Annotated in this window: 62 protein-coding genes and 1 riboswitch (1 of these 63 only partly in view); of the genes, 31 read left to right on the forward strand and 31 right to left on the reverse strand. The window is 63.5% G+C overall.

Going from position 1 to position 55,602, the window contains the following annotated elements; translation table 11 throughout:
* Positions 1–540: 540 nt before the first annotated feature.
* Both JMN37_RS01835 and JMN37_RS01840 read right to left on the reverse strand, forming a co-directional pair.
* Positions 541–816 (reverse strand): hypothetical protein, encoded by a 276-nt coding sequence (locus tag JMN37_RS01835; protein WP_070362937.1) that lies wholly within the window; start codon positions 814–816, stop codon positions 541–543.
* Entirely contained in the window at positions 816–1,427 is a 612-nt protein-coding gene (locus JMN37_RS01840; RefSeq protein ID WP_176754820.1) for a sigma-70 family RNA polymerase sigma factor, read from the reverse strand. Before JMN37_RS01840 ends, JMN37_RS01835 begins: the two co-directional genes overlap by 1 nt.
* 45 nt (positions 1,428–1,472) lie before the next feature.
* On the opposite strand from JMN37_RS01840, the gene ybaK reads away from it, so the two are divergent.
* Positions 1,473–1,940 (forward strand): Cys-tRNA(Pro) deacylase, encoded by a 468-nt coding sequence (ybaK, locus tag JMN37_RS01845; RefSeq protein WP_070477729.1) that lies wholly within the window; start codon positions 1,473–1,475, stop codon positions 1,938–1,940.
* Here ybaK and JMN37_RS01850 read toward each other — a convergent pair.
* Entirely contained in the window at positions 1,937–2,584 is a 648-nt protein-coding gene (locus JMN37_RS01850) for an SOS response-associated peptidase (RefSeq protein WP_252930905.1), read from the reverse strand. The genes ybaK and JMN37_RS01850 overlap by 4 nt on opposite strands.
* A gap of 21 nt (positions 2,585–2,605) precedes the next feature.
* Between JMN37_RS01850 and aroA the strand changes: the two genes are divergently transcribed.
* Positions 2,606–3,874, forward strand: coding sequence for a 3-phosphoshikimate 1-carboxyvinyltransferase (aroA, locus tag JMN37_RS01855; protein ID WP_252930906.1), 1,269 nt, complete (start codon positions 2,606–2,608; stop codon positions 3,872–3,874).
* A 10-nt stretch (positions 3,875–3,884) separates the two neighbouring features.
* Complete coding sequence (rsgA, locus tag JMN37_RS01860; RefSeq protein ID WP_252930907.1) at positions 3,885–4,907, forward strand: ribosome small subunit-dependent GTPase A; 1,023 nt, start codon at positions 3,885–3,887, stop codon at positions 4,905–4,907.
* Here the strand turns inward: rsgA and JMN37_RS01865 are convergent.
* Entirely contained in the window at positions 4,881–5,375 is a 495-nt protein-coding gene (locus JMN37_RS01865) for a DUF6912 family protein (RefSeq protein ID WP_070477723.1), read from the reverse strand. The genes rsgA and JMN37_RS01865 overlap by 27 nt on opposite strands.
* Positions 5,375–5,788, reverse strand: a complete 414-nt coding sequence (locus JMN37_RS01870; RefSeq protein WP_070975921.1) for an HAD family hydrolase — start codon at positions 5,786–5,788, stop codon at positions 5,375–5,377. Before JMN37_RS01870 ends, JMN37_RS01865 begins: the two co-directional genes overlap by 1 nt.
* Positions 5,789–5,939: 151 nt before the next feature.
* On the opposite strand from JMN37_RS01870, the gene JMN37_RS01875 reads away from it, so the two are divergent.
* The gene (locus tag JMN37_RS01875) at positions 5,940–6,347 is read left to right on the forward strand and encodes a hypothetical protein (protein ID WP_071572687.1); all 408 of its coding nucleotides are present in this window, start codon (positions 5,940–5,942) and stop codon (positions 6,345–6,347) included.
* A gap of 34 nt (positions 6,348–6,381) precedes the next feature.
* On the opposite strand, the gene secA is transcribed toward JMN37_RS01875, so the two are convergent.
* The 8 genes from secA to JMN37_RS01915 form a co-directional block, all read right to left on the reverse strand.
* Positions 6,382–8,922 carry a preprotein translocase subunit SecA gene (gene secA / locus JMN37_RS01880; protein WP_071572688.1) on the reverse strand — a complete coding sequence of 847 codons (2,541 nt, stop codon included), beginning with the start codon at positions 8,920–8,922 and terminating at the stop codon, positions 6,382–6,384.
* Between the two features lie 211 nt (positions 8,923–9,133).
* Complete coding sequence (hpf, locus tag JMN37_RS01885; protein WP_070477719.1) at positions 9,134–9,826, reverse strand: ribosome hibernation-promoting factor, HPF/YfiA family; 693 nt, start codon at positions 9,824–9,826, stop codon at positions 9,134–9,136.
* A 129-nt stretch (positions 9,827–9,955) separates the two neighbouring features.
* Positions 9,956–10,600, reverse strand: a complete 645-nt coding sequence (locus JMN37_RS01890) for a ComF family protein (RefSeq protein ID WP_070477717.1) — start codon at positions 10,598–10,600, stop codon at positions 9,956–9,958.
* Between the two features lie 5 nt (positions 10,601–10,605).
* Positions 10,606–12,312: an MtrAB system accessory lipoprotein LpqB gene (gene lpqB / locus JMN37_RS01895; protein WP_252930910.1), complete on the reverse strand. Its 1,707-nt coding sequence runs from the start codon at positions 12,310–12,312 to the stop codon at positions 10,606–10,608.
* Entirely contained in the window at positions 12,302–13,936 is a 1,635-nt protein-coding gene (gene mtrB / locus JMN37_RS01900) for an MtrAB system histidine kinase MtrB (RefSeq protein WP_330166358.1), read from the reverse strand. The genes lpqB and mtrB overlap by 11 nt, the downstream gene beginning before the upstream one ends.
* 9 nt (positions 13,937–13,945) lie before the next feature.
* On the reverse strand, positions 13,946–14,617 hold the full coding sequence (gene mtrA / locus JMN37_RS01905; RefSeq protein ID WP_070477811.1) for an MtrAB system response regulator MtrA: 672 nt from the start codon (positions 14,615–14,617) through the stop codon (positions 13,946–13,948).
* Positions 14,618–14,635: 18 nt separating this feature from the next.
* A complete protein-coding gene (locus tag JMN37_RS01910; protein WP_070362949.1) occupies positions 14,636–15,241 on the reverse strand; it encodes a dTMP kinase in 606 nt (201 codons plus the stop codon).
* A 24-nt stretch (positions 15,242–15,265) separates the two neighbouring features.
* Positions 15,266–15,625, reverse strand: coding sequence for a DUF4259 domain-containing protein (locus JMN37_RS01915; RefSeq protein ID WP_070362950.1), 360 nt, complete (start codon positions 15,623–15,625; stop codon positions 15,266–15,268).
* Between the two features lie 199 nt (positions 15,626–15,824).
* Here JMN37_RS01915 and JMN37_RS01920 point away from each other — a divergent pair, with 199 nt between their 5' ends.
* Positions 15,825–16,616 carry a hypothetical protein gene (locus JMN37_RS01920; protein ID WP_252930911.1) on the forward strand — a complete coding sequence of 264 codons (792 nt, stop codon included), beginning with the start codon at positions 15,825–15,827 and terminating at the stop codon, positions 16,614–16,616.
* Here JMN37_RS01920 and manA read toward each other — a convergent pair.
* The 3 genes from manA to JMN37_RS01935 form a co-directional block, all read right to left on the reverse strand.
* The gene (gene manA, locus JMN37_RS01925; RefSeq protein ID WP_252930912.1) at positions 16,613–17,797 is read right to left on the reverse strand and encodes a mannose-6-phosphate isomerase, class I; all 1,185 of its coding nucleotides are present in this window, start codon (positions 17,795–17,797) and stop codon (positions 16,613–16,615) included. The two genes, JMN37_RS01920 and manA, sit on opposite strands and share 4 nt — an antisense overlap.
* Positions 17,798–17,922: 125 nt before the next feature.
* A complete protein-coding gene (locus JMN37_RS01930) occupies positions 17,923–19,308 on the reverse strand; it encodes a phosphomannomutase/phosphoglucomutase (RefSeq protein WP_252930914.1) in 1,386 nt (461 codons plus the stop codon).
* 10 nt (positions 19,309–19,318) lie between these two features.
* Complete coding sequence (locus tag JMN37_RS01935; protein ID WP_252930916.1) at positions 19,319–19,825, reverse strand: DUF3499 domain-containing protein; 507 nt, start codon at positions 19,823–19,825, stop codon at positions 19,319–19,321.
* A 94-nt stretch (positions 19,826–19,919) separates the two neighbouring features.
* Between JMN37_RS01935 and JMN37_RS01940 the strand changes: the two genes are divergently transcribed.
* Entirely contained in the window at positions 19,920–20,390 is a 471-nt protein-coding gene (locus JMN37_RS01940) for a metallopeptidase family protein (RefSeq protein ID WP_070362954.1), read from the forward strand.
* A 9-nt stretch (positions 20,391–20,399) separates the two neighbouring features.
* Here JMN37_RS01940 and JMN37_RS01945 read toward each other — a convergent pair whose 3' ends face one another.
* The 3 genes from JMN37_RS01945 to JMN37_RS01955 all read right to left on the reverse strand — a co-directional run bounded on the left by JMN37_RS01945 (position 20,400) and on the right by JMN37_RS01955 (position 22,987).
* Positions 20,400–20,690 (reverse strand): WhiB family transcriptional regulator, encoded by a 291-nt coding sequence (locus JMN37_RS01945; protein ID WP_305083192.1) that lies wholly within the window; start codon positions 20,688–20,690, stop codon positions 20,400–20,402.
* Positions 20,691–20,994: 304 nt separating this feature from the next.
* The gene (gene manB, locus JMN37_RS01950; RefSeq protein ID WP_252930919.1) at positions 20,995–22,089 is read right to left on the reverse strand and encodes a mannose-1-phosphate guanylyltransferase; all 1,095 of its coding nucleotides are present in this window, start codon (positions 22,087–22,089) and stop codon (positions 20,995–20,997) included.
* A gap of 25 nt (positions 22,090–22,114) precedes the next feature.
* Complete coding sequence (locus tag JMN37_RS01955) at positions 22,115–22,987, reverse strand: glycosyltransferase family 2 protein (RefSeq protein WP_252930921.1); 873 nt, start codon at positions 22,985–22,987, stop codon at positions 22,115–22,117.
* Positions 22,988–23,134: 147 nt separating this feature from the next.
* On the opposite strand from JMN37_RS01955, the gene JMN37_RS01960 reads away from it, so the two are divergent.
* The 13 genes from JMN37_RS01960 to JMN37_RS02020 all read left to right on the forward strand — a co-directional run bounded on the left by JMN37_RS01960 (position 23,135) and on the right by JMN37_RS02020 (position 35,026).
* On the forward strand, positions 23,135–24,697 hold the full coding sequence (locus JMN37_RS01960; protein WP_252930922.1) for an LCP family protein: 1,563 nt from the start codon (positions 23,135–23,137) through the stop codon (positions 24,695–24,697).
* A 38-nt stretch (positions 24,698–24,735) separates the two neighbouring features.
* Positions 24,736–25,428 (forward strand): TIGR03089 family protein, encoded by a 693-nt coding sequence (locus JMN37_RS01965; protein WP_252930923.1) that lies wholly within the window; start codon positions 24,736–24,738, stop codon positions 25,426–25,428.
* Positions 25,429–25,551: 123 nt separating this feature from the next.
* Positions 25,552–26,808: an ABC transporter substrate-binding protein gene (locus JMN37_RS01970; RefSeq protein ID WP_070362958.1), complete on the forward strand. Its 1,257-nt coding sequence runs from the start codon at positions 25,552–25,554 to the stop codon at positions 26,806–26,808.
* A gap of 101 nt (positions 26,809–26,909) precedes the next feature.
* Positions 26,910–27,914, forward strand: coding sequence for a carbohydrate ABC transporter permease (locus JMN37_RS01975; RefSeq protein WP_070477703.1), 1,005 nt, complete (start codon positions 26,910–26,912; stop codon positions 27,912–27,914).
* The gene (locus JMN37_RS01980) at positions 27,911–28,732 is read left to right on the forward strand and encodes a carbohydrate ABC transporter permease (protein ID WP_070477701.1); all 822 of its coding nucleotides are present in this window, start codon (positions 27,911–27,913) and stop codon (positions 28,730–28,732) included. Before JMN37_RS01975 ends, JMN37_RS01980 begins: the two co-directional genes overlap by 4 nt.
* Before the next feature lie 70 nt (positions 28,733–28,802).
* Entirely contained in the window at positions 28,803–29,117 is a 315-nt protein-coding gene (locus tag JMN37_RS01985) for a hypothetical protein (protein WP_070362961.1), read from the forward strand.
* 3 nt (positions 29,118–29,120) lie between these two features.
* Complete coding sequence (locus JMN37_RS01990) at positions 29,121–29,330, forward strand: PEP-CTERM sorting domain-containing protein (RefSeq protein ID WP_070477699.1); 210 nt, start codon at positions 29,121–29,123, stop codon at positions 29,328–29,330.
* A 276-nt stretch (positions 29,331–29,606) separates the two neighbouring features.
* A riboswitch (TPP riboswitch) is annotated at positions 29,607–29,703 on the forward strand.
* A complete protein-coding gene (locus JMN37_RS01995; RefSeq protein ID WP_252930924.1) occupies positions 29,695–31,203 on the forward strand; it encodes a bifunctional hydroxymethylpyrimidine kinase/phosphomethylpyrimidine kinase in 1,509 nt (502 codons plus the stop codon). It overlaps the preceding riboswitch by 9 nt.
* On the forward strand, positions 31,196–31,846 hold the full coding sequence (locus JMN37_RS02000) for a thiamine phosphate synthase (protein ID WP_070975906.1): 651 nt from the start codon (positions 31,196–31,198) through the stop codon (positions 31,844–31,846). The genes JMN37_RS01995 and JMN37_RS02000 overlap by 8 nt, the downstream gene beginning before the upstream one ends.
* Entirely contained in the window at positions 31,843–32,940 is a 1,098-nt protein-coding gene (gene thiO, locus JMN37_RS02005; protein WP_252930926.1) for a glycine oxidase ThiO, read from the forward strand. The genes JMN37_RS02000 and thiO overlap by 4 nt, the downstream gene beginning before the upstream one ends.
* Positions 32,941–32,949: 9 nt before the next feature.
* Entirely contained in the window at positions 32,950–33,147 is a 198-nt protein-coding gene (gene thiS / locus JMN37_RS02010) for a sulfur carrier protein ThiS (RefSeq protein WP_070362966.1), read from the forward strand.
* Positions 33,148–33,149: 2 nt separating this feature from the next.
* Positions 33,150–33,941, forward strand: a complete 792-nt coding sequence (locus JMN37_RS02015; RefSeq protein ID WP_070362967.1) for a thiazole synthase — start codon at positions 33,150–33,152, stop codon at positions 33,939–33,941.
* Positions 33,938–35,026, forward strand: coding sequence for a ThiF family adenylyltransferase (locus JMN37_RS02020; protein WP_252930928.1), 1,089 nt, complete (start codon positions 33,938–33,940; stop codon positions 35,024–35,026). The genes JMN37_RS02015 and JMN37_RS02020 overlap by 4 nt, the downstream gene beginning before the upstream one ends.
* A 6-nt stretch (positions 35,027–35,032) precedes the next feature.
* Here the strand turns inward: JMN37_RS02020 and JMN37_RS02025 are convergent, their stop codons facing one another.
* The 6 genes from JMN37_RS02025 to JMN37_RS02050 all read right to left on the reverse strand — a co-directional run bounded on the left by JMN37_RS02025 (position 35,033) and on the right by JMN37_RS02050 (position 38,319).
* Positions 35,033–35,218, reverse strand: coding sequence for a DUF4282 domain-containing protein (locus tag JMN37_RS02025; protein WP_240492828.1), 186 nt, complete (start codon positions 35,216–35,218; stop codon positions 35,033–35,035).
* On the reverse strand, positions 35,199–35,384 hold the full coding sequence (locus tag JMN37_RS02030; RefSeq protein ID WP_070362969.1) for a DUF4282 domain-containing protein: 186 nt from the start codon (positions 35,382–35,384) through the stop codon (positions 35,199–35,201). Before JMN37_RS02030 ends, JMN37_RS02025 begins: the two co-directional genes overlap by 20 nt.
* Positions 35,385–35,468: 84 nt before the next feature.
* Positions 35,469–36,104 carry a DUF305 domain-containing protein gene (locus JMN37_RS02035; protein ID WP_070362970.1) on the reverse strand — a complete coding sequence of 212 codons (636 nt, stop codon included), beginning with the start codon at positions 36,102–36,104 and terminating at the stop codon, positions 35,469–35,471.
* A gap of 60 nt (positions 36,105–36,164) precedes the next feature.
* Positions 36,165–36,644 carry a YdcF family protein gene (locus JMN37_RS02040; protein ID WP_071572702.1) on the reverse strand — a complete coding sequence of 160 codons (480 nt, stop codon included), beginning with the start codon at positions 36,642–36,644 and terminating at the stop codon, positions 36,165–36,167.
* Complete coding sequence (gene purE / locus JMN37_RS02045) at positions 36,637–37,137, reverse strand: 5-(carboxyamino)imidazole ribonucleotide mutase (protein WP_070362972.1); 501 nt, start codon at positions 37,135–37,137, stop codon at positions 36,637–36,639. Before purE ends, JMN37_RS02040 begins: the two co-directional genes overlap by 8 nt.
* 18 nt (positions 37,138–37,155) lie before the next feature.
* Positions 37,156–38,319: a 5-(carboxyamino)imidazole ribonucleotide synthase gene (locus tag JMN37_RS02050; protein ID WP_252931021.1), complete on the reverse strand. Its 1,164-nt coding sequence runs from the start codon at positions 38,317–38,319 to the stop codon at positions 37,156–37,158.
* A 57-nt stretch (positions 38,320–38,376) separates the two neighbouring features.
* On the opposite strand from JMN37_RS02050, the gene budA reads away from it, so the two are divergent.
* The gene (gene budA / locus JMN37_RS02055; RefSeq protein ID WP_070362974.1) at positions 38,377–39,114 is read left to right on the forward strand and encodes an acetolactate decarboxylase; all 738 of its coding nucleotides are present in this window, start codon (positions 38,377–38,379) and stop codon (positions 39,112–39,114) included.
* Here the strand turns inward: budA and JMN37_RS02060 are convergent, their stop codons facing one another.
* Together JMN37_RS02060 and JMN37_RS02065 are read right to left on the reverse strand one after the other, a co-directional pair.
* Positions 39,115–39,576, reverse strand: coding sequence for a hypothetical protein (locus JMN37_RS02060; RefSeq protein WP_246814899.1), 462 nt, complete (start codon positions 39,574–39,576; stop codon positions 39,115–39,117).
* Between the two features lie 10 nt (positions 39,577–39,586).
* Positions 39,587–40,309, reverse strand: coding sequence for a biotin--[acetyl-CoA-carboxylase] ligase (locus JMN37_RS02065; RefSeq protein WP_252930929.1), 723 nt, complete (start codon positions 40,307–40,309; stop codon positions 39,587–39,589).
* 31 nt (positions 40,310–40,340) lie between these two features.
* Between JMN37_RS02065 and JMN37_RS02070 the strand changes: the two genes are divergently transcribed.
* The 5 genes from JMN37_RS02070 to JMN37_RS02090 all read left to right on the forward strand — a co-directional run bounded on the left by JMN37_RS02070 (position 40,341) and on the right by JMN37_RS02090 (position 43,612).
* Positions 40,341–40,763, forward strand: coding sequence for a DoxX family protein (locus tag JMN37_RS02070; protein WP_252930930.1), 423 nt, complete (start codon positions 40,341–40,343; stop codon positions 40,761–40,763).
* Between the two features lie 105 nt (positions 40,764–40,868).
* The gene (locus JMN37_RS02075) at positions 40,869–42,395 is read left to right on the forward strand and encodes an acyl-CoA carboxylase subunit beta (protein ID WP_252930934.1); all 1,527 of its coding nucleotides are present in this window, start codon (positions 40,869–40,871) and stop codon (positions 42,393–42,395) included.
* A 15-nt stretch (positions 42,396–42,410) separates the two neighbouring features.
* Complete coding sequence (locus JMN37_RS02080) at positions 42,411–42,614, forward strand: acyl-CoA carboxylase epsilon subunit (protein WP_252930935.1); 204 nt, start codon at positions 42,411–42,413, stop codon at positions 42,612–42,614.
* Positions 42,615–42,617: 3 nt separating this feature from the next.
* Complete coding sequence (locus JMN37_RS02085) at positions 42,618–43,211, forward strand: Maf family protein (protein ID WP_252930936.1); 594 nt, start codon at positions 42,618–42,620, stop codon at positions 43,209–43,211.
* Between the two features lie 5 nt (positions 43,212–43,216).
* A complete protein-coding gene (locus tag JMN37_RS02090; protein ID WP_252930938.1) occupies positions 43,217–43,612 on the forward strand; it encodes a DUF3151 domain-containing protein in 396 nt (131 codons plus the stop codon).
* A gap of 38 nt (positions 43,613–43,650) precedes the next feature.
* Here JMN37_RS02090 and JMN37_RS02095 read toward each other — a convergent pair whose 3' ends face one another.
* Positions 43,651–44,709, reverse strand: coding sequence for a Cj0069 family protein (locus JMN37_RS02095; protein WP_070975890.1), 1,059 nt, complete (start codon positions 44,707–44,709; stop codon positions 43,651–43,653).
* Positions 44,710–45,004: 295 nt separating this feature from the next.
* On the opposite strand from JMN37_RS02095, the gene JMN37_RS02100 reads away from it, so the two are divergent.
* The 5 genes from JMN37_RS02100 to JMN37_RS02120 all read left to right on the forward strand — a co-directional run bounded on the left by JMN37_RS02100 (position 45,005) and on the right by JMN37_RS02120 (position 50,015).
* Positions 45,005–45,871 carry a sulfurtransferase gene (locus JMN37_RS02100; protein WP_252930939.1) on the forward strand — a complete coding sequence of 289 codons (867 nt, stop codon included), beginning with the start codon at positions 45,005–45,007 and terminating at the stop codon, positions 45,869–45,871.
* Positions 45,872–46,217: 346 nt separating this feature from the next.
* A complete protein-coding gene (locus JMN37_RS02105; RefSeq protein WP_168156198.1) occupies positions 46,218–46,388 on the forward strand; it encodes a hypothetical protein in 171 nt (56 codons plus the stop codon).
* A 545-nt stretch (positions 46,389–46,933) separates the two neighbouring features.
* Positions 46,934–47,617, forward strand: a complete 684-nt coding sequence (locus JMN37_RS02110) for a hypothetical protein (RefSeq protein WP_252930941.1) — start codon at positions 46,934–46,936, stop codon at positions 47,615–47,617.
* A gap of 157 nt (positions 47,618–47,774) precedes the next feature.
* Positions 47,775–49,526, forward strand: coding sequence for an acetyl/propionyl/methylcrotonyl-CoA carboxylase subunit alpha (locus tag JMN37_RS02115; protein WP_370295863.1), 1,752 nt, complete (start codon positions 47,775–47,777; stop codon positions 49,524–49,526).
* Between the two features lie 3 nt (positions 49,527–49,529).
* On the forward strand, positions 49,530–50,015 hold the full coding sequence (locus JMN37_RS02120) for a GNAT family N-acetyltransferase (RefSeq protein ID WP_252930945.1): 486 nt from the start codon (positions 49,530–49,532) through the stop codon (positions 50,013–50,015).
* On the opposite strand, the gene JMN37_RS02125 is transcribed toward JMN37_RS02120, so the two are convergent.
* Positions 50,002–50,904, reverse strand: a complete 903-nt coding sequence (locus JMN37_RS02125) for a chymotrypsin family serine protease (RefSeq protein WP_252930946.1) — start codon at positions 50,902–50,904, stop codon at positions 50,002–50,004. The two genes, JMN37_RS02120 and JMN37_RS02125, sit on opposite strands and share 14 nt — an antisense overlap.
* Before the next feature lie 64 nt (positions 50,905–50,968).
* On the opposite strand from JMN37_RS02125, the gene JMN37_RS02130 reads away from it, so the two are divergent.
* Positions 50,969–51,466 (forward strand): GNAT family N-acetyltransferase, encoded by a 498-nt coding sequence (locus tag JMN37_RS02130; RefSeq protein ID WP_070362988.1) that lies wholly within the window; start codon positions 50,969–50,971, stop codon positions 51,464–51,466.
* Positions 51,467–51,483: 17 nt separating this feature from the next.
* Here the strand turns inward: JMN37_RS02130 and JMN37_RS02135 are convergent, their stop codons facing one another.
* On the reverse strand, positions 51,484–54,933 hold the full coding sequence (locus JMN37_RS02135) for a pyruvate carboxylase (RefSeq protein WP_246814898.1): 3,450 nt from the start codon (positions 54,931–54,933) through the stop codon (positions 51,484–51,486).
* Positions 54,934–55,127: 194 nt separating this feature from the next.
* Positions 55,128–55,602 carry the 3' end of a bifunctional 2-methylcitrate synthase/citrate synthase gene (locus JMN37_RS02140; protein WP_070362990.1) on the reverse strand. It continues 686 nt past the right edge of the window, so 475 of the gene's 1,161 nt are visible here — the last part of the coding sequence; the start codon falls outside the window, past its right edge — the gene reads right to left on this strand; it ends in the stop codon at positions 55,128–55,130.

Raw genomic sequence — 55,602 nt, forward strand, 5'->3', positions numbered from 1 at the left:
TTCTGACCCCAAGTTTATGCACCCGAACTATACATGGCTAATCAACCCAAAACACGACAACAAAACAGGCAAAAACACGCCCACAAAACCCGGATTGTTCAACACATCTAGCCCCACAACCTGCACACATAGCTTAAAAAACACTCAGAAACCATCGCAGCAAACCCAACATGTTCAACAAACCCACCGACACCTGTCGACGGGTGTTCAACAATCAACCCACCCGTATATTATGCGCTCTAGTGCAACAGTAGGTAAGAGAATACTAAGCAAATCGGGATTACCAGGCACGACATGTGTCATTCGACACGTGTCGCCGACACTATTAATGCACAATCTTTTTATACCAAAAACCTTTCATGGTCTGGTGTAGCCAAACTTAGGCCCTATGGATGCGTTAGGCAGACCTTTTCGTGATCGTTGAACAGTTGGTACCCCCGTGTTTTACCCCCGTTGGGTTGGGTCGAAAGTATGAAAGGCCCGAACCAGCATGATGCTTGTACTGGTTCGGGCCCGGCAAACAACGCCAACACACGGCATTTAACGCCGCTGAATACGGACCTCTGTGTAGGAAATTGAGGTGATAATCCGCTCCCTCAATACCCGTGGCGCGTGGGCCTGCCCGCAGCAGTCGCGCACAAGGCCACGGATTGCCTCCTCCGATTCAAGCTGGCGGAGGCAGTCAGGGCAGCTCGCCAATTCTTTTCGGATGGCGGCCACGCGCTCAGGTGGCGTGTCCGGCTGGAACAGCTCGCACAGCAGCTGGTGCATGCCGCGGCAGTCAGCTTCACTTGCGTGGTTATGTTCTGTTGCCATTACTTCTCCTCCACCTTCTGCTGCTTCAACTCCGCCATATCCGCATGGTCGAGCCCGATGCCCTGTTCATGTGCCACGTCTTTCAACATCTCGCGCAGTTGTTTTCTTCCACGGTGCAGTCGGCTCATGACGGTCCCCAGTGGAATGTCCATCACTTCGGCGATTTCCTTGTACGCCATGCCTTCGACGTCCGCGTAGTAGACCACCATGCGGTAGTCCTCATTCAGCGCGTTGAGCGCTTCGCTGATCCGCGAGTTCGGCATCGCCTTGAGCGCCTCAACCTCCGCTGATTCGAGGCCGGTCGAGTCGTGCGAGCTTGTGGTGTACAGCTGGTGGTCGGTCACGTCCTCGGCCGAGGTTTCCAGTGGTCGGCGCTTCTTCTTCCTGTAGGAGTTGATGTACGTGTTCGTCATGATTCGGTACATCCACGCCTTCAGGTTGGTGCCTGGTTTGAAGCTGTCGAATGCGTTGTACGCCTTTAAGAAGGTCTCTTGCACGAGGTCTTCGGCGTCTTGGGGGTTGCGGGTCATCCGCAGCGCGCCGCCGTAGAGCTGGTCTAGCAGTGGCATCGCTTCCTCAGTAAAGCGTGTTTTGAGGTCTGTTTCGGCCATAGGGGCCATTGTAGCCAGCCGGGCGCGCGACGTAGCATCGTCTGTATGCAACGAACTCGTGCTTTGAAAGTTGTGGCGAAGACTCCTCATAAGGTGTTGGAGTACGCCGCGAGCCAGGATAATTTCGGTGAGCATTCGGCCCATGAGCTGGGACTTGATCCTACGACGGTGCTCAAGACGCTGGTGGTGTCGAATGTGCAGGACCCGAAGAAGCTCGCTCTGTGCTGCGTGCCGGTCTCTGGGCACCTGAGTTTGAAGGCAGCAGCGAAGGCGCTGGGGTGGAAGAAGGCTGCGATGGCGGAGCTCGCACAGGCTGAGCACGCCACGGGCTATGTCGTGGGTGGCATCTCGCCGCTGGGCACGCTCAAGAGGCTCCCAGTGCTTCTCGACGCCACCATCGAATCCCTCGACGCCATCACCGTCTCCGCCGGTCAGCGGGGGCTATCCGTGCAACTGGCCCCGGGTGACCTGGCGAAGCTGACGTCTGGGAAGTTCGCGCCGATCGGCGCCTAGATCGGTTGGATGAGCTCGGGCGAATCGTTTCGGACGTTGCCCACCTCGCGCCCAACCGCATGCCATTGCAGCTGCGGTGCCACGCGCGAGGGAGAGATGAGCTCTTGGGCCTCTTCTGTTGTGCCTTGTGTCCACTGCTCGATTTCCTCAGGCAAGAGGAAGAGCGGGAGCCGGTGGTGTAGCCACGCGATGCGCTCGGCGGCGTCGGTGGTGACCATGGTCGTCGAAAGCCGGTTGGCGCCGGTGTCCCACAGTGCGGCGGCGGCGAGCATCCCGGACTCCGGGGTGACGTAGTAGGGCTGTTTTTCGTGCCATTCGTAGTAGCCGTCGAGAAGCATGATGCCGCGCTGCGAGCGCATTGCGCTACGGAACGACGGCTTTACCGCGACGGTCTCCCCGCGCGCGTTGAACAGTGGCGGGCCGGAGTCGTCGCGCTTCCAGCTCGGGAGAAGGCCCCAGCGCGCGGCTTGGACGAGCGCCTCGTGTTCGTGGAAGCGCACGATGGGTACTTGGTGCGTCGGCGCGACGTTGTAGCGGGCGGGTGGCGTGCCGTCGGGCGCTACAACTTCGCGCACGCCTGGGAGAGAGCCGACGAATCCGAGGAGTTGCTCGCCGGTGCTAAACAAAACGAAACGGCCACACATTCCTCCATTATGATGTACGACATGACTGACTTGTGGCCAGCCCCCTCCATTGCCGACCCCGTCCGCGCCACACTCGCGCTGCCGGGGTCGAAATCGATGACGAACCGCGCCTATGTTCTCGCGGCGCTGGCCTCTGGCCCGTCGACGCTGGTCGGGCCGCTGCGCTCCCGCGACACCGACCTCATGGAGGCAGCCCTGGCTGCCCTCGGCGTGCAGTTCACCCACGACGGCGACACCGTGCACGTCCAGCCAGCACCGCTGCGCGGCGGCAACATCGATTGCGGCCTGGCAGGCACCGTGATGCGCTTCGTGCCACCCGTGGCGGCGTTCGCGCACGGCACCACCCGCTTCGACGGCGACCCGCACGCTCGCACTCGGCCGATGGACACCATTTTGGATGCGCTGCGCCAGCTCGGCGCGGATATCGACGGCGAGCGCCTCCCCTTCACCGTCCACGGCACCGGCAGTGTCGCAGGCGGGGACGTCAGCATTGACGCCTCCGGGTCCTCCCAGTTCGTCTCCGGACTGCTGCTTGCCGCGGCGCGCTTCGAGCAAGGCGTCACCATCACCCACACGGGCGACTCGCTGCCATCCATGCCGCATATTGATATGACGGTGGCAATGCTGCGCGAAGCCGGCGTCGAGACGCAGTGCGAGGACGCGACCTGGCACGTCGCCCCGCAGGAGATCCGCGGGCGACGCTGGGAGATTGAGCCGGACCTGTCGAACGCGACGCCGTTTTTGGCCGCCGCTGCCATCACCGGCGGCGAGGTGCGCATCGAGCACTGGCCAACGCAGACGACGCAGGCTGGCGACGTAATCCGTGACATCCTGGCGCAAATGGGCTGCGAGGTCGAACTTTCCGGCAACTCACTGCGCGTGCAGGGCCCGACCCCGGGCGCCCTGCAAGGCATCAGCCTGGACATGGGAGACATCGGCGAGCTCACCCCGACCGTCGCGGCGCTGGCCACGCAGGCGGCGACCCCATCGGAGCTGACCGGCATCGCGCACCTGCGTGGGCATGAAACGGACCGGCTGGCGGCGCTCACCACCGAAATCAACAGGCTTGGCGGCGCTTGCGAAGAGCTTGACGACGGTCTCCGTATCCGCCCACAGCCCCTCCACGGTGGCACGTGGCACTCTTACGACGACCACCGCATGGCCACCGCCGGCGCCATCATCGGCCTGACCACCCCGGGTGTGCAGGTGGAAAACATCGCAACGACGGCAAAGACCCTGCCCGACTTCCCCGCGATGTGGCACACCGCACTCCAGCACGAAGAAGCATAGAAAGAACCCCATGGCACGCCGCAAGTTCAGCGATTACGACGAATCCGACGTCCGCGTCCGGCCCGGCCGCGGCTCGCGCCCCCGCACCAAGGACCGCCCCTCCTACGAGGACGCGCTCACCGGGATGGTGGTCACGAAGGATAGGGGGCGCTGGGGTGTCATGCTGGATAACGGCACGCTGGTTGCCTGCATGCGGGCACGCCATCTGAAGCGCACCAGCATCGAGGTCGGCGATCGAGTCAGCGTCGTGGGTGATACCAGCGGGCGCAAGGACACGCTCGCCCGCATCGTGCTGCGCGCCGACCGCACCTCGGTCCTGCGCCGCACCGCGGACGACACCGACCCCTTCGAGCGTGTCGTCGTCGCCAACGCGGAGCTATTGCTCATCGTGGTCGCCGCCGCCGACCCGCCGCCGCGCACCGGGCTTGTGGAGCGCGCGCTCATCGCCGCATTCGTCGGCGGGGTGCGCCCCATTGTCTGCATGACAAAGACGGACCTCGCGCGCCCCGACGAGTTCATTGCGGAAATCGAGGACCTCAACGTCGAAGTCCTCACCGTAGGTATCAACGATCCCCTCGACCAACTCACACAACGCCTCAACGACCACGTCTCGGCCTGCGTCGGCCACTCCGGCGTGGGCAAGTCGACGCTGGTCAACCGCCTCGTCCCGGACGCGCAACGCGAAACCGGCGACGTCTCCGGCGTGGGCAAGGGCCGCCACACCTCGACGCAGTCCGTGGCGCTCGAGCTTCCGGGCGGCGGCTGGATCATCGACACACCGGGCATCCGCTCGTTCGGCCTGGCGCACGTCTCCCCCGACCAAGTCATCGACGTCTTCCCCGAGCTCGCCGAGGCAGTCCAGGAATGCCCGCGCGGCTGCACGCACGCCGGCCCGCCCACGGACCCGGAGTGCGCCTGGGACGCCTTCGAGGGAGGGGCGCTGTCGCGCCGCGTCGCCGCCGTGCGACGCCTACTCAGCGCGCTGCGCTCCAACAACGAGTGGGATCTAAAGCAGCTCGACGAGGAACGGTAGCTCGCTGACATCGTAAAACGCCAGGTAATTGTCCTGCGCGTCCCCGACAGCCAGCTCCGCGTCCTCGTCCCCGAGGTCTGCGGCGTCGATGTGTTCGATGGCCTTCGCCGTCGCCGCTTCTGCCTCTGCCAGGTCGATATGGATCGCCGCAACGTCCTCCAACCCCACCGGCCCAGACACCCGCACGACGGAGTCCCCCATGTCGTCGGCCTCCTCGGCGTCCACGTCCGCGGAGATCACCACACGGCGGTGCGGGAACCGATCCTGGTCACCAATCGCCAGCAGACGGATGGAGGCCAGCGCGGCGTCGTCAAACGCTACTGCCTCAATCTCCTCCTCATCGCCGGAGGTGAAGAACTCGCGCAGCGCCGTCGTCGCGGCGAAGCCCCACCCGTTGCGCGGGTGCAGCACCTTGTCTGCGGCGAGTCCCTCCACCATGGAGAACGTCGCGGGGATGTAGACGCGCATTAAAACTCCCCCTCGATATTGAACAGCGTCTGGATCTCCACCGCGGTGCGGTCAAACGCCGTGTGCAAAATCGCGATCATGCCGCACTCGACGGCCGAGCGGACGTTCATGATGTCGTCATCGATCATGACGCAGTCATTGAGCGGAATATCCAGCGCATCCGCCGCGGCCTGGAATGCTGCCGGGGACGGCTTCTCCGCACCAATGTCGCCGGAGAGTACCACCGCGTCCACGACACCGCGGAACTCCCAGTCCCGCACCGCGTCCGCCATTTGGCCCTCGGATTCCTCGTTGGACAAAATGCCTACGGCCTTGTCTTTCTCCTTCACAGCCTCAATCAGCTGCTGCCAGCGGCGCTGGTCCTCCGGGTCCTGGTCCAACACACCTGCGTAGTCAATAATGAGTCCCTGCATTTGGACGCCTCAATTCCTGTACTTCGTTTTCGGTTCTTCTGCAGTGCACACCAAAGTGCGCAAATTCTCCTAGCGCCCTCACGGCGCGAACGTGCACAATACTACCTACCAGCACCCCGCACCGTGCACAACGATACGAAAGGACCCCGCCGTGACCTACTACCCCGCCCCTGGCCACCAGCACGTTCAACTGCTCGTTCCCTCCCCGAAGCGCTCCGGACGCGCAGCGGAAACGCGCCGCCGCCAAGCACGGTACTCACCCAGCGACCCTCGCCGCACCGGATCCAACGTCGCCCCGCTCGTGCGCACAGCGCTCGCAGCAAGCTTCGGAGCCACAAACCTCCGTGCACTGCGCGCCGACCGCTTTTCCACGGCCGCCCGCACCAACGTCCGCGCCTACCGTCGCTTCCAGCAACAACACGCGGGCCCGCCGCGCATCGTCACCTGCCACGCCCGCGACGGCGGCGAGTTCTTCGGCACCGTCGCTACAGGGCAAAAGCGCTTCGGGTTCGTGGCAAAAATGGACAACGGCCGACTGGTGTCCTTCAAGATTCTCTAAGGAACACCAACCGGCCGGAGCGCGCAGGACGAGGTTAGGCCTGCGCCGTCTCGTCTTCTGCCGACTCGAACTGCTTGCGCATCATGAAGAGCTGACGCACCGTCTCCTCCTGGATGGCCTCATTCATCGCGTTGAACATGTCGCCACCCTCCTTCTGGTACTCAACCAGCGGGTCGCGCTGCGCCATCGCACGCAGGCCGATGCCCTCCTTGAGGTAATCCATCTCGTAGAGGTGCTCACGCCACTTCGTATCGATGATCGGCAGGATCACCATACGCTCCACGTTGCGCATCTGCTCCTCGCCGCCGATCTCAGCAACGTTCGCCTCGAGCTGATCGTACTGCGCCTGGGCGTCGTCGATAAGCGCCTCGCGCAGCTGCTCAGCGGTGAGCTCGCCCGGCTTGCCGTACTCGTCGCCGTCGATAAGCTCCTGGGCCGTCTTCGACGGGCCGTACAGGGACTCGAGTGCGTGCCAGAGTTCCTGCAGGTCCCAGTCCTCGACGTAGCCCTCCATCGTCGCGCCATCCACGTACGCGCCGACAGTCGAGCTGATCATGCGGCGGACCTGATCCTTGATGTCCTTCGACGCCAAGATCTCCTGGCGCTCACCGTAGACCACCTTGCGCTGCTCGTTGAGCACCTCGTCGTACTTCAGGACGTTCTTACGCATCTCGAAGTTCTGGTTCTCAACCTGCGACTGCGCGCCCTTAATCGCATTCGACACCATCTTCGCCTCAATCGGAACATCGTCCGGAACGTTGAGGCGGTTCATCATGTTTTCCATCGACTGGCCAACGAAGCGAACCATGAGCTCGTCGCGCATCGACAGGTAGAAACGGGTCTCACCCGGGTCACCCTGACGGCCAGAACGGCCACGCAGCTGGTTATCAATGCGACGAGACTCGTGGCGCTCCGTACCGATCACGTACAGGCCACCGGCCTCACGCACTTCGTCGCCGAGCTGCTTCGAGCGCTCCTTCGCCTTCGGCAGCTGCTCGTTCCACGCCTCCTGGTAGCGCTCCTCATCCTCGAACGGGTCGAGGCCCTGCTCCTGCAGCTTCGCATCCAACAGAATTTCCGGGTTGCCACCCAGCACGATATCCGTACCGCGACCAGCCATGTTCGTAGAGACCGTCACCTTCGCCGGCAGACCAGCCTCCGCGATAATGCGGCCTTCTTCCTCGTGGTGCTTCGCGTTGAGCACATTGTGCTTAATGCCCTTGCGCGTCAGCAGCTGCGAGAGGTACTCCGAGCGCTCCACCGAGGTGGTACCGACCAGCACCGGCTGGCCCTTCTCGACGTGCTCCGCAATATCCTCCGCAACAGCGGCGAACTTCGCTTCCTGCGTCTTGTAGATCAGGTCGTCGCGGTCCACGCGCTGGTTCGGGCGGTTCGGTGGAATCTGTACAACGTCCATCTTGTAGATCTGGTGCAGCTCCGCCGCCTCAGTCTCAGCGGTACCGGTCATGCCAGCCAGCTTGTCGTAGAGACGGAAGTAGTTCTGCAGCGTCACCGTCGCCAGCGTCTGGTTCTCGTTCTTGATCTCGACGTTTTCCTTCGCCTCGATCGCCTGGTGCATACCCTCGTTGTAGCGACGGCCCGCCAGCACGCGACCCGTGAAGCTATCGACGATCATGACCTCACCCTGGCGGATGATGTAGTCCTTATCGCGCTCGAAGAGTTCCTTCGCCTTAATAGCGTTATTCAGGTAGCTCACCAGCTGCGAGTGCTCAGGCGCGTACAGGTTGTCAATGCCCAGCTGGTCCTCGACGAACTCCACGCCTTCCTCGGAGATACCAATGGTGCGCTTGCGGTGGTCCACTTCGTAGTGGATGCCCTCGCGCATACGCGGTGCGAGCTGCGCGAACACGGTGTAGAACTGGCTGGAGCCATCAACCGGGCCGGAAATAATCAGCGGGGTACGGGCTTCGTCGATAAGAATCGAGTCAACCTCGTCCACGATGGCGAAGTTGTGGCCGCGCTGCACCATGTCGTTGACCGAACGGGTCATGTTGTCACGCAGGTAGTCGAAGCCGAGTTCGTTGTTGGTGCCGTACGTAATCGCCGCGTCGTACGCCTTCTTGCGCTCCTGCGGGCGCATGTCGGACAGGATCACACCCACGTCGAGCCCCAGGAAGTGGTGGACACGACCCATCATCTCGGCGTCACGCTTTGCCAAGTAGTCGTTGACGGTAACAATGTGCACGCCCTTGCCGCTCAAACCATTGAGGTAGGCAGGCAGCACCGAGGTCAGGGTCTTACCTTCACCAGTTTTCATCTCGGCGACGGAACCGAAGTGGAGCGCGGCACCGCCCATGATCTGCACCTTGTAGTGCTTCTGCCCCAGCACGCGCCAGGATGCTTCGCGGGCTGTCGCGAACGCATCGAGCAAAATGTCGTCGAGCGAAGCGCCGTCGGCAATCTTTTGCTTAAACTCTTCCGTTTTGGCCTTCAACTCGTCATCTGTGAGTGCCGCGTACTCGTCATCGAGATCCATGACTTGATCAGCGATCTTCGAGAGGCGTTTTACCATACGCCCTTCACCCGCACGCAGCAGTTTCGACAGTCCAAACACGTTTCTAGAATCCTTCAAAAGTTAGAAAAACAAAGCGATCACGCCAGCTCTACGCGCTGCTTTTATGTACCAATCGGCCATTGTACGCACGCGTCAACGAAAACAGGCAATCACAACTGGTGGAATCAATAAGAAAAGAATGTGAAAACGCCGCCCGCCCGTACAAGCTTTTTGCTTACACAAGCAGGCGACGAATCATACAGTGACGACGCTACTTCTCGTCGTTTGCCTTGACCTCATCTTCTGGAGCCAGGGTGATCAGACCGTAGTCGTATGCGTGGCGGCGGTAGACCACTGCTGGACGCTTCGACTCTTCATCGATGAAGAGGTAGAAGTCGTGGCCAACCAGCTCCATCTCGGAGAGCGCCTCATCGACGCTGATCGGGGTATCCGGGTGCAGCTTGCGACGCACAACCTGGCCGAGCGGGGCATCCTCAAAGGTGCCAGCGTACGGGTCAGTGTCGTACTGGCCCTCCGCTTGCTTTGCGCGAGCATCCTCTGCCTCGTGCGCAAGCTCAGCTGCGATTTCGCCGGTGGACTTCGGTGCGCGGTGGCCGGAACGAGCAATCTCGCGGCGGACCTTCACCTTACGCAAGGAGCGCTCCAGCTTACCCAGCGCGGACTCAAGCGCTGCGTAGAAGCTGTCTTCCTTGGCTTCCGCACGTGCCAGGTGGCCCTTGCCGGTCGCAGTAATCTGCACGCGCTGTGCCTGTGCCTCACGACGAGGGTTCGGCTCGTGCTGCAGCTCAACATGGAAGAACGTCAACGTTGGATCAAGCTTCTCAATCTTGGCGAGCTTGGTGTTGACGCGCTCTTGGAAATGCTCTGGGACCTCGACGTTACGGCCAGTAATCGTAACCTGGGCTGCTGGTGCGAATCCGTCGGTGTGCTCTGCAGAAGTCATCTGCTTCCTCCCTAGCGTTGTTGGAACTGGGTCTATCACCACTATACAACTGGTAATAACCAATGGCTACGTATCTGTGTAAAACTCCCTGCCAGTTTGCTACCAGCGAACACCATGCGTGCTGCGCGGCTAGGCGGCGCACACGGCAACGCAGCTGACCACGTCAAACCCGTGCGCGAGCAGCACTTCTACGCTGGTCTGAAGCGTGGCGCCGGTGGTCACGACATCGTCGACAACAATGACGGGGCCAGCGCCGGTGCCCGTGTGCAGCGCCTCCCACCCGCGGCGCATCCGCACCGCGCCGGCCAAGTTGGACCGGCGGTGCGCCGCGTCCAACTCCGACTGGTCAGTCGTTGATTCCGCGAGCTCCAACACGTCCACCACCTTGCGCCCCGAACGCTTACAGATCACGCTCACCGGGTCCCCGCCGCGCTCCCTTGCCGAGGCCGCGCGCGTCGGCGCAGGGACCAGCAGCGCGTCCGGGTGAATCTCACCGCGAACCTCAAGAAAGGTCAGCGCCGCGTCCAGCACCGCCCCGACATGCTTGCGCACAGCCAAATTCCTGCGCTCCTTCATCGCGAGCACTACCCCACGGTGCGCGCCGCCGTACGGCCCGAGCGCGAACACCGGCACGTGCGGCAAGTGCTGCGGCGACACCCGGCGCGGCAGTGCCGACAGTTCAGTGCGGCAGGCTGGGCACAACACGGAGCCTGGGGTGCCGCACCCAGCGCAGTGGCGCGGTAGGAAGAGTTCACCAACCTCTGCGAGCGTCACGCCGCCTACCTCGCGATGATCGGCAGTGAGCGCACACCCTGCAGGCCAGGCACCTCGCGCCAGATCGGGGTGTCAGCACCACTGACGGGCATTTGCAAAATGGCGTTTGCGTCGGTCGCGTACAGCATGTTTGGCGACGCCGCCACGGCCACCACCGGCGCGGAGATGTTCCCGAGCGACAGCGCGGTGGTCGAGGATCCGTCCTGCTCCACACGCATCACGGGCGACGCCGGGTTCGAGGTGCCAACGATGAGCGAGCCGTCGGGATGCCAGTCCGCGGAGACCACGCTGCCACCGAGCTCGTAGCTGTACTCGAGAACGTTGACAATTGCGCCGGCGCCTGCGGCGCGCTGCTCGATGATGCCGGTGTACAGGCGGCCGTCAATCACCATGACGACGCGCGAGCCCGATCGGGAAAGACGCAGCACGGAAATGTTGCCGTCGACATCTTCGGGAAGATCAACGTGCACTTCCTCGGTGGTGACCTCCCCTGTCGCCGAGGATTGCGTGGAGCGCAGGATGTGCTTGCCGTCCGAAACGGTCCACACCGCCTTGCTGTTTGGCTCGAACGATGGGCGCGAGAAGGTCTCTGCCTTCACCACGTCCACGCTGCCGCCGGTGAGCTGCCCGAGGCGCAGCTCGGCGCCTTCGGGGCCGTCGCCGACGTTGAACACCGCGGCCCACTGCCCCTCACCGGAAATGTCGGCGGTGACCACGCTGTGCGTGTTGCCCAGCACGCCGGCAACGGGCTGCGGGCCGCCGCCAGTGATTTGGGAAACGTGGCCGTCGGCGAGCGAGTACAGGGTGCTCTCTCCGACTTGCTCGACGACGGGGCTGACGTCGATGAAGTCGTCGGTGGTCAGTTCGCGGGCGCCAGTGATGAGCGGCTCGCCGTCGGCGAGGAGCGAAAACGGGCCGGTCACGCCTGCGGAGGCGAGCGTCCACACCACCTGTGCGGCGAAGCGGCTGCGCGCGGCCTCGTCCATATTGCCGAGGCCCGCGAAGTGGTAGGCACCGCCCTCGAAACCGGTGTAGCGCACCGTCGACGGTATCGTCCCCATGATCGCGGGGCGCAAGCGGCTAGCCGGCCCTTCGAGCAGCAGCGAGATCAGCGTGCTGGGTAGGAAATCGCGCGGCGCGTAGACCCAGCGCCGGTCGGTGACCAGCTCCTTGCCGGTCGGATCAAAGAAGTACAGGTTGTAAGGCTGGTATTGGTTGCGCAGTTCGGTGCGCTCCATGACCACGCCGGGTGGCAACGAGGAAATGCGCCACTGGCCGTCGACCTGCTCGAGCTCCAGCGTGGCCTCGTAGGTGCCTCGCTCCGGGGTGAACACGCCACCACTGCCGAGCGCGCCGACCACGTTGCCATGCACCGCAAAACTGCGCTTGCTCCCCGAGCTGCCGGACACCGTATTCAACCCGATCCGGTCGACGATGAGCGTCTGCTCGTTGGCGCTCCACGTGGGCTTCGCGGCCTCAGTGAGGAAGGCGCGCGCCGCTTCGTAGTCGCCGGTTGGGATCGCGGAGGCCGCGTAGAAGTCACGCAGCAAAAGGTCCGGCTCGCGGTCCTTGATCGGGCCGATAATCTCCGACTCCGGCGCTTCCTCCTGGTAGGGCCGGAGCACATGCGGGTCAGTATTCGACGGCAGCGTCGCGCACCCGCCCAAGAGCAGCGTCGTGCTCATCGCTATAGCAAGGTACCTACGCTTCATGCACTTCATCTGGCTGCCTTTCCTCGTCCTGCGTTTCGACGTCCACTTCGACGCTGTCCGCGTCCGCCCCGGGTTCCAGCTCGAGGGGCAGAGGGGACGTCGAAAAGCCTGCCTCCGGATCCAGCGGCAGGACCAGACGGAACAGCGCACCGACGCCCTCTTCCCCGACGGCTTCCAGCGTGCCGTGATGCAGCTGCGCGTCCTCGCGGGCAATGGCCAGGCCAAGACCGGTGCCACCAGAGTGGCGCTTGCGGGACTTGTCGGCGCGCCAGAAACGGTTGAACACCAGTTCCTCCTGCCCAGGCTTGAGCCCGATGCCGTGGTCCCTGACCGTCACCGCGACGGCACTCTCGTTGGCGCGCAGTGTCACGGTAACCGGCCTGCCCTCCGAGTGGTCAATCGCGTTCGCAATGAGGTTACGCACGATGCGCTCGATCCGGCAGGACTCGCCCAGCATCATCACTGGTTCCTCCGGCATATCGAAGGAAACTTCCACGCCGAGCTCGTCCGCGAGGTGCTGCGTCTGCTGCCACGCCGACATGATCGGCGACTTCATATCCATCTGGGTGACGGACAAGTCGGCGACACCGGCGTCGTGGCGGGAAATCTCCAACAGGTCATTGAGCAGGGCCTCGAAGCGGTCCAGCTCGCGAGTCATCAGCTGGGAAGCGCGGCGGGTACCAGGCTCCAGGGAGTCCTCGTCGGCGGCGATCATATCCGCCGCCATCCGCACCGTGGTCAGCGGCGTACGCAGCTCGTGGGACACGTCGGACGTGAACTGACGCTGCAGGTCGCCGTAGCGCTCAAGGTGATCAATCTGCTGCGACAGCTTGTCCGCCATGTTGTTGAAGGACAGCGCCAGCACCGCCATCTCGTCCTCGCCGTCGACAGGCATGCGCTCACGCAAGTGGCCTTCAGCAAACCGGCGCGCAGTACGCGACGCCGAGCGCACCGGTGCAACAATCTGTTGCGACGCCAGCCACGCAATGCCCACCAGCAGGACGCTGACGATCACCGTGGCCGTCGCTAAGATGCCCCGCATCAGCGCAAGCGTCGAGGCCTCATTGTCCATGTTCATCACAAGGTAGAGCTGCAGGTGCGGCACATCCGAAGTCGTCGGGGTGCCAATAATCAGGGCATTGTACGACGAGTGGTCGCCGCGCTGCACCGAGGAAAACTGGTAGGCGATATTGCCCTCAGCGACGTATTCCTCCAGCTTGTCAGGGATCTGGTACGACTCCGGCGAGGACGTAACAACCCCGTTCGGGTTCTTTACCACCAGCACAGGCTCATACACAGCAGACGCCTCCGAGTTTTGCTGCGCACGCTGCGTCAGCCCGGCGCGCGCCGAATTCAAGCGGCTCTGCAGTGAGGTCGCGGACCCCGAGTTATTAATCTGCTCCTCGACGGTCACACGCGCACGGTCAATCTCCGCGCTCGCCGCCTCAATCTTGGATGCAGCGATACGCTGGCTCACTACCGACGCCAGTGCGAACCCGAGCACCATCATCACCACGGCGGAAACAATCAACACCGTGCCGACGAAGCGCACCTGCAGCGAAGTGCGCCACGCCTCTACGATCCGGTCCCTGCTACGTTTCAGTACGGCGAACAGGAGCGCCACCTCCCACTCTTACTTCACGGACTTGTAGCCCACACCACGCACGGTCTGGATGATCTCCGGGTGTTCCGGGTCGTGCTCAATCTTGGAGCGCAGGCGCTGCACATGCACGTTGACCAGGCGGGTATCGGAGTTGTTGCGGTAGCCCCACACCGATTCCAGTAGCTCGTCGCGGGAGTGCACCTGGTTCGGCTTCTTCGCCATCTCCAGCAGGAGGTCAAACTCAAGCGGGGTCAGCGCGATCTCTTCGCCGTTGCGGGTCACCATGTGCTGGGGGACGTCGATTACTAAATCAGCAATCTCGATGACGTCGCCTGGCTCCTCATCCGTCCTACGCAGCCGGGCCCGAATGCGGGCGACGAGCTCCTTCGGTTTGAAGGGCTTCGTGATGTAGTCGTCCGCGCCGGACTCGAGGCCGAGCACCACGTCGACGGTGTCCGTCTTCGCGGTGAGCATGACGATCGGTACGGAGGATTCGCGGCGAATCGCTTTGCAAATGTCGATACCGTTCATTCCCGGAAGCATAAGATCCAGCAGGATCAGGTCGGGCTCGTACTCATGGAAGGCCTGGACGGCTTCGGCGCCATCGGTGACGGGGCGGGAGTCAAAGCCTTCGGCCTCCAGCACGATGGTGAGCATCTCGTTGATAGCTGGGTCGTCGTCAACGACCAGGATTTTCGACATGGACATTGGCAGCTCCTCTTAACGCGCGTTTTGTATTGCTTGGATAATAGCCGTGGCATCCGACGTGGAAATCCACCGACTCGCCCAGTCAGTCTCCGCGAGGCGGTTGTACTGGGCAAACGTCGCGTCCTGCAGCCCGCCGTCGCGCTCGTAGTGGTCGCGGGTGCGCGTCGCGTCCTGAGCTTCTCTGCGCTGCGCGCGCTCCCGCGCAACGCTCGGGGAGGTAGCGACGAGCACCTGCAGGTCGGGCTTCGGCAGCCCAAGCTTTCCGAACTCGAGCTCAGCAACCCACTCCGCCGCGGCATCATCCCCGGTGCGCGCCGCCGTGTAGGCGGCGTTGGAGGCAACGTAGCGGTCAAGCAACAAGATCCGATCTTGTGTGTCCTGGTACTGCTCAAGCTGCGCCTTGGCACCAAAACGGTCGAGCGCGAACATCGTCGCCATCCCGTAAGCGGAATCCACCAGGTCACCCATCTTGCCGTACAAGGCGTCCTGCGCCAGCTGCGCGTGCAGCGAGTCCTCGTAGCGTGGGAAGGACAGCGTGTCCGCGCCGTATTCCTCCACAATGCGCTTCACGATGGTGTTCTTCCCCGCCCCATCAATGCCTTCGATGGCGATGATCATGCCACAGACCTCCCAACGGCCCTCTTACGCGAGCGCTTCCAAGAACTGTTCGACGTCCTCGTCCTCTTCATCGCCAACAGCCTCAAGGAGCTCGGCTGCGCTCTCGATGAGCTGCTCGTCGAGCTCACCGCTGTTGCCGCGGATGAAGGGGAAACGCTCCGCGATCTCACCGGCGGAAAACGGCGCGCCGGCCCAGATCGCGGTGATGGTCGCCGCAGCGAGCCCGTTGGTGCGTTCTTCATCTGAGGCGCTGTCCTGGTCAGCGGCCAGCAAGACGGCATCACGGACAGCTTCCAGAATGTCTTCTTCGTCCAAATCCGCGATCTCGTCGAGAAAATCAATGTTGTCGTCGTTGGAGAAAATCTTCTGGTCCCAGCTGCTCATCAGTGTTTCCTTTCAGGTGGGGGCTGTATATACCCTGCAATCTACACGGCACGGCACGCATTGCGAACTCCCCTGCTTCCCACCTGATAACCGCGTGGACACACTCTTTTCAATGTCCGACTTCCGTGCTATAAACATTTCAAGCAACGAAATTGTTATCGTTTTGTAATTCTGGAAATTCTGCGGCGAAGGGCAACGTATGAATCAGACGCAAAGGAGAGTCGCCACGTTCATGGCGCTCGGCATCTGCGTTGCCATCGCAGTGGGAGTCGTGGTCTGGAACGCGTCCTCGCCGGGGCGCTCGAACGCCACCACACAAGCAGGCTTCATTGAGACAACCTCCACCACGTCTGCTTCTTCCTTATCGACGACCCCTTCGAGCTCTGCACGCTCTTCCCGGGGCGACTCCGCAGCGTCGCACACCGCCGATGCGTACATTGCCACGACTGCGCCGTCTGCCTACAACCTATCCGCGGACCCGCTGGCCCCTGCGCACGCGTTTTCCGGTGCGCCAGCCGTAACGGAGCCGACGAAGCAGTACCGCCCGTCGAACGTGGCCCCGGCCGCGCCTGCGTCGCGCCCAGCTGGTCCCGCCCCAACAGCAGAGCCGCAGCGCCCGAAGCAGCGCTCCCCTCGCCCCGACACGCCGGACGCACCGAACGTTCCAAGTACCACGTCGAGCACCTCGCGGCCACGGGCGACGCAGCAGGCGCCAACCACAATTTCGACGCCAACCACCATTGGCTCGACGCAGCCGTCATCCCCGACGGTGCTGCCATCTGAGCCGACGCAGGAGCTTCCCACCCCCACGACGTCAGCGCTACACCCCGGCGCCGCAGCGACGACATCGCTGCCAGTTAACACACCAACACCAACGAGCGAAGAGTCGGCTCAAGCCTCACAGGAAGACGCATCAACTACTTCCAAAGAGCCAGCCTCCCAAGAAGGCGCAGTACCCCCAGCCGCAACTGACGGGCAGGGACCTGCCTAGACCCGCGCGTAGAAGCACTGCGCGGAGGTACCCTCCGCAACCTCGAAGGTCACAGCCGGGTCGGAGGCTGAGATCCACGCCGCCTGACCAGGCTTCAGCGCAAAGTCGCCCGCGCGCACCGTTCCCTCGGTACACAGGACGATGGCGGGGCCGTCGGTGTCCACGAGCAGCGGATGCTCGGCGTCGATACGGTGGGCACTCATAATGAAGTCATCCACCGGCAGATGGAAACTCACTTCGTTGTCGCGCTCGGTGGTGTTCGCGAACGGGTCCTCCAACGTGGAGAAGTCCAGCACCTTGACCAGCTCAGGCACGTCCACGTGCTTCGACGTCAGTCCACCTCGAAGCACGTTGTCCGAGTTCGCCATGATCTCCACGCCGAGCCCGGACAGGTACGCGTGCAACTGCCCGGCTTGCAGGAAGAGCGCCTCCCCCGGACGCATCTGTACATAGTTCAGCAGGAGTGCTGCGAGGACACCGACGTCGTTCGGGTACTTATCGTGGACCCGCAGGAACATCGCAGCCAGCGAACCCGCCGTGCCAGCTCCGGCGTCATCCGCGACGCGCTCGGCGGCCGGAACGATAGCGTCAATCAGAGCCTTACGCACGTCCTCGGGCAGGGAGATGAACGTCGTGAATACCGCACGGAGTCCGGCTTCCTCCGAAGTGGCGTCGAGAAGCGAGGCGTAGTGGTCAAGCTCCTCGCAGTTGAGCGCGGCGAAGAACTCACGAGTCTGCGCAAGCGGGCGGAAACCGGCGAGGGCCTCGAACGGGGTGAGCGCCACGATGAGCTCGGGCTTCGGGTTCGGGTCCTTGTAGTTACGCGTCGGATCGTCCAGGCGGATGCCTTCTTCTTCCTCGCGCGCGAACCCCGCCTTCGCCTGCGAGCGCGACGGGTGCGCCTGGATACTCAGCGGCTCATCGGCGGCGAGTAGCTTCAGCAGGAACGGCAAATGCGAGCCATAACGGTCCGCGACGCGCTTGCCCAGCGTGCCTTCGGGGTCGGCGGCAATCACGGCGTCGAGGCCCCGGCCTGCGACTTGGGAAGGTGCGGCACTATGGGCGCCGAACCAGAGCTCAGCCTCCGGCGCCTCGCTGGGCACCTGGGTGCCACGCAGCTGTGCAAGCAACGTGTGCGACCCCCACGGGTAGTTCCGCAGAGCCCCCTGTAGGTGCTCCATAAGTGTCTCCTTCGCAAGTTCCGTCAGTTCCGTCAGTTCCGTCGGCATTGAAACGGTTGAAACAACAGCGTTCCAGGATACCAGCGAGGCGCCGTTTCACGGAACAGCGACGAAGACCACCTGCACTATTGGCGAATCACAGCCAAGACTTCCCGCACAATCTCGTCGACCTTCGCCTTCGTTGGGGCCTCGACGTTGAGTCGCAGCAGTGGCTCCGTGTTCGACGCACGCAGGTTCAGCCAGACCGGTCCGGGGGCACTGTCTTCGTCGCGAAGTGTGACCGTAACCCCGTCAAGACGGTCGATGTCCGCGACGCGGTCACCAAGTGCCTCAAGAACACGCCCGGTGGCAGCCTCTTGGTCATCGACGGTGGAGTTGATTTCCCCGGACGCCTCGTAGCGTTCGTACTGGGCCATCATCTCACTCAACGGCTTGTCCTGCTCCGCCAATGCCGCGAGCACATGCAGCGCCGCGACCAGGCCAGAGTCCGCGTTGAAGAATTCCGTGAAGTAGTAGTGCGCGGAGTGCTCCCCACCGAACATGGCACCTGTCCGCGCCATCTCAGCCTTGATGTACGAGTGCCCCACTCGGGTGCGCACGGGGTTTCCGCCCTGCTCACGGATAATTTCCGGCACTGCACGCGAGGTGATCAGGTTGTGGATAATGGTCGCGCCCGGGTGCGTCGCGAGCGTGCGAGTAGCCACCAGCGCCGTAATCGCCGATGGAGATACCGCCTCCCCGCGCTCGTCCACGACGAAGCAGCGGTCCGCGTCACCGTCGAATGCCAGGCCAATGTCCGCCTTCTCTTCGACAACGAATCGCTGTAGATCCACAAGGTTCTTCGGGTCGAGCGGGTTAGCCTCGTGGTTCGGGAACGTGCCATCGAGCTCGAAGTAGAGCGACCGAATATCCAGGTCTCCGAGCACCGCCGGGACAGTCAGCCCGGCCATGCCGTTCGCAGCATCGACTGCGACCTTTAACGCCTTGCCCTGCGGCAGCGGCACAAGCTGCCGGAGGAAACGCGCATAGGAGTCGAGCACATCCCGCTTCTCGACGCTCCCAGCTTCGCCCTCAAACGCCGGAACCCCCTCGATGAGCATGCGGCTGATCTCGGACAGGCCCGTATCAGTACTGACCGGCGTAGCGCCCGCGCGGCACAGCTTGATTCCGTTGTACTGGGCAGGGTTATGGGAGGCGGTAAACATCGCGCCGGCACACTCGAAGGTGCCTGCTGCGTAGTAGAGCTCGTCGGTCGAGGTCAGTCCGAGGTCAAGAACGTGCAGCCCCTGCGAGGTCGCACCCTCTGCGAACGCGGCGGAAAGCTCCGGCGAGGATGGCCGCATGTCGTGTCCGACGGCGATAGTTCGCTCGCCCTCGCTGTAAAGAATGTGGGCGAATGCTGCGCCTACTGTGCGGACTGTGTCTGCATCAATGGTGGAGCCAACAACGCCGCGAATGTCATACGCCTTAATAAGGTCCTTCAAGGACTCATAGGTGTGCTCAATAGCCATACAGGCAATCTTAGTTGCTGTGCTCCTCGCCGGTATCTTCGGCGTCTTCAGCGGCTTCGGCTGGGTCAGGGACCACGTGGAGGTGGGAACGCCGCGCATCTTTCTCCGCGGCGAGGTGCTCCTCGATCCGCTTCGTGCGGTGCACCGGGTGGTTCGAAGTCGACGGGTCGTTAAAGTCCTTGGTGGCCTCGTACTCGATTGGATCTCCGCCGTTGTCCACCAGCCCCGTGGTCACACGGCCAGCCTCCCGGACGGCCTGCGCCAGCGCCGTGAGCTCCTCGTCCTCGAGGGCGTGGGCTTCGTCGTCAAAGATATCGACGGCCTCTACTCGCACGAGCTCCCAACCAACGGGGGCCGTGATGTGCGCCGAGTGGCGCTCACAAAGGTCCCACGCATGGGGTTCGGGGTTCGGCGAGAGCGGGCTGATTACTGCTGTCGATTCCGAGTAGGCATAAATCAGCGTGGCCACAGCAGGCCTGCCACAACCAGGACGACAACACCGACGGAAAGTACTCACGCCGTCTAAGCCTAAACCCCAACTTGAGATTTTGGTAGTACGGCCCCGGCGCGCCATGCCCGGTGCAGCGGCAACATCTCTAGAATCTGGGTGCATGAACGCGCCAACTCACCACCTTCGGACCGCGCGGGACCGCCACGGTCGTGGGGCCCGCGGCCCGTTGCTGCCCGTTGGGGTTCCGCGTTATCGGACCCGCTCCGCACAGTTCGATCAGCTAGTACTGGACACGTACGCACCGCTGCACAACGCGTACTTTGAGCAGCTGGCAACGGTGGACTTGGCCGTCGATACGATCCCCCGGATGCGCCTGAGCCCCGACGTCGCGCGCTTCAGCGATGAGATTGTTGCCGACGGTCCCGTCCCACTCGGCCGAATCTTGCAGGCGGGCGTGGACCGTTACGGGGTGCCCACCCGGGCGCGCTTTGTGCTGTTTCGCCGCCCGATTGAGCAGCGCACTGAGACAGCAGAAGAGCGGTCAGCCCTCATTCATTGGGTACTGACCGCCCTTGTTGCTTCGTATATCAACCTGGACCCGCGGGATATCGATTCAGATTTTCCCTGGTAGTGCAGGCGTTTAGCCGATCTGCTTCTTCAAGCGGCGGCGCTCACGGTCCGAGAGGCCACCCCAGATGCCAAAGCGCTCGTCGTGCTCGAGCGCAAACTCGAGGCACTCATCGCGCACGGCGCACGCTTTGCAAATTCGCTTTGCCTCGCGAGTCGAGCCACCCTTTTCCGGAAAGAACGCCTCGGGATCGGTTTGAGCACACAGCGCTTGATCTTGCCATTCCTGCTCGACGGCACCGAACAGCTCATCGAAGCTCATGCCGACCGCGGCTACGCCACGGATGTCAGCACCATTCGCCATGTCTTCCACGCCGTCCCCTTTCTCCGTCGTTCTTCGTTTCGGCCAGCTGCGTCGTCTACCCGCTCGAGGGGTGCGACGAGTGACCCTTGCACTCATGCGATTACACACCGAACCACTAAATAGGTGCAAGCTATCGGGGTGAAACCTTGACCTTTCCCGCAAGAATTGCACGCCATCAGTCACACGAGTCACAATAGTCACAGAGGGCTAGAAACGGGGGTGCAGCACGGGGGTACTACATGTGGTAGGCGAATTGGCTACCCCTTACTAACCAGCCAGAAATTCCAGCCATACGGCGTGTCGCTTACGCATCTGGGGAAAAGCGCACTCCCGAATCCGGAATCGTCACACCAGGCCACACTCGCATGCCGCCCTGCAGCTCGCAGCGCGCCCCAATCTGTGCGCCCTCTCCGATCACGCAGCCGTCGATACGCGAGTTCGCGCCAATCGTGGCACCCGAGGCGATGATGGAATCGCGGATCACGGCACCGGGCTCAATGGTGACCCCATCGAAGATGACGCTGTCATCCACGCGGCACCCGGCGCCGATCTCCGTGCCGCGTCCAACCGCGGTGCCGCCCATCAAGATGACACCACCCGCGACGCCAGCGGATTCGTCGATAAGCGCCTCACCGGTCTGGCCCTCCAGCAGCGGCGAGTACGCAATACCGCGCACCACGTCCGAGGAGCCCTGCACGAAATCCGACGGCCTACCCATGTCCCTCCAGTACGAGGTATCCACGTAGCCGACCATCTTCGCGCCCGATTCGAGCAAACCAGGGAACGTCTCGCGCTCGACAGAGACCACGCGACCAGCCGGGATCTGCTCGATGACTTCGCGACGGAACACGTAGCACCCAGCGTTAATCTGATCTGTCGGCGGATCCTCCGTCTTCTCCAAGAACGCAAGCACATTGCCGTCCTCGTCGGTTGGGACGGAACCGAACGCGCGAGGATCGGGTACGCGGACCAGGTGCAAGGTCGCGTCGGCGTCCTTCTCCGCGTGGTAGTTCAAAATCTTGCTCAGGTCAGCACCGGACAGCACGTCCCCGTTGAACACCATCGCGTTGTCGAAGCGCAGCTTGTCGGCGACGTTTCGGATGGCGCCGCCGGTGCCCAGCGCCTCTTCCTCGACAACGTACTCAATCTCAAGACCGAAGTCGGAGCCGTCGCCGAAGTACTCCTCGAACACCTCAGCGCGGTACGACGTCCCCAGCACCACGTGGCGCATGCCCGCCTGGCGGATCCGCGCAAGCAGGTGCGAGAGGAACGGGTGCCCTGCGGTCGGCAACATCGGCTTCGGGGTACTCACCGTCAACGGACGCAGGCGCGTGCCGCGACCACCAACCAAAATGACCGCGTCGGTATTCTCCGGGGTCACGGTGCGGGATGCATTCACGTGGAATCCTTTCAAAGCGTTCTTCTTATTTACTGCGCGAAACAAACAGTGCCGCCCGCACTTTCAAACCGACCCACAGCAGCGCGCGCAGCGGGGCCTGCCACCAGTGCGGGTGACGGTCAGACTGGAAACGATATGCGGAAGTGTGGTGCGCCGGCACCGTGACTCGCTGGAACTTGCTAGCAACATGGCCCTGGTCATGCACGATGACCGAGGAAGGGCAGTACACGTTCTCCCATCCGGCGCGGCGCAAGCGGTCTCCGAAGTCAACGTCCTCGAGGTACATGAAGTAGCGCTCGTCGAACCCGCCAATGACGTCGAAGGCGTCCCACCGCACGAGCAGGCACGCCCCGGAGAGCCAGCCCGCACTGCGCTGGTGATCCATGTGTTGCTCCGCCTTGTACGAGGCAGAAAATGGGTTGGACGGCCACACCTCATATAACAAGGCGTGCCCCACGCCGGTAATGATGCCCGGCACCTCTCGCGCACTCGGGTACAGGTTGCCCTCGCAGTCCTCAATGCGCGGCCCTACGGCGCCCGCCTCCGGTAGCGCGTCCATGCAGGCGCGCAGCGTGTCCACGCTCCCCGGCTGGAACACCACGTCCGGGTTGGAGATCAAGAAGTAGTCACCGTTGATCTCTCCCCGCTCGCGGCGTGTCCGCAACTCCCGGACCGCGGCGTTGATCGCAGCGCCGTACCCGATGTTGCCGCGGGTGCGCAGCAGTTCGACGTTGTCGTGTTCACGTGCGGCAGCCTCCGGGGCACCGTCGGTAGAGCCGTTATCTGCACAGATAAGCAGTGTTTGACCCTCGGTGGCGTCGTCAAGCGAAGCGATGAGCTGCGCCAAGTGCTTGCCTGGCGAGTACGTCACCGCCACCACGGCGAGTGGAGCTGTCATAGCTGCCTGCCCCTCCTATCGGTCCTCTCGGCCAGCCTTCATGTACACAATGCGAATCAGCTTACCCATCCAAAAGTGTGAGAAGCATCTTGAACTCGCCCACGCACGTGTCTTTTGTTGTTTTCGCACCCTGTATAATTGCGCCCTGTGACTGACTCCTTGAGGCCTGCGCGCGACATCCAGCCCGCCCCATCGCAGATGCGTGACATCTCGCAGTTGGGGCACCCGGTTGTGAAGACAACCCTTGCGGTGCTGTCTGCCGTTGCGTTGACGGTGTCGGCCGTCGGCTACTTCACTGTCGGCCGGGTCAGCAATCAGCTCAGCGCCTCTGAGCTGCGGATTAACGCGGGACGTGGGCAGAGCGACAAGGACCAGATCGACGGCGCGATGGACATCCTGCTGGTCGGTTCGGACTCCCGCACCGACGCCCAAGGAAATCCGTTAAGCGAGTCTGAGTTGGCGCACCTCAACGCAGGTATCGCCGACGGTGAGATCAACACGGACACCATCATGATTATCCGTGTGCCCGACGACGGTTCGCGGGCCACGGCAGTCTCCATCCCGCGCGATACGTACGTACACACCGACGACTACGGAAACATGAAGATCAATGGTGTCTACGGTGCGCACGCCGCCGCCAAACGCGAGGAGCTCATCGCCGCGGGCAAGCCAGAGGGCCCGGCACTCGAGCAAGAGGTTGCACGCGCAGGCCAGCTCGGGCTTATCGACGCCATCAATGACCTCACCGGCGTGGAAGTAGACCACTACGCGCAGGTAGGCCTGCTCGGCTTCGTCCTTCTTACGGACGCGGTTGGCGGGGTGGACGTCTGCCTCAACGCCGCGGTCGACGAGCCACTCTCCGGCGCACACTTCCCTGCCGGGCAACAAACGCTCGACGGCGCCCAGGCGCTGTCCTTCGTGCGGCAGCGCCACGACCTGCCGCGCGGCGACCTCGACCGCATCGTGCGCCAGCAGGCATACATGGCGTCGTTGGTACAGAAGGTGCTCTCCGCAGGCACGCTGACAAGCCCAGCGAAACTGCGCGACTTGGCAACCGCGGCGGAGCGCTCGGTCACTCTTGACCAGAGCCTCGACGTGATGCGTTTTGCCCAGCAGATGTCCGGCCTGGCGGGCGGCAACGTCACCTTCACCACCATCCCTGTGACCTCGGTCAACGGCGTCGGCGACTTCGGCGAATCTATTGTGACCGTGGACATCAACGAGGTCCACAGCTTCATGGAGTCCGCAGCCAAGGAACAGGTCCCCGAAGACAGCCAACCGGAGCAAGCTCCCCAGCAGGCCGAAGACTTCGCAGGTGCGCAGGTCTCCGTCCTCAACGCGGGCTCCGTTCCGGGCCAAGCCCGCGCCACCGGCGAGTGGTTGGCCGACGCAGGCATTACGGTCTCCGATGTATCCAACGCAATGGACGGCATCTACTGGGAATCCCAGGTGGTCGCCGCCGACCCCGAAGACCCACGCGCGCGCAAGCTCGCCGAGATGCTTGGCGGCGTACCAGTCACGGCGAACAATGCTCTCGAACCGGGCAGCATCATCGCGGTTGTCGCGGAAGACTACAACGGGCCTGCGAAGGTCGATCCGGAAGATGCCCAACAGCATGTGCCCGTCGGCACACCTGGCGACGATATCAGCGGCATGAGTCTGGGCCCGGAGATCGACGCTGGCGGCCAAGGGCCTCGCTGCGTGAACTAGCTTGGCCACCTATGCTTGGCCACCTATGCTTGGCTGCCATGAGTATGCTGGCACGCTTATTGCAGGAAGACCCCGCCACACCACGCCTGACCGTCTACGACGAGTCACAGGGCAGCCGCATGGAATTTTCTGCGCTGACTCTGGACAACTGGCTGAGCAAAGTGGGCAACTTGCTGGACGAGGAGTTCGACCTCGAGGGCTCTGACCCCATTGTGATCGACCTTCCGGTGTCCTGGCAGGCTGCGGTGATCGCGCTTGGCGCCTACAACATTGGGCGTCGCCCGATCTTCGCGAGCACAGGCGACGATGTCCCGCTCGTGTTTACCGTGGCGGAGCGCGTCGACACCTGGGCTGATGCGGACGAGTGCGTCGTTGTCTCAAGTGACCCCTTCGGACGCGGCGTCGTCGAATCAGGCGGCACGCTGCCGCTTGGAACCGTGGACTTCAGTCCGACGGTGCGCAGCTACGGCGACCAGTACTTTGGACAGACTGCAGACATCGCGCAGTGGACTCAAGCGACTTCTCAGGGGGCTGAGCAGCCCGCCTCCCCCGAACGGGTGCTGATTGCCGGTTGGGACAGCGCCGACGAATTCGAACAGCGCGTGCTTGCCCCGCTGGCTGGGGGCGGTTCGGTCGTCGTGGTGACAGGCGGAACGGAAACACCTGGTAGAGACAGGATCGCCGCCATCGCCCAGGCGGAACACGTAAACCACATACAACCGGACATTTAACCCCGTTTTCTCCCCCGTTCGTAGGTAATTCGGCAGATTTCTGCGCGCCCGGGTCCAGTTTTTCACTAGATTGAAGTCACCGAATTCACACGAGTCACACATGACCCAACGAAAGGCGGATGAATGAAACTCCGTACGACTGGTGCAACCCTCTGTGCAATTGCGCTCGCTGGCGCAGCTCTGACCGGTTGCTCTTCTGACAACGAGGCAGCGGACACCAACAAGGACTCCGGCACCTCCGCTTCCGAGGGCGGCGCAGAGCGCGGCCCGATCACGTTCGCCATGGGCCGCAATGACACGGACAAGCTCAAGCCGATCATCGAGAAGTGGAACGAGGCTCACCCAGATGAGCAGGTCACCCTCTCTGAGCTCGCCGGCGAGGCCGACGACCAGCGCGATACGCTCGTGCAGTCTCTCCAGGCGGGTAACGCCGACTACGACGTGATGGCCCTCGACGTTGTGTGGACGGCCGACTTCGCAGCGAACCAGTGGCTCGAGCCGCTCGAGGGCGATTACGCCATCGACACCTCCGGCTTGCTGCAGTCCACCGTCGACTCCGCAACGTACGGCGGCAAGCTCTACGCCCTGCCGCAGAACACGAACGGCCAGCTACTGTTCCGCAACGTCGACAAGGTCCCAAGCGCGCCTGACACCTTCGAGGACGTCATTGCCGCCTGCAAGGAGGTCGAGGGAGACTGCCTGACCACCCAGCTCAAGCAGTACGAGGGCCTGACCGTGAACACGCTCGGCTTCATCAACGGCTGGGGCGGCAGCGTCCTTGACGACGCCGGCGAGCCAACCGTCGAGTCCGACGCCGCAAAGGCCGGACTGCAGGCGCTCGTTGACGCGTACAACGACGGCGTCATCGCCAAGAGCTCTACGGCAGCAACCGAGGAGGAAACCAACCTCGCGTTCACCGAGGGCAACACCGCCCTGGCGATCAACTGGCCGTACATGTACACCAACGCCCAGGAAGCTGGCGTGAACTTTGAGGTCCAGCCGCTGGTTGGCAAGGACGGCGTGGGTGTTTCCACCCTCGGTGGCTACAACAACGGCATCAACGTCAATTCCAAGCACAAGCAGACCGCGAAGGACTTCATCGAGTTCATCATCAACGAAGAGAATCAGCTCTCGTTCGCTGAAGCATCCTTCCCACCAGTGCTCGCATCGATCTACGACGACGCCGAACTGGTTGCAAAGCACCCATACCTGCCAGCGCTGAAGGTTTCGCTAGAGAACGCGCAGCCTCGCCCGGTTTCCCCGTTCTACCCTGCGATCTCGAAGGCTATCCAGGACAACGCCTACGCAGCACTGACCGCCGGTAAGAGCGTCGATGACGCCACCGCCGACATGGCAGCTGCTATCAAGCAGGCTTCCTAATACGATACGTCGTATGAGCAGAACGCCCGCCCGGACTGTGTTCGGGCGGGCGTTATAGTTCGTATATCTCCATCTTCCCGTCTACTTTGCAAAGGCCCGCGATGAGCACATCTCCATCCAAGCCTCGCGATACCACGAAGGCGGCAGCGCTCGTCGCGCCCGCGTTGCTGGTGTTGGCGGTAGTGATCGGCTACCCGATCGTCCGCGCAATATGGCTTTCATTCCAGTCCAACCGGCACCTCGACGCCTCTACCGGAGTGTTCGTCGATGGTGGCTTTGCTGGCGTCGATAATTACTTGTACTGGCTGTCGAACCGCTGTATGACGCCGTCGGGCGTGGTGGGTGCCTGCCCTCCTGGCGTGCTTGCGACCGACTTCTGGCCAGCAGTGTCGGTGACCCTCTTCTTCACCGTGGTCACCGTCGCCTTGGAGACAGTGCTCGGTATCGGGATGGCCATCATCATGAACCGGCCGTCGCGCGCCCGCGGTCTGATCCGCGCGGCCGTACTCATCCCTTGGGCGATCCCAACCGCGGTGACCGCGAAGTTGTGGCAGTTCATGTTCGCACCGAGCGGTATCGTGAACTCGCTGCTGGGCGCGAGCGTGGCGTGGACAACTGACCCGTGGGCGGCACGCTTCGCGGTGATCATCGCCGACGTGTGGAAGACCACGCCGTTTATGGCGCTGCTCATCCTCGCAGGCCTGCAGATGATTCCGAAGGATGTCTACGAGGCCGCGCGCGTCGACGGCGCCTCCGCATGGCAGACTTTCACCAGCATCACCCTGCCGTTGGTGCGGCCAGCGCTCATGGTGGCGGTGCTCTTCCGTACGCTCGACGCGCTGCGCATGTACGACCTGCCGGTCATCATGATTTCGGGCTCCTCGAACTCCCCTACCGCGACAATTTCGCAGCTGGTGGTTGAGGATATGCGTCAGGGCAACTTCAACTCGGCCTCGGCGCTGTCGACTCTCATCTTCCTGCTGATCTTCGCGGTTGCGTTCGTCATGGTGCGGTTCCTCGGAGCGAACGTTGGTGGCGCGAACGAACAGCGTGAAGCCCGGCGCGCGAAGCGCAAGCAGGAGAAGAAGGAGGCGGCAGCGCGATGAAACGACTCGGCCACTACGCAGGCATCATCTTCATCATGTTCTGGGGGCTCGCCCCGTTTTATTGGATGGTGATCACGGCGCTGCGGGACAAGCGGTTCACGTTCGATACCACGCCGTGGCCCACGCACGTCACCCTCGAGAACTACCGGGACGCGCTGGCCACGGACGCCGGCAATGACTTCCTCGGGGCGATTTTCAACTCGCTGATTATCTCGTTGGCGACGACGGCGTTGGCGGTCGCCGTGGGCGTGTTCACCGCCTACGCGCTTGCTCGCCTGGACTTCCGCGGCAAGGGATTCATCACGGGCATCATTTTGGCGGCCTCGATGTTCCCTGGCATTGCGCTTGTCACTCCCCTGTTCCAGCTGTTCGGTGACCTCGGGTGGATCGGCACATACCGTGCCATGATCATCCCGAACATCTCATTCGCCCTCCCCCTGACTATCTACACGCTGGTGTCGTTCTTCCAGCAACTTCCTTGGGAGCTCGAGGAAGCAGCGCGTGTCGACGGCGCCTCCCGCGGCCAGGCATTTCGCCTCATCTTGCTGCCGTTGGCAGCACCGGCCATCTTCACGACGGCCATCCTGGCGTTTATCACCACCTGGAATGAATTTATGTTGGCGCGCCAGCTGTCGTCCACGGCGACTGAACCTGTCACCGTCGCAATTGCACGATTCTCGGGGCCGAGCGCCTTCGAGTACCCGTACGCTGCGATTATGGCGGCGGGCTCGCTGGTGACGATTCCGCTGATCATCATGGTGCTGGTATTCCAGCGCCGTATTGTGTCTGGTCTCACAGCCGGCGGCGTGAAGGGCTGACTTAACTTTTTCTTATGTCTAGATTAAGCTGTATTCACTTTATTACTTCCCGCCCCTAGAAAGAGCAGCTATGCACCACACCACACTCCGAATCGCGACGGCAACCGCACTCGCATCCTCCCTGGTACTGAGCGGCATGACTGGCACGGCACACGCCGAAACCACCGCAACGGTGCACACCAACGCCGATAACAACGGCACGACAGTGACCACCAACGTCACCACCAACACCACCGCAAACGGTGGTGTGACCAAGGAAGAAGCAAACGCGCTTGAGGTCGCCGGAGTTGTGGTTGGGCTCTTGGCAGTACTCGGGGCCCTGATGGCCGGGTGGCTATACTTCGCTGCCCCGCACATGGGCCTGAACTTCGGCCCCCGCCTCTAACGAGTGCAACGGCCCTCACAGCGCCAGGATCTGCTCTGGCAAACAATCATTGGGTTCGTAGGGTTCTTCACCCTGCTCGCCTTCGTACAGGCCGCCATCAACATCACAAAGCCCGAGCCATCAATCTGGCCGGGCCTCGTTCTTGCCGCCTTCGTCGCAGCATTGTGGTGGCTGATTCGCCGGTGGCGCCAGTGGCGCGCAGGCGAAGACTAAATCACTCCTCGCCGAGCAGACGCTCACGCAGCGCGGCGTCCTTACGCTCAACTTCAGCCGCCATGTCGGACTGGTACTTCGCCGGCGATTAATGCGTCTACGAGTATCATGCCACCCACAATAAACACCCACACGCTGCACAAACAAGCGATTGTGAGAAGCATTCCACTTTCAGCTCAAAAGAGAACCGGCAGCCCAATCCATACGCCTAATATAGGTCTGGTTTTTGCCGCTGCGATCGTGCGCAGGGCAGGATTCGCGCTGTGCTAGTGTCACCAATGTGACACGGGGTGCACCCCGAAGTGGTGCTGAGATCAGACCCGTCGAACCTGCTCTAGCTCAACCTAGCGAAGGGATGTCCCACATGAATGCACCTGCCCTGCCCCGCATCCTCACGATTGCCGGCACCGACCCGACCGGAGGCGCAGGCGTCCAAGCCGATATCAAATCCATCCAGGCCGCCGGCGGCTTTTCCTACAGCGTAGTGACCTCGCTGGTCGCCCAGAACACCACCGGTGTGCAGGAGATTTTCACCCCGCCGATCGACTTTCTGCGCACACAGCTGCGCTCCGTCACCGATGATGTGGCGATCGACGCGATCAAGATCGGCATGCTCGGCACCACCGAAATCATCGAGGTCGTGCGCGAATTCCTCACCACACACGCACGAGAGGCCGCGGTGGTGTTGGATCCGGTGATGGTGGCGTCGTCAAGCGATAGGCTCCTGACGCCCGAGGCGGAAGTCGCGCTGCGCGAGCTCGCCTCGCTTGCCGACATCATCACGCCCAACCTCCCCGAACTCGCCGTCCTCACCGGCGAAGACCCGGCCACCGACTTCGACACCGCGATCGCGCAGGCGCAGGGGCTGGCGAAAAAGCTGGACACAACCGTGATTGTCAAGGGCGGGCACCTCACCGGCCCGCGCGCAGACAACGCCGTGGTGACCGCCGAGCGCGTGCACCACGTGTCGGTGAGCCGCGTGAACACGAAGAACACGCACGGCACGGGCTGCTCTTTTTCCTCGGCGCTGGCGACGCGCCTGGGCGCCGGCTTCGATACGCCGACGGCGACCGAGTGGGCGTCGCGCTGGCTGTACGAGGCGATTGCGCACGCCGACGCGCTCGCCGTTGGACACGGCCGCGGCCCCGTCGACCACGGGCACGTCGGCCGCCGCATGCAGCGCGCCGCCGACTGCAACCCCGAGCGCTTCCTGCGCATCGACGCCCCACCAACCGCGCCACTCGCCACGCCTGCTGGCCCGTACACCCAGGCGCTGTGGGACGCCTCGGCGCCGTACCTCACCGCGATTATGGAGCTGCCGTTCATCCGCACGCTTGCCGACGGCACCCTCGACCACGCCGACTTCATGTTCTACCTCGAGCAGGACGCCTACTACCTGACCAAGTACGCGCGCTCGCTGCACGCGCTTGGCGGCGCGTGGGCAAAGGATGCGGACGCCGCGATCACCGACGAGCAAGAGATGCAACGCACCTGGCTCGCCGATCTTGGCCGCGAGACGCTGCCGTCGCCGGTCACACGCGCCTACACCGATTTCCTGCTCGCCTCCGCCCTCGGCGAGTCGGCGGCGATCGGGCAGGCGGCGGTGCTGCCCTGCTACTGGCTCTACTACGAGGTCGGCGCGCGCCTCGCGGAGCACAACCACGCCTCGCATCCCTACCACGACTGGCTGGCCACCTACTCGGGCAACGGTTTCTACGAGGCGGTGCGCGGCGCGATCGACCGCTGCGAGGCCACCCTTGAGGCGAACCCCGACGCCCTGGACGCGGCGGTGCGCGCGTGTGCGGTCGCCTCGCGCTACGAGCGCGATTTCTTCGACCAGGCCGACCGCGCGTGGGTGGTGCGCGATGCCTAAGTCGCTCGACCTACGCTGCTATTTCGTCACGGGCCAGCCTACCGCCGATGTCGCGCGCGTCTCCGCCGAAGCCGCGGCCGGCGGGGCGGGCGTGATCCAGGTGCGCAGCAAGCCGATCGCCAAAGCCGACCTCGAGCGTCTCGCGTGCGAGGTCGCCGATGCGGTCGCCGCGGCGAACCCGCGCACGCGCGTGCTTATCGACGACAACGTTCCCCTCGCCGCCCGCCTCATGCGCACCCACCACATCCACGGCGCGCACATCGGCCAGGACGACATGGACCCGCGCGCCGCGCGCGAACTGCTCGGGCCGGACGCGATCCTCGGACTGACCACCGGCACGCTCGCACTGGTGGAGGCGGCGAACGCGTACGCCGACGTGATCGATTACGTCGGCGCGGGCCCCTTCCGCCCGACCCCGACGAAGGACTCCGGCCGCGCCCCACTTGGCCTCGACGGCTACCCGGCGCTGGTCGAGGCCTCGCAGGTACCGGTCGTGGCGATCGGCGACGTACACGCCACGGATGCCGCCGCGCTTGCCGCCACGGGCGTGGCCGGCGTGGCGATGGTCCGCGGTTTCATGCACGCTGAGGACCCGCGCGCGATGGCGGCGGGTATCGTCAAGGATTTCGAGGAAGCGTCGTGAGTAGTTTCGAGCACGTCATCGTCGGCGCCGGCATCATCGGCCTGACCACCGCGTTCGAGCTCACACGCCGCGGGGTGGATCCCCGCAGGATCGCGCTGGTGGACCCGGCCCCGGCAAGCGGCGCGACCAACGTGGCCGGCGGCATGCTCGCCCCGGCCGCGGAAGTGCAGTACCGCCAGGAGCCGCTCTATCCGCTGATGTTGGAGTCGGCGGCGCTCTATCCTTCGCTGATCGCAGACCTGCCGGGCATCGAGGTTGGGTACCGCACCGAGTCGACCTTCGTGGTCGCCGCCGACCGCGCCGACGCTACCCACCTGCGCGAGCTCACCGAGCACCAGCACGCCCACGGCATGGACGTCGACCGCCTCACGCTGCGCCAGGCGCGGGCGCAGGAGCCGGGCCTAAGCCCCCAGCTGGCCAGCGTGGTGGAGATCCCCGGCGACCACCAGGTCAACCCGCGCATGTTCGCCGCCGCTCTGCTGCGCGAGCTTGCATCGCGCGGCGTGACGCTGGTTCGCGAGCAGGCCACAGCACTGCGCTGGGAGGGCGAAACCTGCGTGGGCGTCGAAACCAGCACCGACAGCCTGCGCGGCGACACCATCTACGCGTGCAACGGTCTCGGTGCCAGCGCGCTCGGTCTGCCGCTGAACCTGCGACCGGTGCGCGGCGACATGCTGCGTCTTACCGGCCGCATGCCGGTCGGCCGGGTCGTGCGCGCCTTCGTCGAGGACCGCCCCGTCTACATCATCCCGCGCACCGACGGCACCATCGCCGTGGGCGCAACCAGCCGCGAAGACGCGCGCGTGCGGCCCGCCGTCGATGGCGTGTATACGCTGCTTCGCGACGCCATCCGCGTCGTCCCCGCCATCGAGGACTGCGAGCTGGTTGAGGCGCTCGTCGGCAATCGCCCAGGCACGCCCGACGACCTGCCCTACCTGGGGCTGCGCGGCGAGAACCTGGTGGTCTCCACCGGTTATTTCCGCCACGGCATCCTGCTGGCAGCGCTCGGCGCGCGCGTCGGCGCCGACCTCGGGCTGGACCGCGAAACCACCGTCGATATTTCCGACTGCGACCCCGGCCGCCACGAACTGTAAAGGAGCATCATGCGCATCATCATCAACGAGAAGCCCCATACCTTCGACACCGCGCCGACTGTGCGGTCGCTGGTCGAGGAGGTCGTCGGCCACGCAGAAGGCGTCGCCGTCGCTGTCAATGGCAAGGTTGTGCCCGCAAGTCGCTGGGACAGCTCGCTTGCCGACGCCGACACCGTCGACATCCTCACCGCCGTCCAAGGAGGCTAGACGTGCTGAACATCGCCGACAAGAAATTCGACTCCCACCTGATCATGGGCACCGGCGGGGCGACCAGCCAGCAGTTGCTCGAGGACGCGCTGGTGGCCAGCGGCACGCAGCTGACCACCGTGGCGATGCGTCGGCATGCCGCCCGCACCAATGGCGGCGAGAGCGTCTTCGAGATGCTCACCCGGCTCGGCATCGATCCCCTGCCGAATACTGCGGGCTGCCGCACCGCCCGCGACGCGGTGCTCACCGCGCAACTGGCGCGCGAGGCGCTCGGCACGAACTGGGTCAAGGTGGAGGTCATCGCGGACGAGCACACGCTGCTGCCGGACGTCGTCGAGCTTGTCGACGCCTGCGAGCTCCTCGTCGCCGAAGGCTTCGTCGTGCTTGCCTACACCTCCGACGACCCGGTCGTCGCCGCCCGCCTGGAGCAGGTTGGGGTGCATGCGGTGATGCCGCTCGGCTCTCCGATCGGCACCGGCCTTGGCATTTTGAACCCGCACAACATCGAGCTGATCTGCGCGCGTGCGCAGGTGCCCGTGCTTCTCGACGCCGGCGTCGGCACCGCTTCCGACGCCACCTTGGCCATGGAACTCGGCTGCGACGGCGTGCTGCTCGCCAGCGCGGTCAACCGTTGCCAGGACCCGGTCGCGATGGCGCGTGCGATGCGACACGCGGTCGAGGCTGGCCGGCTCGCGCGGGATGCGGGTCGGATTCCGCGGCGGACGCATGCGGAAGGGGCGTTGGCGTCGTCAAGCTTTGATGGCCTAGCGAGCTGGGCGGATGAAGTCCTATGAGCCTGCCTCACGCTGAGCTGCGGCGCACCGCGCGCCAAACGCTGCTGCCCGGCTTCGGGCTAGCGGGCCAAGAGGCGCTGAACCGCGCGCGGGTGCTTGTCATCGGCGCGGGCGGGCTCGGCTGCCCGGTGATGCAGGCGCTGGCGGCCACAGGTGTCGGCACGATCACGGTGATTGATGATGACGTGGTGGATGACACCAACATCCACCGCCAGATTCTGTTTAGCGCCTCCGACGTGGGCCGGCCCAAGGTGGAGGTGGCAGCCGAGCAGCTGCGCCGACACCGCGCAGACGCCACGATCGTGCCGCTGCGCAAGCGCCTCGACACCTCCAACGCACCTGGGCTGTTCCGCGAGCACGACCTGGTCATCGACGGCTCCGATACCTTCACCACGAAATTCCTCGCCGGCGACGCCGCAGAACTCACCGGCACGCCCCTGGTGTGGGGCTCGGTGCTGCGCTTCCACGGCGAGCTCGCGCTGTGGTACTCCGGACCGGATGCACGCGGGGTCGGGCTACGCGACCTCTACCCCACCCACCCGGCACCCGAGGACGCTCCGGACTGCGCCACCGCCGGCGTGCTCGGGGTGACGACCTCGGTCGTCGGCGGGCTGATGGCCACGGAGGCCGTGAAATACCTCGCGGGCATGGACGCCGAGGTCGGTGTGCTCCATGTCTACGAGGCGCTCGCCGGGACGCTCCGGCGCTTCGAGGTCGCTGCCGACCCGCAGCGCGAGCTGGTCACCGAACTCGTCGCCGAAGCTGCCCCGTGTATGCTGCCGCCAGACGGCGAGAAAACGCGCCTACTCGTGCAGGTCGCGGATGGTCACGCCACAGCGCTGGACGTGCGCGAACTCGGTGAAAAAGCGATCAAGGACCTGCCGCACGCGTCCTTCCACCTGCCGGCCTCGGTGTGGCGCGAAGACCCGGACGCCGCGCTCGCACTGCTCGATACGCTGCGCGGCGCGGGCGAGGTCGTGGTCTACTGCGCCTCCGGTAAGCGCTCGGCCGATTTCGTTGCGCGCTTCGGCGAGGCTGCCGCCGCGCGCGGCCTCACTCTGCACAGTTTGCCGGGCGGGGTCTAGCGACCCCTAACGACGCTGCGCCGCTGCGATCTCGGAAGTGTTCTGCGCCGTCTTGATCGCCGAGACCATGAATTCGAGGGTGACGCGCGCGCTGATCAATGAGAACAGCGCGAAAAGCGTACCGAAGAGAAGGAAGCCGATCAGCATGAGCAGGCCGGTGCCAAAACCAACACTAAACGTAGCCAGCGACACCAAAAGGCCGAAGACCCCAGCACAGTCCGATGAAGACTGCGGAGATCAGGTAGATCACGCGGGCGAACTTCAGGGTGATGTACTGGGAGAAGGAGAAGTCGAAAAGCGCGGAGAAGAAGCCGTCGGCGGTCTGCTTGCTTTGCGCGGCGTTGAAGTTGGCGATCATGGGTGTTCCCTTTCAGTCGTATTACAGGTGCACTACGAACTTATACCCGGGTTAACGCGCTCCCGCTTCGTTTATCCAGGTTGGTTACTCAGTCAGCAGGCTTTCGCCTCTGGCTTCCAGGAGTTGTTCCATCTCGTGCATCTCAGCGGTTTGCACGTCGACCATTTGTTGAGCCAGTTCCACGAGAGGCTGGTAGCCGCCGTTGTCGATTTGGTCTTGGGTCATGGCAACGGCACCCGCGTGATGGAAATGCATGAGCTGGAGGAACCGGGTGTCTGCTTCCTCGCCCGAAAGTGATTTCAGCTGGTCCATCTGTTCTGGAGTGATCATGCCATTGGCAATGTGTGGGGCGTGATGTGCCATCAAGTCACCCTGGTCCCATTGTTCAGCCCAGTCGACCATGGTGTCGATTTCTTCTTGTTGCCCGATTTTAATCCGTTCGGCCAAGTCCGCGGTGGCTTCGCTGATGCCATCGGCGGCCAGGATGATCTCGCTCATGTCCACGGCTTGCTGGTGATGCGGTGTCATCATCGCGAGAAAATGCAAATCGACCCCATTGACTTCTGCGGGTTGGTTGGCCCCGGCAGTCACTGCGGCACCGTCCTTGTCGGTCTGGGGCGCGTCTGTGGCGTCTTGGCCATCTCCGGCGCATGAAGCCACGCTGGCCCCCAGTACTGCAACGGTGATCAAGCCGGTGATGCGGCGATGTAAGTGTGTCATGAATGGAGCCTTCCTAGGACTGAAGCACATGGCACCAAAAGTAGCACCATCGGATGTACTCTAGCGCATTTTGTGCATAAGGCGTCGCCACACAACCCGCGCCGCGGAGTGCGGCAACGCAACGAGCTCGCGCGCGTAGTTCTTCGGCCGGGAGCGGCGCGGGGTGCGCGCAGGCACCATCTCCACTGGAATCCCCAGGTGCCAGGCCCACACGCGCGTGCGGCGCACGTGGAAGTTGCTGGTCACCACGATCAGCCGCGGCGCGTGCGGGAACAACGCGCGGGTACGCTCGAGGTTTTCGTTCGTCGACGACGCATGGGGCTCCTGAATGATCAGTTCACGGGGCACGCCGCGCTCGACAAGCCAGCGAGCCATCACGGCCGCCTCCCCGCGGCCGGTGACCACGATGGCGCGCCGCACGCCAGCGTGCGCGTCCGTCCGCCAGCGGAGCAGTGCGCTGCAGAGCCGGGCGTGCAGCATGCGCGACGGGTGGCCGTCGACAATTCGCGCACCCAGCACCACGATGGGACTGCTACTCACCCAGCAACCGGCTGCGCAGCGCGGCATCCTTACGCTCAACTTCGGCCGCCATGTCGGCCTGGTACTTCGCCATCTTGTCCACTAGTTCCGGATCCCCGGCACCGAGCATCCGAACAGCAAGCAGGCCCGCGTTCTTCGCACCGCCGATAGACACCGTCGCGACTGGAACACCCCCTGGCATCTGCACGATGGAAAGCAGAGAATCCAGCCCGTCAAGGTCCTTCAATGCGCGAGGGATACCGATGACTGGCAGTGGCGTTGCCGCGGCAACCATCCCCGGCAGGTGGGCTGCCCCACCGGCGCACGCAATGATGACCTGGATGCCACGTTCATGTGCTTGCTTCGCATAGGCAAGCATCTTCTCAGGGGTGCGGTGCGCGGAGACCACCCCGACCTCAAACGGCACCCCGAACTCCGCAAGTACCTCTGCGGCAGGCGCAACCGTGTCCCAGTCCGAATCCGAGCCCATGATGAGGCCAACGCGTGCGTTCATGAAGAAACTCTCCTCCTGTTAGTACCAGTTCGCGTGAACAATAAAGTGCGCGGCGTGCTGCGCAATTGCCAAGGTGGACGTGGCGTCGTAGCCGGTGACGTTGACGTGTCCCATCTTGCGCCCAGGGCGCCAGCTCTTGCCGTACAGGTGCACCTTGGCCTCCGGGTAGCGGCGCATCACCTCGATGACGCGCTGCTCCATCGGCATCTGCGGATCCTCCTCCGCACCGAGAGTGTTCACCATCACCGTGACCGGCTCGAGCGTGTCCACGGACCCGAGCGGCCAGTTCAGGACCGCGCGCAGGTGCTGCTCAAACTGGGAGGTCACGCAGCCGTCCTGCGTCCAGTGCCCCGTGTTGTGCGGGCGCATCGCAAGCTCGTTGACCAGAATTTTCGACGCCCCGTCCTCCCCGATGCACTCGAAAAGTTCGACGGCAAGCACACCAGTGACATCGAGCTTCGTGGCGATCTTGGTCGCCAGGTCACGGCACTGTTTTGCCACAGCAGCCGGCAGTTCTGGCGCCGGCGCGATCGCGATATGGCACACGCCATCAGCCTGGCGCGATTCAGCGACCGGCCACGCCTTGACTTCACCGTCGCGGTTGCGTGCCACCATCGCGGACAGCTCGCGGGCAAACTGCACCTTTTCTTCCGCGTACAGTACAACGCCCTTCTCAAGGAGGTCCGTCACCAGCTGCTCGCACTCCTGCAGGGTCTCTGGGAACCAGACGCCATGCCCGTCGTAGCCTCCGCGCGTCGCCTTGACGCACACGCGACCGTCGACAAGCTCCCAAAACTCGCGCGCATCCTCCACCGAGTCGAACTTCGCGAACGGCGGCACCGGTGCCCCCAGCTCCTTCAGCTTCATGCGCTGCTCAAGCTTGTCCTGGGCATAAATCAGCGCCTGGGGACGCGGCTCCACGTTGTAGCCTTCGTCCAGCAGGCGCTGCAGGAATTCGTTCGGGACGTGTTCGTGGTCGAACGTGATCGCCGAGGCACCCTGGATGGTTGCGTGCAGGTCGTCGAAGTTGGTGTAGTCACCAAGCTGGACGTCACCAAACACCTGGGCAGCGGAGGCGTCCGGCGCTCCCGCAAGCACCCGGGGCTGCAGTCCGAGCTCGATGGCTTCCGTGTGCATCATTCTGGCAAGCTGACCGTCGCCGATGACGGCGACTCTGGGCATTCCTTGAGCGTCTCTCACAACGAACTACCTTAGCCTTAAGGGCGCTACGATGTGGACATGACTGAAACGAATCCCGCGATTGTTCGCCATACCATCTTCCAAAACTCGTTGATGACCGCGCTTCTCGACGGCATCTACGAAGGCGAACTGACCATCGGAGACATCCTCGGCAAGGGAAACTTCGGCCTTGGCACCTTCGACGGGCTCGACGGAGAGATGATCATTCTCGACGGCGTGTGCTACCAGCTCACCAGCGACGGCAAGGCGCGTGTCGCAAGCCTTGACCAGCGCACACCGTTTACCGTGGTCACCAACTTTGTGCCGCGCATCCGCGTCGACGCGCCGAAAGGGATGCGGCGCGCGGAACTGGCCGAGTTCATCGACGCGCTCGAGCCGAGCCACAACTTCTTCTACGCCGTCAGAATCACCGGCACCTTCGACGAGGTGGTCACCCGCACCGTGACCAAGCAGGAGAAACCGTACCGCCCCATGACGGAGGCCATCGGCGATGACGCCGAGCACCACTTCACCGACGTACACGGCATCATCGGCGGCTTCCGCACGCCCGCCTACGCCAAAGGCATCGGGGTGCCCGGCTGCCACGTCCACTTCATTGACGACGCCCGCACCGCCGGCGGCCACGTGCTCGACTACACCATCAACGACGCCGTCATCGAGCTGTGCCCCGCCACCGACATGGATCTGCACCTGCCGATCACGGCGGACTTCCAGGCAGGCAGTCTCAGCCCGAGCGACCTGGATAGCCAGCTGCACACAACGGAAATTAAGGAGTAGTTAGCGGCGGCGCAGGCTCTCGTCCAGCGCACGCTCCACCGCACGCGCCTTCCCCACCTGTGGGAAGAACACCGGCTGGTCGAACCCCCACAGGGCGATGGACAGCCCGCCGCGCTGGCGTCGAAAAGAATGAATCTGGCGCAGCGGGATGGAGTCGACCGCACCGCGCGCCGAGCGGGCGAGGATGCGGCGGTCGGTGAGCAGGAAACGCTGGCGGCGGTGGCGAACCACCGGCAACACGAAGCGCCACACCGACAGCAGCGCCCACACCGCAACCACGATGTTGTGCGCCTGGGGGTTCACAAACGGGGTGACGTCCATCCAGCCGATGGCAATCCAGGCGATCCCGGTGATCACGATGAGCTCGAGCAACGGGAAAATGAGGCTCGTTAACGGCGGGTTCGTGTCGGCGAGGACGGTCTCGCCCTCTGCCAGCTGAAACTTCACCCGCGACTGTTGCACGGCACAGATCCTACTGTTTCGGCCGGAGGTGGTGCACATCTCCGACGCTGTACGTCGTGCCGTCGATGATCACTTCGCCCTCGTCGTTGACGCCATCGACGGTGCCGACCACCTCGCCGTTGTGCAGCTCAATGCGCACGTGCTGCCCAATCGTGCTGCACACCTTGCGGTAGTCGGCGAGCAGCTGCGGGTCGCGCTGTTGCCACTGCGCGAAACGCTCACCCATCGCGCACAGTACCTGCGTGGTGAAGTCCACGAAGTCGACGTCGATCCCCTCAAGGTTCAGCGCAGTCGCGGTGGGGATGGGCAGCTGCTCACGCTCAAAGTTGAGGTTGATGCCGATGCCGACCACTACGCGCCCGTCCGCAAGCCCGGAGAGAATCCCCGCGAGCTTCTTCCCGCCGATCTGCACGTCGTTCGGCCATTTGAGCTGGGCCTGTGGCACGACGTCGGTCACCGCGACGCCTGGCGCGATTGACAGCAGCCCGAACGGTGGCGGGTTGTCGTCGATGCGCAGCACCATGCTCATCGCCAGCTGCGCACCCTTCGGACTGACCCACTTGCGGCCGAGTCGCCCGCGCGACGCCGTCTGCTCCCCCGCGATGAGCACGGTGCCCGGCTCGCCTTTGTTGAGGAGATCGTCGTTCGTCGACCCGGTGGTTTCCACCCAGCGCACCACCGGCCAGTACTTTTCGACGCCCCGCTGGAGCCTGCTCAGTTCTTCAGCATTCATGTTGACCTAATCTAGCGCTACTGTTAGACACATGACGATTCAACGTTTCCTCCGCAAGGCACTCATCCCGACGTTCGGGGTGGCCGGCATCCTGCACTTCATCAAACCAGAACCTTTCGATTCGATCGTTCCCGAGTCCCTCCCAGGTGAGGCCCGGACGTATACCTACGCGTCCGGCGCCGCGGAGTTGGCAGCTGCTGTGCTGCTGGCCGCGCCCAAGCTTGGCCCGGCTTCGCACGCCGGGCACCAAAAACGTGCTCCGAAGCTGCGCAAACTCGGTGGCGGCTTCGCGGCAGCGCTCTTGCTGGCCGTGTGGCCTGCGAACTTCGAGATGGCCCGCCAGTGGCGCGATAGGCCATGGCAGAAGCAAGTGATCAGCATCGGTCGCCTGCCGCTGCAGCTGCCGCTGATCTCGGCTGCGTGGAGCATTTTCAAGGATCCAAGCATGCGATAGGCGCTGTGCAGATTCCGTGGCGGCGTCCTGGTGCCTGAAACATTAGGGCGGCGCCACGCGATTTATAATGTGGTTTTCTTTCCGTGCTAGTTAGACTGAGGCGATATGGGCGATAAATCTTCTTCCAAACCTGACATGTCGACGACTGCAGGCCGCATCCAAGATCTGCGCAACCGGCTCGATGAGGCCCGGGCACCGCTTGGCCAGGACGCGATCGACGCAGTCCACGAGGCCGGGGACCTCACCGCGCGTGAGCGCGTCGAGCGCCTCTTGGACGCGGGCTCATTCGTGGAGGTCGACGCGCTGGCGCGCCACCGCGTTGAGGCGTACAAGATGGACCGCACCAAGCCGTCGACGGACGGTGTCGTGGCGGGTTACGGCCTGATCGATGGGCGCCGCGTGTGCGTGTTCTCGCAGGACGCCACCATTTTCGACGGCGGCATCGGCGAGGTGTACGCCGAGAAGATCCTCAAGGTCTACGAGCTGGCTGCGAAGACTGGCGTGCCGGTGATCGGGTTCTACGACTCGCTCGGTCCGCGTTGGCAGGAGGGCGTCGTCACGGCGCACATGCAGGCGAAGATCCTGCGGGCCGCGACGCAGGCTTCTGGCCTGGTGCCACAGATCGCCGTCGTTGCCGGTGAGGTTGCAACGCTTGCTGCTACGACCGTTCCTCTGGCCGATATGCGCATCATGGTCGATGGCGCGAGCCTGCACCTGGCCGCGACCGACGTCGCATCGAAGGTCGCTGGTAGCGAGGTGACCGCGGAGCAGCTCGGCGGCGCGGACGTCCACGCCGCGACGACTGGTGTCGCAACCATCCGCGTGAGCACCGATGAGCAGGCCGTCGACAAGGTACGCAAGCTCGTGAGCTACCTGCCACTGAACAACCGCGCGACCGCTCCAGTCGCAGATGCCGCCGAGGGCGCGGACGCCAGCGTGCTCGATTCGCTCGTCCCGGATGAGGACGCCCAGCCATACGACATCACCACCGTCATCGAGACGATCACCGACGGCGACTTCTACGAGCTCGGCGCCGCCCACGCCGGCAACGTCGTCACCGGGTTTGCCCACATTGATGGTCGAGCGCTCGGCATCGTGGCAACGCAGCCAAGCGTGCTCGCCGGCTGCCTGAGCGCCGACGCCGCCCGAAAGGCCGCGCGCTTCATCCGCACCTGCGACGCCTTTAACCTGCCGCTGCTGCACATCGTGGACTGCCCAGGCTTCGTCCCGACCGTCGAGGAGGAGCAGGCAGGCGCACTGTCCGCGGCCTCCACCCTGGCGTACGCATTCGCTGAGGCCCAGGTGGGCACCATGACGGTTATCACGCGCAAGGCACTCGGTACCGCTTACTCGGTGCTCGGCTCGAAGGGCCTGGGCGCTGACTTGGTCTTCGCGTGGCCGACCGCGCAGATCGCGCTGGCTGACGCCCCGACGGCTGCTGAGGCGTTGGGCGTCGATACGCAGGCGTACGAGGAAGAAAACCTCAACCCCTACGTCGCTACCGAGCGCGGGCTTGTCGACGCCGTCATCGCGCCAAGCGACACCCGCGCCCAGCTCGTGGAGGGTCTGCGACTGCTGGAGCGCAAGGTTGTGTACCCGCCGCAGAAGAAGCACGGCAACCTGCCGCTGTAACCACGAAAGGAACGTATGTCTTCCCTCCCCTTCGACGTTGTGAAAGGCAACCCCTCCCCCGAGGAGGTCGAGGCGCTGCGCCTCGTGCTGGAGCAACTGCAGCAGCAGGCCCAGGCCGCGAAGCGCGGGGAGCGCAACGTGTGGGGCGTAGCGCCCTCACCGGTGCATGCGCCGACGCTGTTTAACCCGCTCGCGTTCTCCCCTTCGACGTACTCCTAAGCCATGCGGATTGTTCTCGCCTCACAGTCGCCGTCGCGCCGAATGTTGCTCGAGCAGGGCGGCGTCAAGCCTGTGCTTCGGCCCGCCAACATCGACGAGGATGCGGTGATCGCCTCGCTTGCCGACGCCCCACCAGCACACACCGTCGCCGCCCTCGCCCGCGCGAAGGCTGAGACCGTCGCCGGCGAGTTCCCTAATGACGTCGTGGTCGGCTGCGATTCCATGCTGCTTCTGGACGGCCAACTCCTCGGCAAGCCGCACACCGTGGAGGCCACGATCGAGCGCTGGCGTGCGCAACGCGGCAAGACCGCAGCGCTGCTCACCGGCCACGCTGTGGCCTACAACGGCGAGTGGGTCACGGACACCGTGCGCACCACCATCCGCTTCGGCGCGGCCAGCGACGCCGACATCGTGGCCTACGCCAACTCCGGCCAGCCCCTGCAGTGCGCGGGCGCGTTTACGCTCGAGGCGCTCGGCTCCTGGTTCATTGATTCCATCGATGGCGACCCAACCAGCGTCATCGGCTTGTCGATGCCGCTGCTGCGGCGCTGCCTCTATCACTTCGGACTGGACGCGTCGGAGTTCTGGGTATCCTAGTCGGCATGAAGTTCAACGACATGCTTGCCCCTGACCCGATCCACCTCCCAGAAGACCCAGCCACCGGCTGCGATCTGCTCGCCGACGCCACCGCCGTCACACACCCTGACTCCCCCGCCGTGTGGGCCGCCCGCGCCGAGCGCGAGCTGGCAGACGGCGACACGATCGTCGCCTACGCGTACGCCCGCACCGGCTACCACCGCTCGCTCGACCGGTTGCGCGCCAACGGCTGGAAGGGCTGGGGCCCGGTTCCGGCCTCACACGAGGCGAACGTGCCAGTGCTCAAGGCCATCGCTCAGCTCGCCCTGGCCTCCAAGGCCATTGGCGACGACGCCGAGTACGACCGCTGCCGCCAAATGCTTTCCGACGCCGACCCGGACAGCGTCGCTACGCTCCTCTAAACCCCGGTCGGCGCCATGGCGCCTATGGCTAAACGCGACTAGGCGAACTTCGCCTCGACGCGCTTGATTGCCTCCTGCGCAACGAGCTCCTGAATACCCATGTCGAGCTCGGAAGTGAAGCCGACGCAGGAGCAGTTGATCTCGCCGAGCACGTAGGTGTCCTCGCCGTTCTCGCCGTCGGCCAGCATGAAGTCCGCGGTCCAGACGAGCGGGATGTTGTCGCCGCCGAGGTTCTCGGCGATGACCGGGCGGGCCTCAGCGAACATGTCAATGAGTTCTTGCCATGCCTCTGGCTTGTCGTAGGTGTACGTCGCGCCGGAGAACAGGGTCGCGGAGAAGTTATCGCCGCCCTCTGCAGGCTTCTTGTGCACAACGAACACTGGGTGCGGTCCGACGAGCAGAATGCGGATCTCGCCCTCGACGATGCGTGGCATGAAGCGCATGTCCACCAGCATGCCGTTGTCGCCAACGATGTACTGGTTGCAGAAGGTCATGAACTCGCCGAGCTCACGCGTCTCGGTGTGGTTGTCGACGGCCTCGGTGCAGCGGATCTTGGTGTCCAGCGGCAGCGCGGTGCCCGGCTCGACGGAGGCCGCGAGGTCCTCGTCAGCGATACGGACGCGCCAGATGCCTTCACCAGTTGAGCCACGGTTCTGCTTCAGCACGCGCTCGCCGTAGGACAGGGACGTCGGGAAGGTCTCGTGGAACGTCTCGACGTCGTAGTACGCGGCGGTGTCGGACGGGACGAGGTCGGTGTCCTTCAGCTTCACCAGGGCGTCCTTCGCGCCGTAGGCCATCATCTCGCCCGGCGTGGACATGCCGACCAGGCCCGCAACAGAAAGGCTGGTGAGCAGGTCGAAGTAGCCCTTCTCACCGCCAGGGATGTTGCCTGGGTTTACGCGGGAAATGTAGCCGTCAAAGTTCTCGGAGACGTAGGTGTAGATCGCGTCTTTCCACTCGGGGCGGTAGAAGACAACTTCGGCGTGCCATCCCATAGCCTTGATCGCGTTGACGATCGGCATGGTGTCTTTCCGGTGTCCGTCGAAATACTTATCCGAGCCGCCCTCGACCTCGAATACGACGATAGCTTTATGCATGGGGCACCTTTCTAGTCATTGTCCCACCTTGTGGGTGGAAACGGGTGTCTGTATGTTCCAATTAGTAACTTTATTTGGCAGGATGAATTTTTCCGCACTCGCCTGGGAAAACGTGCCCAAGTTCACACCGCGTATAACCCCCGTGAATACACCCTGCGCACGCGAGTGACACCGCGCACACTGGACCCGTTTTTGCGGAATTTTGCGTCACCTATTTTCCTTGACATGTAGGGTGAGGGGCAGTAAGTAACTTCGCTCTGTGTTATTGGCCATTGCTATTGGAGGTTAACCCACCGTGGGCATCGAACTCGACGATCACTCGCAGTTTGCGAACTACGCACATCCGGAACGATTCGTGTCAGCCGCGTGGCTTTCTGCACGCTTGGGCATGCCGGGTCTGCGGGTGGTCGAAAGCGACGAGGACGCCTTCCTCTACGACATTGGGCACATCCCAGGCGCCGTCCGGATCGATTGGCACAACGACCTCAATGATCCTGTGCAGCGCGACTTTATCGACGGCGAGGCCTTCGCAGAACTCATGAGCGCGCGCGGCATCTCCCGCGACGATACCGTGGTGATCTACGGCGACCGCTCCAACTGGTGGGCCGCCTACACAGCGTGGGTCTTTGAGCTGTTCGGTCACCCGGATGTGCGCATCCTCGACGGCGGCCGCGACGCCTGGATGGGCGAAGAGCGCGATACCTCCTTCGCGGTGCCGGAGTATCCACGCACTGAGTACCCGGTAGTCGAGCGCCAGGACGCACCGCTTCGCACCTTCGCATCTGAGCTGCTGCAGGAAACCCCCGCCCAGCTTATCGACGCCCGCTCGCCCGAGCATTACGCAGGAACAGAGGCGGCCGCACAGGATGGTGGCGTCGATACTCTGCGCCACGGGCACATCCCCGGCGCAGTGAACGTGCCGTGGGGCAACTCCGTGTTCCCGAACGCGCGCCTCAAGGGCAGGGATGACATTGCGCACGTCTATAAAGACTTCGACCCAGCTGCACCGACTGTGGTCTACTGCCAGCTCGGCGAAAGCGCGGCCCATACCTGGTTCGTGCTGAAGCACGTGCTCGGCTTCGAGCAGGTTTCCCTGTACGACGGCTCGTGGGCGGAGTGGGGAAACATGGTGCGTGTGCCAGTGGAGCGCGGCGAACGCTAAGCCAGAACAGGTTGGCGGCCAGTCGCACCGGACTTCTAAGCACATATCAGGCAGGTGGCGGTGGCGTAGTCGCCGTCGTGGCTGAGCGAGAGTGATACGACCGGTCACGTCAAGCTTTGCGAGGACAGGGCGGACCACTTCCCAGCCCATCCCGTTTGTGGGGCTCAAATTTGCGTTGGGCGACGGACCTTTGCGTATCAAAAGAGCCAGAAGTCGTCGCCATCGGTGTCGCTGCCATCGATGCGCTTGATGACGCGCCCTTCCTAGGAAATAATGAGAATGACCTCGTCGATTCATTAATCAAGCAAATAACCAGGAGTTGGGACTCCGAGAGCAGGTGACATAAATGGAAAAGCGCCGTACCCCTAATCAAGAGTTTTACGTCCCAAAGACCAACGTTCCTCCGAACGCGGGCCAGATCGCCGCGGCCAAGCTCATCATGAAGCGCCACCGCGAGGGCAAAGGCCGTGTGGAGATCACACCGAAGATCCGTTACCTCGCGAACTACGGAGACTAATTCTGAGTCTCTCCTGCTCTCCAACCCATTGCCAGGTTGGCTGCCAGGAATCACTTTCCCCGTGTCTGCACCCCGCGGCTACGCATAGGATCGCGGCGTTGAGTGCGCACACAAGCTCGACGGTCACCGGCTGCCGGTCGTGTTTCGCACGCAGCGCAATTCGTGCAGCGTCCTGCAGGTCTTGGAGCAGCTGCAAGTCAGCCCGCGAGGCGATTCCGGCAGTGCTGCCATTTGCCAAGAACTCCTCAGTCGCAAGCCGTCTGGTACGGAGGTTGTCGAAAACCTTGCCCGCCGAATAGATCACTGAGGCAAAGTCGTCCATCCGTAGCATGCCTCGTAGTGTAACGCTGGGGTGCCACGTGGCGTCGGCAAGCAGGCACTTGGACGAGTGTCCTGTGTGTTCCGGCGCCAAGCACGAACCCCCTGGCACGCAGTAAGCGCTGGCTCGTCGACAAGCACAAACTGATAGTCTGTCGCCAAATGCTTTCCGACGCCGACCCAGGCAGCGTCGCCACACCCCTCTCATCTAACCCCAGGACGAAACCATGACACGCATGCTTTTCAACCGCGCATCAGCTGCCACTCTCGCGGTATTGGCACCACTGACCTTCACCGCGTGCAGCTCCGAAACAGACACACCACCCGTCATCACCATTACACAGACCACCGTGGTGGAAGAGCCCTCCTCCTCAGACACCCCTGACACCGCCTCATCGCCTGCCAAGCAGCCAGCGCAGCAGAACGATGCGGATGCGTGTGTCCAGCTACCCAATGATCCACGCGAGGCATACCCCTCCAACTCGACGCCCGGGCGCATGCCCGCTGATGATGGCAGCGACTTCAACTACTGGATCGAGGACATCGACAATCGCTACGACCCGTGTCAGCGTCTGAGCTGGATCATCTTCCGCGGCTCACTCGGGGACAAGGACCGCCCAGCTGGCACCGGCGCCTCCATTACCGACGGAGTAGCGTTCTATGTCGACGGCAAACCAATCAAAGAGATGAAGGCTTTCGACCGAGTCGACAGCATCACCCCACTCGGGGACGACAGCGCAATCTTCGAATGGTCGGAGCGCGGCAGGTCTACAGCCGAAGGGCTCGTCAACCACTACTCTGCCGAGCTTCGCGCCACCGACGAGGGCATAGCAGCGGTCTCGGGGGACGTCGAAAAGTTCCACGACCGCTGGAGCTCCTCCATCAGCTACCTGCTAGGCACGTATGATTAAGCGCGCCCCCGCGACGCGTTTCATGCACTCCTCGCTATGAGAATCGCTGGGACCTACCGGCAAGTAGTAACATAGGGTGGCAAAATCCGATATATTTCGGCAAAGCTCAGACTCTTTGAGAAAGACGGGATTTTTTGTGCCTATTCACAATCAGCAAGTGACCAAGGTGTTGGTTGCAAACCGCGGCGAGATCGCGGTGCGCATCATTCGTGCTGCCCAGGATGAAGGCATCGCATCCGTTGCGGTGTACGCAGACAGCGACGCGGCGGCACCATACGTCTCCCTTGCCGATGAAGCGTTCGCGCTTGGCGGCGAAACCGCCGCGGAAACGTACCTGGACATGAAGAAGCTGCTCAAAGCGGCGGCTGATTCGGGCGCGGACGCCGTTCACCCCGGCTACGGTTTCCTCGCGGAAAACGCTGAATTCGCACAGAAAGTTATCGACGCCGGTTTGACCTGGATCGGCCCCTCCCCCGAGGCTATCGCCACGCTGGGTGACAAGGTGGCGGCCCGTGCGATCGCCGAAGCTGTCGACGCCCCGATGGCCCCCGGCACGAAACATCCGGTCGCAGACGAACAGGAAGTCCTTGCGTTCGCAGATGAGCACGGCCTCCCGATCGCGATTAAGGCCGCCTACGGCGGTGGCGGGCGCGGCATGAAAGTCGCGCATACGCGGGAAGAAATCCCGGAGTTGTTCGAGTCCGCGACCCGTGAGGCCGTTGCCGCTTTCGGCCGCGGCGAGTGCTTTGTGGAGCGCTACCTGGATAAGGCTCGCCACGTTGAGGCGCAGGTGCTCGCGGACCAGCACGGCAACGTCGTGGTCGTGGGTACCCGCGACTGCTCACTGCAGCGCCGCTTCCAGAAGCTCATCGAGGAAGCCCCTGCACCGTTCCTCACCGATGAGCAGCGCGAGCGCATTGAGCGCTCCGCCGAGGCGATCTGTAAGGAAGCCGGCTACTCGGGCGCAGGCACCGTAGAGTACCTGGTTGGCGCTGACGGCCTGGTGTCTTTCTTGGAAGTCAACACGCGCCTCCAGGTGGAGCACCCGGTCACCGAGCTGACCACCGACCTGGACTTGGTACGCGAGCAGTTCCGTATCGCCCGTGGCGAGCAGCTCAGCATCACGGAGACCCCAACGCCGCGCGGGCACGCATTTGAGTTCCGCATCAACGGCGAGGACCCAACCATCAACTTCATGCCTTCTCCTGGCCCGATCAACGTCTACCGCGAGCCAGCCGGGCCCGGCGTGCGCGTGGACTCCGGCGTGCGCGAAGGTTCGGCGATTAACGGTCAGTTTGACTCGATGCTGGCCAAGCTGATCGTGTACGGCGCAACGCGCGAGGAAGCGCTGAATCGTGCCCGCCGCGCGCTTGCGGAATACGTCGTCGAGGGCATCCCGACCGTGATCCCCTTCCACCGCGCAATGGTCGAGCACGACGCCTTTATCGGCGACGGCACCTCGTTCGACGTCTACACTCGCTGGATCGAAGAGACCTGGGATGGCGAGATGCCAGCCGTCACCGCAGCTGATGGTGAAGGTGTGGAGGGCGAAGCAGGCGTCGATAAGCAGGTGTTTGCCGTGGAGGTTGACGGCCGCCGCATCGAGGTAGCCCTGCCTTCCGCACTCGTGCCCGGTGCGGGCCCTGCTCGCAAGCCGAAGAAGCGCCGCGCATCGGCCGCGAAGACCGCCGCATCCGGCGACGCCGTGACGGCGCCGATGCAGGGAACTTTAATCAAGGTCAACGTGGCAGAGGGCGACACCGTCGCTGAGGGCGACGTCCTCGTCGTGCTCGAGGCGATGAAGATGGAAAACCCGGTCAAGGCGCACAAGGATGGCGTCGTGACGGGCCTGGCCGCCGAGCAGGGCGCTCAAGCGGCCAAGGGCGCAACGCTCATGGAGTTGAAGTAGCCCATGGGCTTTCGTTTCCGCCGAGCCACCGAGTCCGACCGCACGTACCTCGAGCGCATTTACTTCCTCGCCGAGGCGCACGGTGATGAATCGAGCGAACTGTTCAGCGACTACCCCACCTACGCCGCAGGCTACATCGGCGACTGGGATCCGGAGCGCGACGGCGGCGTCATCGTCTACGACGCCCTCGGCGTACCGGCCGGGGCGATCTGGCTGCGGTTCTGGGAGGATGCCTCCGCCGTTGGGTGGGCTAACCTTGGGCCGGATATCCCCGAGTTCGCCATCGCGATTGAGGCCCGCGCGCAGGGCAAGGGCCTGTCACGCACGCTGATTGAGCAGGCTTGCGAGCTCGCGCGCGACAAGGGTGCGCGACAGCTCGCTTTATCTGTCGACGCCGACAACCCCAAAGCGCGCCACGTCTACGAGAAATTCGGCTTCCGGGATGTTGCCGATGCCCCACACCCGGGCACGATGGTTATTGACCTCTAGCCGCTGCGATTGAGCGCCACGATTCGACGATAGAGACGATGTCGGGTGCCGCGGCGACGAGTACGCCCAACACGATTGCCAGCACGACTGGCAACACACCGCGCACTGCGGAGTCATCCTCGGAGGACAGCGAGTCCAGGCGCTTGCCCAACTGCGCCCCTGCGTTCGCAGCCGTTTCTACTGGGCGCTTGGCGGTGTGCACCACGGGGCCGTCGATATGGAACCAGCGCTTGAGCACCTCGATTTCGTCATCGCTGCCGTAGTCGCGGCCGTCTTCCGGGTGAACCGCGCGGGAAAGCCCGCGCACGCCCGACGATGAGGAGATGTTGCTCACGCCCGAGTACGGCCCGATCATTCCTTTGCCTTCGACCCACACGGGTGCACCGGAGTCGCCTGCCTGGCCATCTGGGAGCGTGCTGAACACCGTGTTGCCGAGGCGCGCAGCGAACGAGCCGCAGCGCTTCGCCTTCGTCACCCCGCCGTATGTACACACCCGATCCTTCGAGGTCAGCGTCGCGTCCGGGGAAATAAGGGTGTCTCCGCTGAGCCAGTTCGGGCCGAGGGCCACGCCGTCGTCCCAGACCACCATGGCCCAGTCGTTCGCGGTGTAATCCTCCTCATCGCGGTACAACGGCGAAGGGATAAACGTTCCGGTGAGGCCTTCGGCCCCCTTGACGGTGACACGATCCCCGTTGCTTCCACAGTGGGCGCTGGTGTAGCTCACGCCCTGGTTTTTGTCATTCATCGCGACGGTGCATTTCACGTTGCTACCAACAACAATCAGACCCCCCTGCTGCACTACCGGCGCAGCGACCGCAGCCCCATGTGAGATGCCAAGGGCCAACGCCACAGTGACGGCCCCGATGCCGCGTGCAGTTCCTCCTCGCATAGGCCACAGGGTACCGCACGGCCCTGGCTGCGCCTATCCGTAGTAGTCGCGTTACAGTGGCACCATGACACAAAACAAGTCGTTTACTCTACGCCAAGCCACCGAATCAGACCGCATGTACCTGCAGCGCCTGAACTTTCTTGCGGACGTATTCGGCGATGAAACCGCGCCCGTCGGGCACGAGGAGCGCCTCGGGGTGACCGACTACGTGGACCATTGGGACCCGGAGCGCGACGGCGGCATTATCGCCTGCGATGAGTTCCGTACCCCCGCCGGTGGCGTGTGGCTGCGCTACTGGGATGACCCGGATGCAGGCCACGCAAACCTCGGCCCCGACGTGCCGGAGCTCGCCATCGCGGTGGAACGCCGCTTCGCAGGCCACCGGCTCGGCTCGAAACTGCTACGCGCAGTCATTGAGCTTGCAGCGCAACAAGGCGCGCCCCGCGTCGCTCTCTGGGTTGACCCAGACAACGAGCGTGCGCGCCACCGTTACGAGCAGTTCGGCTTCACCACGGTTGCCGACGTTGCCAATGTCATGGTGTTTGACTGCAACGTCGGCTAACTGCGGCGAGAAACCCTTTAGGAGATCACGACGACCAGGTCGCCGCCCTCCACCTTGGTTGCCTGCGTGAAGGCGACTCGCTCAATTGTGCCGTCCTTCGTCGCCGAGATCGCGGCCTCCATCTTCATCGCTTCGATAGAAGCAACCTGGTCGCCGGCCTTGACTTCGTCGCCAGGCTTGACGGTCACGTTCACCACACCAGCGAACGGTGCTGCAACGTGGCCTTCCTGTGCCGGATCAGCCTTCTCCACCTCGGCGACTGTGGACTCGGCGTTCTCGTCCCTGACCTGCATCGGACGGATCTGGCCGTTGACCGTCAGGATGACCTGGCGCATGCCCTTCTCATCGGGCTCGCCCACGGCGTCAAGGTTGACCACGAGCGGCGGCAGGTGATCCTCGAGCTCGCCGTACCAGATCATCGTCTCCTCACCCTCAACGAGGCCGTAGAAGAAAGTGCGGTCCGACAGGTGGTCCGTGATGCCGTAGGTGCGGCGGTGCTCCAGGAACTCCTTGTACTGCTTCGGGAACAGCAGCTGGTCCAGCGCAGCACGGCGCGTCACGTGCTCCTCGGAATCAAGGTCACCAGCGAGCTCTTCCGGCACGTCCACCGTGTGGTCGACTTCCTGGCGGTCCTCGAGCGCCTTGTCGCGCAGCAGCGGCCAGCCACCTGGAGGCGTACCCAGTTCACCCTGCAGGAAGCCGATGACGGACTCAGGGATGTCGTACTTGCGCGGGTTCTCCGCGAAGTCCTTCGGGTCCACGCCCGCACCCACCAGGTGCAGCGCAAGGTCACCCACAACCTTCGACGACGGCGTGACCTTTGTCGGGCGGCCGAGGATCTCGTTCACCGCGGCATAGTAGTCCTCGATGAGCTCGAAGCGGTTGCCCAGGCCCAGCGCCTTCGCCTGCGTACGCAGGTTGGAAAGCTGACCGCCCGGGATTTCGTGCTTGTACACGCGACCGGTCGGGCCAGGAATACCAGATTCAAACGGAGCGTAGACCTGGCGTACGGCCTCCCAGTACGGCTCGAGGTCGCTGACAGCCTGCAGGTCAATGCCGGTGTCACGCTCGGTGTTCGCGAAGGCAGCAACGAGTGCGGACAGCGACGGCTGCGAGGTGGTACCCGCCAGCGGTGCCGACGCCACATCCACAATGTCCGCGCCAGCATTTGCGGCCGCCAGGTAGGTCGCTAGCTGGCCGCCAGCCGTGTCGTGGGTGTGCACGTGAACAGGCAGGTCGAAGCGCTCGCGCAGCGCCTTGACCAGTTTCGCGGCAGCGCCCGGACGCATCAGGCCGGCCATATCCTTGATCGCCAGGACGTGCGCGCCGGCGTCGACAATCTCTTCGGCCAGACGCAGGTAGTAGTCCAGCGTGTAGATGTCCTCGGCGGGGTCGAGCAGGTTGCCCGAGTACGCCATCGCAACCTCGGCGACGGTGGTGTTGGTCTCCAGAACAGCCTCGATAGCGGGGCGCATCTGGGAAACGTCGTTGAGGGCGTCGAAGATGCGGAAGATATCAATGCCTGACGACGCCGCCTCGTTCACGAACGCCTTAGTCACCGAATCCGGGTATGGGGTGTAGCCCACGGTGTTGCGGCCGCGCAGCAGCATCTGGATATTCACGTTCGGGATGGCTTCACGCAGGGCGTCGAGACGCATCCACGGAGACTCGTGCAGGAAGCGCATGCCCACGTCGTAGGTGGCGCCGCCCCACGCCTCTACAGAGGCGAGCTGTGGCGTCATGTGGCCGACGTGCTTCGCCGCAGCAACCAGCGTGTTCGTACGGATGCGGGTTGCCAGCAGCGACTGGTGCGCATCGCGGAACGTCGTCTCGGTCACGCCAAGCGCTGTCTGGTTGCGGATCTTTTCCGCCCACTTCGTCGGGCCGAGCTCCAACAGGTCGTCGCGGGAGCCGCGCGGCAGGTCGCCGTAGTCGAACTCCGGCAGCTTCTTTGAAGGACGAATCGAGGTCGGGCGCGGGCCGTTTGGCTTATTGACGGTCACGTTCGCCAGGTAGTCGAGGATCTTGCCGGCATCGTCAGCCGCGGCAGGAGCCTCAAGCAAGAACGGGTGATCGTTGATAAAGCCGGTGTTGATGCGCTTGAAGCGGAAGTCCTCGTCGGACAGCAGCGCGCGCAGGAAGCCAATATTGGTGGAGACACCGGTGACGGTGAACTCGTTGAGTGCGCGCAGTGCGCGGTCGACGGCAACCTGGAAGTTACGGCCACGGCACGTCATCTTCACAAGCAGGGAGTCGAAGTTCGGGGTGATCTCGGTACCGACGTTTGCGGAGCCGTCGAGACGCACACCCGCACCGCCTGGGGAGCTGTAGCCGGTGATCACACCGGAGTCCGGACGGAACCCGTTGTTCGGGTCCTCCGTGGTGATACGGCACTGCAGCGCGGCACCGTTCATCTCGATGAGGTCCTGGGTCAGGTGCACGTCCTCGAGCTTCGCGCCCGCAGCGATGTACATCTGGTTCTTCACGATGTCCACGCCGGTGATTTCCTCGGTGACGGTATGCTCCACCTGGACACGCGGGTTCATCTCAATGAAGACGTGGTTGCCCTGCTCGTCAACGAGGAACTCGACGGTACCGGCGCCCTCGTAGTTGATCTCCTTACAGAAGTTCACCGCGTCCTGGCAGATGCGTTCACGCTGTTCCTGCGTGATGTGCTGTGCCGGAGCGATCTCGACGACCTTCTGGTGACGGCGCTGCAGCGAGCAGTCACGCTCGAACAGGTGCACCACGTTGCCGTAGGAGTCCGCCATGATCTGCACCTCAATGTGCTGCGGGCGGATGACCGCGCGCTCGAGGTACACGTGGCCGTCGCCAAACGCTGCCTCCGCCTCGCGGGATGCCTCTGCTGCGAGGCGCTCGACATCTTCGATCTTCTCGATGAAGCGCATACCACGCCCGCCACCACCGGCGACTGCCTTGACGAAGACCGGGAAGGTGAATTCCTTCGCAATCTCGGCAAGCTCCGCCGGGTCAGTTGACGGCTCGGAGTCCTTCAACGTCGGCAGCCCGGCGCGCTCAGCAGCGTGCACAGCGGCCGCCTTGTCACCAGTCAGCTCAAGCGCCTCTGGGCTTGGGCCGATGAACTTAATGCCGTTGTCGCGGCAAGCGCGCGCAAGGTCTGCGCGCTCCGAGAGGAACCCATAGCCCGGGTAAATTGCATCGGCGCCGGTCTCTTTCGCCGCACGGATAATTTCGTCGATGTCCAGGTACGCCTTGACTGGCTGGCCCTCAACACCAATTCGTACGGCTTCGTCGGCGAACGGTCGGTGGTAGGACTTTCGATCCTCGCGCGGGTACACCGCGACGGTTTTTGCGCCAGTCTCAAATGCTGCGCGGAAGGCACGAACCGCGATTTCGCCACGGTTTGCTACCAAAATCTTTTTGAATGCCGGGAGGTCATTCAGGGGGAGCTGCTCCATCGATGCAATCCTTCCATACTGTGACATGCGTGACAGTTTGAATGTTATTTGGTTGGCCTGACAATCCTAACGCAGGTCGGCGCCACACCACGGGAAAATGCACAATTGCATCTGTTCCCACAGCGATTACCCCCCAAGTTGGGGTCAATGGTCAACGAGTTTCTGTAAAGCAAAACAAAACGGATGGTCCGACCCAAAGGCAGACCACCCGTCGTTCTGGCTTACTGCGGCTGGTAGGTGCCGTCCAGGTGACGCTCCTCCGGGCCGTTGTACGCGGACAGTGGGCGAATCAGCGAGTTGTTCTCGTACTGCTCAATGATGTGCGCGGTCCAGCCGGTGATGCGGCTCATCACGAACAACGGCGTGAAGAACTCGATGTCAAAGCCCAGGATGTAGTAGGACGGGCCGGACGGGAAGTCAAGGTTCGGGCGGATGTTGATGGACGTGTTCTCGTACATCGTCTTCGCCATGATGTCGTAGATTTCCACCCACTTCTCGGCACCCTGGTCCTTGTGCTCCGCGGCAAGCTTCTTGAACGCGGCCTCCATGGTCGGCACGCGCGAGTCGCCCTTCTTATACACGCGGTGGCCGAAGCCCATGACGAGCTCCTTGTTCTTCAGCTTGTTCAGGCACCACTGCTCCGCGTTGGCTGGGTCGTCAATTTCCTTCATGTGGTGCATGACGAACTCGTTCGCG

It is taken from the genome of Corynebacterium lipophilum (genome assembly GCF_024102595.1).
GTDB lineage: Bacteria > Actinomycetota > Actinomycetes > Mycobacteriales > Mycobacteriaceae > Corynebacterium > Corynebacterium pseudogenitalium.

Coding starts and splice junctions, on each gene's coding strand:
- JMN37_RS01850 (WP_252930905.1), bottom strand. CDS start 2,584: ATGTGTGGCCGTTTCGTTTTGTTTAGCACCGGCGAGCAACTCCTCGGA.
- purE (WP_070362972.1), bottom strand. CDS start 37,137: ATGAACGCACGCGTTGGCCTCATCATGGGCTCGGATTCGGACTGGGAC.
- JMN37_RS02030 (WP_070362969.1), bottom strand. CDS start 35,384: ATGATCGCCAACTTCAACGCCGCGCAAAGCAAGCAGACCGCCGACGGC.
- lpqB (WP_252930910.1), bottom strand. CDS start 12,312: ATGAAGCGTAGGTACCTTGCTATAGCGATGAGCACGACGCTGCTCTTG.
- JMN37_RS01940 (WP_070362954.1), top strand. CDS start 19,920: ATGAACGCGCCAACTCACCACCTTCGGACCGCGCGGGACCGCCACGGT.
- JMN37_RS01955 (WP_252930921.1), bottom strand. CDS start 22,987: ATGACAGCTCCACTCGCCGTGGTGGCGGTGACGTACTCGCCAGGCAAG.
- JMN37_RS02050 (WP_252931021.1), bottom strand. CDS start 38,319: ATGCCCAGAGTCGCCGTCATCGGCGACGGTCAGCTTGCCAGAATGATG.
- JMN37_RS02070 (WP_252930930.1), top strand. CDS start 40,341: ATGACGATTCAACGTTTCCTCCGCAAGGCACTCATCCCGACGTTCGGG.
- JMN37_RS01865 (WP_070477723.1), bottom strand. CDS start 5,375: ATGCGCGTCTACATCCCCGCGACGTTCTCCATGGTGGAGGGACTCGCC.
- JMN37_RS02065 (WP_252930929.1), bottom strand. CDS start 40,309: ATGAATGCTGAAGAACTGAGCAGGCTCCAGCGGGGCGTCGAAAAGTAC.
- JMN37_RS02085 (WP_252930936.1), top strand. CDS start 42,618: ATGCGGATTGTTCTCGCCTCACAGTCGCCGTCGCGCCGAATGTTGCTC.
- JMN37_RS02130 (WP_070362988.1), top strand. CDS start 50,969: ATGACACAAAACAAGTCGTTTACTCTACGCCAAGCCACCGAATCAGAC.
- JMN37_RS01985 (WP_070362961.1), top strand. CDS start 28,803: ATGCACCACACCACACTCCGAATCGCGACGGCAACCGCACTCGCATCC.
- JMN37_RS01980 (WP_070477701.1), top strand. CDS start 27,911: ATGAAACGACTCGGCCACTACGCAGGCATCATCTTCATCATGTTCTGG.
- JMN37_RS01995 (WP_252930924.1), top strand. CDS start 29,695: ATGAATGCACCTGCCCTGCCCCGCATCCTCACGATTGCCGGCACCGAC.
- JMN37_RS02000 (WP_070975906.1), top strand. CDS start 31,196: ATGCCTAAGTCGCTCGACCTACGCTGCTATTTCGTCACGGGCCAGCCT.
- JMN37_RS02020 (WP_252930928.1), top strand. CDS start 33,938: ATGAGCCTGCCTCACGCTGAGCTGCGGCGCACCGCGCGCCAAACGCTG.
- aroA (WP_252930906.1), top strand. CDS start 2,606: ATGACTGACTTGTGGCCAGCCCCCTCCATTGCCGACCCCGTCCGCGCC.
- JMN37_RS02125 (WP_252930946.1), bottom strand. CDS start 50,904: ATGCGAGGAGGAACTGCACGCGGCATCGGGGCCGTCACTGTGGCGTTG.
- thiS (WP_070362966.1), top strand. CDS start 32,950: ATGCGCATCATCATCAACGAGAAGCCCCATACCTTCGACACCGCGCCG.
- JMN37_RS01840 (WP_176754820.1), bottom strand. CDS start 1,427: ATGGCCGAAACAGACCTCAAAACACGCTTTACTGAGGAAGCGATGCCA.
- JMN37_RS02075 (WP_252930934.1), top strand. CDS start 40,869: ATGGGCGATAAATCTTCTTCCAAACCTGACATGTCGACGACTGCAGGC.
- JMN37_RS02110 (WP_252930941.1), top strand. CDS start 46,934: ATGACACGCATGCTTTTCAACCGCGCATCAGCTGCCACTCTCGCGGTA.
- JMN37_RS01965 (WP_252930923.1), top strand. CDS start 24,736: ATGAGTATGCTGGCACGCTTATTGCAGGAAGACCCCGCCACACCACGC.
- JMN37_RS02080 (WP_252930935.1), top strand. CDS start 42,411: ATGTCTTCCCTCCCCTTCGACGTTGTGAAAGGCAACCCCTCCCCCGAG.
- mtrA (WP_070477811.1), bottom strand. CDS start 14,617: ATGTCGAAAATCCTGGTCGTTGACGACGACCCAGCTATCAACGAGATG.
- JMN37_RS01870 (WP_070975921.1), bottom strand. CDS start 5,788: ATGCAGGGACTCATTATTGACTACGCAGGTGTGTTGGACCAGGACCCG.
- JMN37_RS01930 (WP_252930914.1), bottom strand. CDS start 19,308: ATGGCTATTGAGCACACCTATGAGTCCTTGAAGGACCTTATTAAGGCG.
- JMN37_RS01915 (WP_070362950.1), bottom strand. CDS start 15,625: ATGAGCAGCTGGGACCAGAAGATTTTCTCCAACGACGACAACATTGAT.
- JMN37_RS02090 (WP_252930938.1), top strand. CDS start 43,217: ATGAAGTTCAACGACATGCTTGCCCCTGACCCGATCCACCTCCCAGAA.
- budA (WP_070362974.1), top strand. CDS start 38,377: ATGACTGAAACGAATCCCGCGATTGTTCGCCATACCATCTTCCAAAAC.
- ybaK (WP_070477729.1), top strand. CDS start 1,473: ATGCAACGAACTCGTGCTTTGAAAGTTGTGGCGAAGACTCCTCATAAG.
- JMN37_RS02105 (WP_168156198.1), top strand. CDS start 46,218: ATGGAAAAGCGCCGTACCCCTAATCAAGAGTTTTACGTCCCAAAGACC.
- JMN37_RS01835 (WP_070362937.1), bottom strand. CDS start 816: ATGGCAACAGAACATAACCACGCAAGTGAAGCTGACTGCCGCGGCATG.
- rsgA (WP_252930907.1), top strand. CDS start 3,885: ATGGCACGCCGCAAGTTCAGCGATTACGACGAATCCGACGTCCGCGTC.
- JMN37_RS02120 (WP_252930945.1), top strand. CDS start 49,530: ATGGGCTTTCGTTTCCGCCGAGCCACCGAGTCCGACCGCACGTACCTC.
- hpf (WP_070477719.1), bottom strand. CDS start 9,826: ATGACTTCTGCAGAGCACACCGACGGATTCGCACCAGCAGCCCAGGTT.
- JMN37_RS01910 (WP_070362949.1), bottom strand. CDS start 15,241: ATGATCATCGCCATCGAAGGCATTGATGGGGCGGGGAAGAACACCATC.
- JMN37_RS02135 (WP_246814898.1), bottom strand. CDS start 54,933: ATGTCACAGTATGGAAGGATTGCATCGATGGAGCAGCTCCCCCTGAAT.
- manA (WP_252930912.1), bottom strand. CDS start 17,797: ATGGAGCACCTACAGGGGGCTCTGCGGAACTACCCGTGGGGGTCGCAC.
- JMN37_RS01975 (WP_070477703.1), top strand. CDS start 26,910: ATGAGCACATCTCCATCCAAGCCTCGCGATACCACGAAGGCGGCAGCG.
- JMN37_RS01945 (WP_305083192.1), bottom strand. CDS start 20,690: ATGGCGAATGGTGCTGACATCCGTGGCGTAGCCGCGGTCGGCATGAGC.
- JMN37_RS01970 (WP_070362958.1), top strand. CDS start 25,552: ATGAAACTCCGTACGACTGGTGCAACCCTCTGTGCAATTGCGCTCGCT.
- JMN37_RS02095 (WP_070975890.1), bottom strand. CDS start 44,709: ATGCATAAAGCTATCGTCGTATTCGAGGTCGAGGGCGGCTCGGATAAG.
- JMN37_RS01920 (WP_252930911.1), top strand. CDS start 15,825: ATGAATCAGACGCAAAGGAGAGTCGCCACGTTCATGGCGCTCGGCATC.
- JMN37_RS02035 (WP_070362970.1), bottom strand. CDS start 36,104: ATGACACACTTACATCGCCGCATCACCGGCTTGATCACCGTTGCAGTA.